A 56,630-nucleotide genomic window follows, 5' to 3' on the forward strand; every position below is an offset into this window, starting at 1 on the left:
CTTCTTCCATCACCATGCTCATCTCGGGTCACTCCTTCAAGGTTAACACCTGAGCAGGTTTTTACTGGGTCAATACATGGCTGCTAAATTTCTTCACGCTGTGTGTGGTGACGGTAGCTACCAGAAATTTATGGGGGTCAAAGGTCCGCACGGTTTTTCGAATGTTCCGGTTGCGCGGGTGGATGAGGCTGTGGCGCGTGCCTTTTCCGCAGATGCATCGGGGAAAGATGCCTACTTTGCCTGCGCCCAGTTTGCCAATGCAGACAGCCGCAAAGGTGAAAACGCAGTCGAAGCGCGTAGCTTCTGGCTCGATCTGGACTGTGGACCGGGAAAGCCTTACGCAAATCAGAAAGAGGCTGGTGCGGCGCTGACCGTGTTCTGTAAGTCTGCGGGCTTGCCTGCGCCTACACACGTTGTATCCAGTGGGGCAGGGTTGCATGTCTATTGGGCGTTGGAGGCTCCTGTGCCTGCTACTGAGTGGAAGGGCTATGCCTCCAAACTCAAGGTGCTTACGCACCATCATAAGTTGGCCGCGGATGACTCTCGCACGGATGATATTGCTAGTGTCCTGCGTGTTCCTGGTACGCGTAACTGGAAAAAGCCTGATGCCCCGAAGCCGGTTCGCTTGTTGCGTGGGGCATTTCCTATCCGTCAAAGCGATTTTTTGGGGCGGCTGGAAAATGCCTACCAGATGGCTGGCTCTCCCGCTTTGCGCTCTCATGGTCCGGTGCGCGCAGTTGAGTCCGGTGATGCTGTGCAGAGTGAGGTGGTGGCACTCTGCGAAGTAATGGCACGTAAGCACGCGGACCTTTGGGATGGCTCCTGTCTGGACGTAGCCGCCCCCGGATTGGCAGGTGATAAGCCTGCGTTTGTTGGGCAGGGTGCTGACCGCATGGAAGGTGTGCGCGCTCCGATGTATCAAGGCGACCGCACTCTGGCGGATTCCGAGTTCTGTAATCAGGCTATCTGGGAAGCTGCCCGCTTGGGCGTGCCTGAGGGACGCTTGGCCTCAACCGTTTGGGCTGCATACCAGCGTGGGGCCATGTTCCTTAATGACGATGACCAAGAGGACCGTAGCCGTAAGATTTTGCAATACGCCCTGCCTAAGCAAATGGACAAGTACCTTGCACGCAGGGGGGCGGCTGTTGCCCAGGCAGAGGCGGTGCAAGCGGATACCTGCGGGGAGTTGCTGAGCGATACAACTCCTGGTGATGTTCTGGCGGGGCGCTATTACGCGCGTGCGGCAAAGGGCAAGCTGAAATACTGCCGCCCCCGTGGGTTGTGGATGCACTTTGACGGCCTGCGCTGGGTGTTCTGTGAGGCTGGCGAAGAAATGCGTTTTGCCAAGCGCGTGGCAGATGCCATTCTGGAACGAGCGGCTAAGCTGTTTGCAGCAGATCAAGGTAAGCATGGTGCCTTGCTCTCATTCGCAAAAAAACTTCAGAACCTGCCGCGCATGTTGGCGATGGTTGAAATGGCAAAGTCAGAGGAAGGAATGACTGTTGCCACTATGTCCGCATTGGATAGTGACCCTTGGTTGCTTGGGGTGCGTAATGGGGTGGCAAACCTCAAGACGGGGGAACTGCTTCAAGCTGATCCAGCAATGCTCATCACACGGCAAGCGGCTGCCGAATACAGTGCAGATGCTGAATGCCCTGCTTGGCTGGCTTTCCTCGATCAGATTTTCAGCGGTGACGGTGAAACCGTTGCATTCCTGCAGCGCGCCTGCGGTTATTCACTCTCAGGCGTTGTAACTGAGGAAGTGCTGTTCATTTGCCACGGTTATGGGGCAAACGGTAAGTCTGTATTTGCCAATGTGCTGATGACAATCATGGCTGACTACGCACAGGCCGCCCCCTCGTCACTGCTTACGGTTCGATCAGCGAATGACACAGGCGCACGTAATGATCTGGCTCGCCTGTGCGGTGCGCGAATGCTCGGTATCAATGAAACCCAGAGCGGTGACCGCCTGGATGAGCAGATAGTGAAGCAGATCGCCGGACGTGAATTGATTTCAGCGCGTTTCCTGCATAAGGAATACTTCGACTTCTGGCCCACGGCTAAGCCTTGGTTGCGTACGAACCATAAACCGATCATCACGGGTGAGGACGATGGCATTTGGCGGCGGCTCATGCTTATCCCATTCTCCCGGAAGTTCGCTGAGCATGAGCGTGACCCCTACCTTGAGCAAAAGTTGCTTGCGGAGCGTGATGGCATTTTGGCCTGGATGGTTCGGGGTTGCCTTGATTGGCAGAAACGCGGGCTTAAGCCATCACGCACGGTGCGTGCAGATACGGCTACCTACCGTAAGGACTCGGACCTTCTCGGTGAGTTTCTAGAGGATCGCACTGCGCTGGGTAACGACGATCGGACTGAGCAATCCGCTCTGTTTGCTGCATATCGTAACTGGCATGAGGCAGGTGGCACCCGTGCGGGGTCTAAGGCGAGCCTCACACGCAAGATGAAAGAACGTGGATTTTCAGAGGCTCGGAGTAACGGTAAGCGTTACTACATGGGGCTCCATCTCGTTCCCGCTAGTGGCTAATCGCACAGGGCAGGTAGGGCAGGTTTTGAGGTGATTTGGGGTAATTCTCTATAAATCATTCTCATGGAGCGATTTAGTCAAAAAGGCAAAAAACCCGCCCTACCTGCCCTGTTTTTACGACCCACCCTCTGTGCCGGACCACATCCTTAACTTGAAAGCTGCCACCAATGGAAAAAAATAGCTTCGCTGTGCAGTACGCACAGAACTTAATGAGAGCCAAAGCCAGAGCAGACGCAGTGCAGGCGCGTACCCAAGCAGACACGGCTGCGGGGTATGTCCCCCTTGTCGATCAAATTCGCACTGTGCTGGTAACTCTGCCACCTGCTCAGGTGGAACGCTTGAGCCTTGCTGTGCTGTTGCCTCACCTGAAAGGGAAATATCGCCCGGCAGCTAACCATGTGAAGGTTGCCCAGGCATTACGCCAACTTGGCTACGAGTCCCGCCGAAGCTGGAAGCGGGCTGACCGTAACACCCGCGTCTGGATTAAATCGACCTACCCCCTGTGAGGAGCAATGCAATGAAGCACAATTTTCTGAAGTCGCTGAATCTTCCCCGCACGCAGGTGCGCTTGCTGCCAACGGTTCGCCTCGAAGAGGGATTGTGCGATTGGGAGACAGTACGCTCGAAAGAGTTAGAGCGTGTAGATTTGCCCGATTACCGTTACTACCTGCGCCAGTTGTATTCAGTGACCTCCAATCGTTGGGAGTGGCATGACCGTATGTTCGACTTAGAGCAGACACAGATTGAATCTGAAGAGGACGAGGTTTGTTATGCGCGCCTGTCTTTTGCTGCTTTGGACGAGTACCCCGCACGCATTTTGGGCAGTGTTGCTTACCAGATGGGTTATCGCCTTATCCCGTATGCGCGTAATGTAGCTAAGCGTGTAGGGGACCCGTCATTGGCTCACTACATCGAATTGCACTGCCGTCAGTGGGCAGAAGAGGCCGATGTAGTCTTCAATATTCTGGAAGGTAAAAAGCTGAACGCACGTAACGCAGCAAGTCAGATAGCCTTGATTGCTCCCGTTCGCCAGCGTGCGCACAAGTTGATTACTTTGATCGGTGATGAACTGGCCGATTACTGTATCGCATAGTAGTAGAGGCTAAGGCCGGGGGAACATCCCGGCTTTGTTCGCGCCGGACAAGTGTGTGCGAAATGCCAAGTAGAGGTTAAATGTCGGGGCGCTCAACCAATTTCCCATGGTTCAGGTTCGCGAAATCGGGTTTTGCAGACGCGACACGCATACCAATGGGCCATGTTTTCCGTGCCACAAGATGGACAGAAAATTTCATTGCGAACCCCCGTTACTGGTGGAATTTCTCTTTCAAACTCCGCGTGAAACTGCTCAACAATTTGGGCGCTCCCGGTTTCGTCTCGTATCGCACTCACTGCGGTAGAGATCGAACAACAAAACCACTCCTTATTCTCGCGATATAAGTTCAGTCTTTTATGGACGCCTTGTTCGACCTGGTAGGGGTCTATCACCAGAGCGTCGTAAGCAACTTCGTAGGGATATGGCAAAGCAGCACCATCGAACTCCCTCGCGCGCAATACGGGGTCTTTGGTAGAGAAACCAACTTTTACCAAGTTAGGCATGGCGCGGTTCGTGATCACGTAAACCCATCCCCTCACGCTCATTTAGCTCTCCATCTAGATTGTTCGTTGTGCGTTCGATTAGGCGCCATGCTGATTCTTTTTGCTTTGCTATTTCAATGCTTTTGACATGTTAAGGATAGCTGATTTTTTACCCTTGCGGTGTGAGGCATACATTAGGACCGGGTGCGGGGGTGGCCCCCCCTTGGTCCCACCGGGGGGAGGGGGCTAGCGTGCGAGCCAAACCAGCGTAGCAATCGAGACGAGAATCCCAAGGGCCATCAGGAATAAATTGAATGTCATTCTGCTGCGTGCTGTAGTTGTGCTGGGTTCGTTGACGAATTATGCGCCGAATAGTTCATTGGGATAATGCTTTGAGCAATAAAAACAAACATGCTGACATGTAAGTACATGAATTTAAACGATAAATTAATTGTTTTGAACCGTAAATTTATGTAGTCTGTTCGTCTCGATACTCAATAACGAAAGGACGAAACCATGCACCCGATCAACTTTGACCGCCCCCTTGAGGGCTTGGGCGATGTGCTGCGTAACTGCACGGAAGAGGGCTACGAACAACTAGCTGAGCGGCTTGCAAACCGACTGACACCCGTTGAAATGATCTGTGTAGGCTTTGCCCACAAGGCCCTGAGTGCTACAGAGGAAACGGCGGAGGGGGTAAGTGATGCCTGGGGGGCGGTGAGCCCTACGCTAACGGCTACAGAGCGCGAGTATGCTTTCTGGTGTTGGGCGGATGCACACGTTGAAACCGCGCTGACCTGTGGCGTGTGAATTGACGCGCTGCCTACAGTAGGCTGACAGAGGTAAGGACTGTCCTTCTCCTGTCCTTTTTTACATTGATTTTGCTAGGACAGCGCTAGATTTTGGCTACATCTGAGTGGCTGAGAAGTGCTGGAAAGCCTTGCGGCACAGAGTATTCGGTCGAACCTACCCAAACCTGTCTGACAGGTCCTGCCGGTTTTGAAGACCGGCCGTCCCACCGGGGAACGATCTCTTCCGTTTGTTCAAGACCCGAATTGCTCGGGACTGCCGCGGAGCACGTGTGTGTCGCGTACGCGGCGAGTGTACCCGATGCGGTCGAAGAATTCGAGGATGTGGATGGCGACTTTGCGGCCGCCGCCGATCTCGTCGCGCAGCGGCGCGGCGCGGGCATGGCCGTCGCGGGCGTTGAGTGTGGCGACGCGCCGTGCCAGGTCGGCCACCGCCTCGGCGGTGAAGTAGTGATCGTGGGCGACCGGATAAGCCTCGCCAAAGCGGGCCACGCGCTTGAAGAGCGCGCGCACGGTGTCTTCCGGCACGCCCGTGGCCTTGGCGATGTCGCGTACGCGCGGCGGACCATAGGGGGCGGCATCGAGCAGGGGACGCAGCGTGGCCCACAGATCGCGGTCGCCGGCGGCCAGCTGAACACGGTGTTCGGGCAGGTGCAGCCAGGCGTGGGTCTGGGCGATGCGACCGTCAGCCAGCAGCGGCCCGAGCAGGGCGTCGAAGGCAGGGCGGGCCAGCGTGGGCAGGGTCAGGCGGCGCAGGCGGTCGCGTTCGACGCCGGGCATGTCCGGGGCGCGTTCGTGTTCGGCCGCCAGCGCTGCCAGTAGCGTGTCGGTCAGGGCTTGCCAGATCGCCGGTGCAAAGGCGGTGTCGCCGACGACAATCAGATTCAGCTGGGTGCAGAGCCGTGTCAGTGCCGCGCCATCCAGATTGCGGTTGCGGGCGTAGGGCGTCAGGGCAACGCCCGCCGTCTGCTGCTCGGCAGCCAGCTGGAGGGCCGTCGCGGGGTCCGGGGCGGCCAGGGCGGCGAGCAGGGCGAGGCGTTCCGGGCTGCGTTTCTTGCGCGTTGGCGGGGCGATGTCGAGCACGGTGCCGCCGCCCAGCGTGTGGCGGGCCGAAGCGTCGCGCAGGATGAAGCGGTCACCGGCCAGGGCGCCAATCGGACGGTCGACCGTGATTTGGGCCCAGTTTTCGCCGCCGGGCGGAATCTCCTCGCCGGCCAGCAGCGCGATGCGGGCCGGGACGTCTTCGGCGCCGAGATGCAGGTGAACCTGCGTCCAGTGTTTGAGCGGCGCCTGTCCGGGCAGGACGCGCAGGCGAGCGTCGAAGCGGGTCAGCGGGGCGTGGAGGTCGGGGGCGAGCAGCCACATGCCGCGCTCGACCTCGGCCTTTTCGACGCCGGACAAGGCGAGCGCAATGCGTTCGCCAGCCTGGCCGCGTTCGGCCGGGCGATCCTGCACGCGCAGACTGCGTACGCGGACGCTGCGGTCGAGCGGGGACAGATGCAGGTTGTCACCGGCCTGAACGATGCCCGAAAAGGCGGTGCCGGTGACCACCGTGCCGGCGCCGCTGAGCGTGAAGCAACGGTCGATGGCCAGACGGAAACCGCCGCTGGCCTGGCGTTCGCCGAGTGCATCGGCGCGCTGTTCGAGATGGGCGCGCAGTGCGGCCACGCCTGTGCCTGCCGTGGCCGCCACCGGAAAAATGGGGGCCTGGGCGAGGGCGGTGCCGGCGAGCAGGTCGGCCAGCTCGGTTTTGGCCTGTTCCAGACGGTCGACCGTCACCAGGTCGCATTTTGTCAGGGCGACGGCGCCGCGCCGGATGCCGAGCAGTTCGATGATGTCGAGGTGCTCGCGCGTCTGCGGCATGGGGCCGTCATCGGCCGCCACGACGAGCAGGGCGAAATCGATGCCGGTGGCACCGGCCAGCATGTTGTGGATCAGCTTTTCATGCCCGGGCACATCGACGAAACCGAGCATCCGGCCCGAGGGCAGGGGGGTATAGGCGTAACCGAGGTCGACCGTGATGCCCCGCGCCTTCTCCTCTTTCAGACGGTCGCAATCGACGCCGGTCAGGGCTTTGACCAGCGTGGTTTTGCCATGGTCGATGTGACCGGCGGTGCCGATGATCATGCGCGTTGTCGCTCAGGCAAACAGGGTGCGTGCCGTGGCCAGCGCCTCGGCGTCATCCAGCACCGCATCTGGTGCGCCACCTTTGCCCCAGAGCGGGGGCATGGCCTGCATGCCGAGGAATTCGGCGCACAGGCGGTAGCTGTCGAACATCGGCTGGGCGCGCTCGCGGTTGCCGCTGGTAGCGATGACCCAGAGGCGCTTGCCGGCCATCTTCTCCTTGAAGTTGACGCCGGGAATGCGCAGCCAGGCGCTCCAGTGATCGAGATAGGTCTTGGCCGGTGAGGGGATGGAGAACCAGTACACCGGCGAGACGAAGACCAGGTCGGTGGCGGCCAGCGTGGCGTCGAGCAGGGCTTTCAGGTCGCCCTCGGGCATCGGGTAGCTGCCGGCGGTGTGGCGCAGATCGACGAAGGGCGGCAGGTTGCGTTCAGCCAGCTTGATCCAGGTCTGTGCGGTGTCGGCGGGCAGAGCGGCGGCGGCGTGGCGGGCCAGGGTTTCGCTGTTGCCGATGTGGCCGGGTTCGCGGGTCGAGGCGTTGAGAAAGAGAAAGCGGGACATGATGAACGACGTGAGCAGATAAAAGCGATACGGTATCAGGCTTGGGCGGGTTGCAGGGCGATGATGGCCATCCCGGTCAGGGCAAGGCCCGCCCCGGCCAGATCCCAGCGGGTGAGCGGCAGGCCGTCGACGTAATGCAGCCAGGCGAGCGCGACCGCGATGTACATGCCGCCGTACGCGGCGTAGGTCCGTCCGGCTGCTGTCGGGTGCAGGGTCAGCAGCCAGGCAAACAGCCCCAGCGAGGCGGCGGCCGGCAGCAGCAACCAGGCCGGTTTGTCCTGCTTGAGCACGAGCCAGGGCAGGTAGCAGCCGACGATTTCGGCAACGGCCGTCAAGGCAAACAGCAGGGTGTAACGCAGCAATTCCAAACCGGACTCCCATCCAAAAAAGGCGGGGCTGGGCGCCCCGCCGTGCCGTGTTTTGGCCAGCGGCAAAGCTCAGCCGAACATGTCCTCGACCATGCGGCCGTACCACTGGAAGTCTTCGGTCACCAGCTCATCTCGGCGCAGGTTGTCGTCGTCCTGATCCTGAATGATGACGCCCTTTTCATTGACCCAGTACTTGAAGCGCACGGCGACATCTTCGCGCGGCTCGGTGTTGACCATCATGAAACAGAGGTTGTCCGGCAGGTCGTACTTCGGCGTGCGGCCCTTGACGCGCTCGACGATGTATTTGGCGACGATGCGGGCGTGCGCGTTGGCGACGTGACCGGCCTTCGGATAGAAGTTGAACTGCGGCGAGACGGCACCGACGGCATCACCGATCACATACACATCCGGGTCGTTCTTCACGTTCAGGAAGAAGGGATCGACATCGGCCCAGCCGGTGTTCTTGCCCTCGGCATTCTTGCCGATGACACCGGCTTTCCAGGCCATGTCGCCGGCCTGGTGCGGGGCCATCAGGATCGAGTGGTCGAACTTGAAATCGCCGGCCGAGGTCTTGATCTGCTTGTTGAAGGGATCGACTTCCTTGATCACGGCCTTGGGCACGTAGACGATCTGGTCCTTGTAGAGATTCTCGAAGGCTTCCTGGAAGCCGCCAGTGATCGGACGCGGGCTGTCCTTCGGGTCGAGGATGATGACCTTGCCCTTGATCTTGCGCTGCTTGAACAGGCCGGCGATCAGGCAGGCGCGCTCGTACGGCGAGGGCGGGCAGCGGTGCGGCGGGGGCGGCAGGGTCATGACCAGATCGCCGCCGGTGAAGTTCTGGATGCTTTGCTTCAGGCGGAAATGCTCGGCATTCGGGATGTAGGCGGCCGGGAACATGGCCTTGGTGTAGTCGGCCGCCTTGCGGTCATTGCCGAACCAGGCCTCGTAACCATAACGGATGCCGGCGCCGATGATCAGGTAGTCGTAGTCGATCCAGCCTTGTGCGGTGATGACGCGTTTCTGATCGCGTTCGAAGGCGGTGACTTCGGTCTGGATGAAGGTGTAGCCGTATTTCTGGGCGACCGGCAGATAGCTGTGGGTCAGGAACTGGGCATCGACCACATCGACCAGCCACTTGTTGCTCATCGGGCAGGAGAAGAAAACCGGGTTGCGTTCGAGCAGCACGACATCGAGGCTCGGGTCCAGCTTGCGCAGGTATTTGGCGGCCGTGACGCCGCCCCAGCCACCGCCGCAGATGACGACGCGCTTGCCGCTTTGGGCACCGCTGGCCTTGGGCAGCAGGGGGCTGGATTGCAGGTTGATCAGGAAGGGCAGCGGGCTGGTCGGCTGGGCGAGGGCGGCAGTGGTGCCCAGCGCGGCACCCGCCGCGAGGAACTGGCGGCGATTGAGGGTCATGCAAGGTCTCCATTCAACAAAACCACCCGGACACGGAGTTGTCCGGATTTACGGGTGCCCGAAGGGGCGGGGCGAGGACGGCAGGCGGTACGCAGACCGCCGTGCGAGGCCGAACTCAGAATTTCAGGTGCGCGAGTTGTGCGACGAAGCGGGCTTCGTCCTTGTCTTCCAGACAGCGCAGGTCGAGATGATACGCATCGTCGCGGATATAGCCGATGATGCCTTGCGGCAGGGCGCGGAAGGCCTGCTCGACGGTCAACAGCGTTTTACCCGGCTTTTTCGCCGTCGGCCGGATGACCAGCGCCGCTGACGGCAGGCGCTCGACGGGCAAGGCGCCGCTGCCGATCTGGCTGCTGCAGGTTTCGATGCTGACCGTGGCGAGTGGGCCGAGCGCGGCCTGGACCGGGGCTTGCAGACGCTCACCGAGGGCCTGGATGGCAGCCACCGGGCGGGTCAGCAGGCGCAGCGTCGGCAGACGTTCGCACAGGCGGTCCGGATCGCGATACAGACGCAGCGTGGCTTCCAGCGCGGCCAGCGTGGTCTTGCCGACACGCAGGGCGCGCTTCAAGGGGTTCTTCTTGATCTTGGCGATCAGATCCTTGCGCCCGACGATCAGCCCGGCCTGCGGGCCGCCGAGCAGCTTGTCGCCGGAGAAGGTGACGATGTCCGCCCCGGCGGCCAGCGCCTGTTGCGGCGTCGGTTCTGCGGGCAGACCGAGGGCGGCGAAGTCGGTCAGCGTGCCGCTGCCCAGGTCGATCACGAACGGCAGGCCGGCAGCGTGGGCGATGTCGGCAATGGCCTTTTCGTCGACCACCTTGGTGAAACCGACGACGGCGTAGTTGCTGGTGTGCACCTTCATGAGCAGTGCGGTTTTCGGTCCGATGGCCTCGGCGTAATCCTTGTCGTGCGTGCGATTCGTGGTGCCGATCTCGACGAGTTTGACCTGGGCCCGGCGCATCACGTCCGGCACGCGGAAGGCGCCGCCGATCTCGACCAGTTCGCCGCGCGAGACGACCGCTTCCTTGCCCTGAGCCAGCGCGTTCAGCGTCAGCAGTACGGCGGCGGCATTGTTGTTGACGATGGTGGCCGCGATGTTCGGGTCGCCGCCGGCGATCAGCTCGGCGAGCAGGCCAGACACCAGGTCGTCGCGGTCGCCCCGGCCGCCGGTGGCGAGGTCGTATTCCAGCGCGCAGGGGGCGCGGGCTGCCTCGACCATGAGGTCGATGGCCTCTTCGGCGAGCAGGGCCCGGCCAAGGTTCGTATGCAGCACGGTGCCGGTCAGATTGAACACCGGGCGCAGGTTGGCGCGGCCGGCGGCGTCGGCACGGCGCCGGATGGCACTGTGCAGGGTCGTTTCATCGGGTAGCGGCAGGCCGTGCTTGAGCCCCTCGCGGGCGGCGGCCAGTTCGGCCCGGATGCAGCCGGTGACGAGCTGGCGGCCATGCCGGTCGATCAGGTCGGAAAGTTGTTGCAGGACGCGGTCGACCGCAGGAAGGCGTTGATTTTCGTTCATGGCACTCACCCGGACCGGGCAGAGAAAAAGGCGAAGCCGGGTTAGACGGCTTCGGGGGCGTGGATCAGGAAAAGATTGGGGCCGGCGCGTTCATAACCGGCTTCGTCGACCAGCAGGTCGAGGGCGAGGCTGGCCAGGTCATCGGCCACCGGATCGACGCGCGGGTCTTTCTCCTGGTAGACGATCTTGAGATAGCTCTTGCAGCTGTCGCAGGTTTCGGCCCGGGCGGCACCTTGTTTGCCGTCGATTTCCTGCTGCGCGACATCCTTGTCGGTGCCGCAGCTGGTACAGACGGCACGCGGCACGTTCCATTCGGTGTTGCAAACGCTGCAATGCAGATAGCGCAGGTTGTTGATCGCCGCGCCGAGGCGGACGACGCTGGCGACGGCGGGGCTGCCGCAGCAGGGGCAGACATTGTGCTGCTCGAATTTGACGAGCTGGCTGGCGTCGAAGCGGCTGGCCAGATCGGTGAAGACCACTTGCAGGGCGGCGGCCACAAAGGGAATGCGCAAGGCGTCACCCGGCGCGATATTGCCCTGCATCAGGGCATCGGCCAAACGGTCGAGCTCGGCATCGTCGGCCTCGATCAGGCGCTGCAGGTCGGCCTGGATGGTTTCCGGGGCGAGGGGCTGAGCGCTGCGCGCAATTTGCCGCAGGCTGTCGCGCCAGGCGGCCGGACGCTTGCCGAGATCGAGCGGCGGCATGCCATGCTGGCGCGCCTGTGCCAGCGCGGTGGCATCGGGCAGCGGCAGGGCGGGCAGGGCTTTCAGGGCATCGTGCTGGGCCCGGCTGAGGGCGCCGAGGAAATTGAGCCAGTCGGCCAGGGCGTGTCCGCTGGCCAGGCTGGCGAAGCGGTCGGCACGGTCGGCGAACAGGGTCGTCGTGACCGGCAGCAGAATCGGGGCGGCTTCTTCGGCCGGCGGATGGAAATCGATCGGTTGTGTCTGCATGGCGCTTCAAAAAAAAACGGGGGATACGACGACGGATCGTCGCAGAGCCCCCTAAACAACGCAAGGTAAAACAGAAACCGGACAGGCGGGACGCCGTGCCCGTCCGGTGGTGAGACTTACTTGCCCGTGACCTGGCGATACCAGCCACGGTGATGCTGCTTGGCCCAGGCGCGGGTGACCGTGCCGTACCACATGGCGCGGATGGTGCCCTTGACCCAGATGGCGGCATACACGTGCACCATGATCAGGGCGATCATGACGGCACCGGCGGCGGCATGAATCACGGCGCCCATGCGGACGAGCGTGATGTCGAAGCCGAACCAGGCGCGCCAGATGAGCAGGCCGGAGACCGTCATCAGCAACATGCACACGGCGAGGGCCCAGAACATGACTTTCTGGCCGCCGTTGTACTTGCCCTGTTCCGGCATGTCGTGGTCGTTGCCATCGACCATGTTCTTCGCCTTGGCCAGCCATTCCTTGTCCGCCGGGGTCATCTTGTTCAGATGCTTGAAGCGGATGTATAGCCCGAGGAAGGAGACCGCCATCAGCACCCCGAGGTAGGGGTGGATGATGCGGGCCCAGGTCGGGCCGCCGAACAGCTGGGTCAGCGGGAAGAAAGCCGGATGGAAGAAGGCCAGACCGGAGAGCGCGAGCAGAATGAAGCTGATGCCCACGACCCAGTGGTTGGCCCGTTCCTTGGGCTCGTAACGCTTGAGGTCTTTCGGATCACGGATCATTTTGCTTCCTCCTTGTCTTCCGCTTCGATCTCGTCCTCGATCTCCTTCGAGACCTCGTTCGGACCCTTGGTCACGTAGTGGAACAGGCTGCCGAGCGCGACACCGGCCAGGGCCAGGGTAGCGAGCGGCTTGGTGAAGCCCTTCCACAGCGAGACCAGCGGGCTGATCGACGGATTGGCCGGCAGGCCGGCGTACAGATTCGGCTGATCGGCATGGTGCAGCACGTACATGACGTGCGTGCCGCCGACGCCTTCCGGATCGTACAGACCCGCCTTGTCGTAGCCGCGTTCCTTCAGGTCATCGACCCGCTTGGCAGCGTAATCCTTCATGTCCTCCTTGGAACCGAACTGGATCGCACCGGTCGGGCAGGCCTTGGCGCAGGCCGGGGCCTGGTTGACCGCAACCCGGTCGGAACACAGCGTGCACTTGTAGGCCTTGCTGTCTTCCTTGGAGATGCGCGGGACGTTGAAGGGGCAGCCGGTCACGCAGTAGCCGCAGCCGATGCAGTTTTCCTGGTGGAAATCCACAATGCCGTTGCTGTACTGGATGATCGCGCCGGGCGACGGGCAGGCCTTGAGGCAGCCCGGGTCGGAACAGTGCATGCAGCCGTCCTTGCGGATCAGCCACTCGAGTTTGTTGTTCTGTTCGACCTCGGTGAAGCGCATGACCGTCCACGACTTGGCCGACAGGTCCATCGGGTTGTCATACACCCCATGGCAGTTGCCGACTTCGTCGCGGATGTCGTTCCACTCCGAACACGCCACCTGGCAGGCCTTGCAGCCGATACAGGCGGACACGTCGATGAGCTTGGCGATCTCGACCGTCTGCCGCACTTGCGTGGACGGCGTCGTGGTCGCGGAGCGCTGTTTGATGTCTAGCGATTGCAGTGCCATATCAGCGCTCCTTTATGCCTTCTCAATGTTAACGAGGAACGCCTTGTATTCCGGCGTTTGCGTATTGGCGTCACCCACGAACGGGGTCAGGGTGTTGGTGATGAAGCCCGGCTTCGTCGCCCCCTTGAAACCGTAGTGGATCGGAATGCCGATGGTGTGCACCTTCTTGCCATCCACATCCAGTGCCTTGATGCGCTTGGTCACCACCGCCACCGCCTTGATGAAGCCGCGGTTGGAGCGGATCTTGACGCGGTCGCCCACGGCAATGCCTTTCTCCTTGGCCAGTTCCTCGCCGATTTCCACGAACTGTTCCGGCTGCATGATCGCGTTGATCTTGCTCTGCTTGGTCCAGTAGTGGAAATGCTCGGTCAGACGGTAGGTCGTCGCCACGTACGGGAAGTCCTTGGCCGTGCCGAACGCCTCCATGTCGCCCTTGTACACGCGAGCGGCCGGATTCGACTTGGCCTTCGGGTTCTTCGGGTGCATCGGGTTGGTGTCGAGTGGGCTTTCGAACGGCTCGTAGTGCTCGGGGAACGGACCTTCGTTCATCAGGCCGAGGGCGAACAGACGGCCGACACCTTCACCGGTCATGATGAAGGGCATGACGTTCTGGTCAGGCGCGGCATCCGGACGCATGTCGGGCACGTCGTTGCCGCCCCACTTGTCGCCCAGCCACTTGATGACAGCCCGCTTCGGATCCCACGGCTTGCCGGAGAGATCGCAGGAAGCGCGGTTGTACAGGATGCGGCGGTTGACCGGCCAGGCGAAGCCCCAGTTCAGCGTCTGGCCGAGGCCGGACGGATCGCTGTTGTCGCGGCGCGCCGAGTTGTTGCCGGCCTGAGACCAGACCCCGCAGTAGATCCAGTTGCCGCAGGTGGTCGAACCGTCATCGCGCAGCATGGCAAAGCTCGGCAGCTGATCGCCGGCCTTGACCAGGACCTTGGTCGGGTCCTTCGGGTCGAGCACGTCGGCCAGCGCCTTGCCGTTGAACTCCATCATCAGTTCTTCCGGCGACGGCTTGTTCGGGATGCGATAGGACCAGGTCAGCTTCTGGATCGGCTCCGCGTAGGCGCCGCCGTCCTTGGCGTACATCTCCTTCAGCTTCAGGAACAGCGAGGCCATGATCTCGGTGTCGTCCTTGGCATCGCCCGGACCTTCCGCCGATTTCCAGCGCCACTGGATGACGCGGCCGGAGTTGGTGAAGCTGCCGCTGGTTTCGGCAAACAGCGTGGTCGGCAGGCGGAAGACTTCGGTCTGGATCTCGGCCGGCTTGACGTCGTTGAACTCGCCGTGCGGTTTCCAGAATTCCGAGGTGTCGGTGGCCAGCGGGTCCATCACCACCATCCACTTCAGCTTGGCCAGCGCATCGCCCACTTTTTTCTTGTTGGCGACGGAAGCCAGCGGGTTGAAGCCCTGGCAGAGGAAGCCGTTGATCTTGCCCTGATACATCTGGTCGAAGATCGACAGCACATCGGACGCCCCGGCCAGCTTCGGCATGAAGTCGTAGGCAAAGCCGTTGTCCTTGTTCGCGGCATCGCCCCACCAGGCCTTGTGCAGGCTGACATACCACTTCGAGAGATTCTGGCCGAAGTTCATCTGGCCCGGACGCAGGAGCTTCGGCGTCTTTTTCTCGAGGAAGGTTTTCAGATCCGGCTCAGCATCCGACGGCGCGGCCAGATAACCCGGCAGGTTCTGGGCGTAGAGCGCGAAATCGGTGATGCCCTGAACGTTGGCGTGACCGCGCAGCGCGTTGATGCCGCCACCCGCCATGCCCATGTTGCCGAGCAGCAGCTGGATGATCGCCATGCAGCGGATGTTCTGGGAGCCGACAGAGTGCTCGGTCCAGCCCAGCGCGTACAGGTTGGTCATCGTCTTGTTGGCGGCTGCGGTTTCTGCGATGTATTCACAGACCTTCAGGAAGGCTTCCTTCTTGGTGCCGCACACCTGCTCGACGACTTCCGGCGTGTACCGGCTGTAGTGCTTCTTCAGCAACTGGAAGGCGCAGCGCGGGTCCTGCAGGGTGTCATCGACCTTGACGAAGCCGTCGGTACCCATCTGGTAGCTCCAGGTGGATTTGTCGTAGCTGCGTTTTTCGTCGTTGTAACCCGAGAAGATGCCGTCTTCGAACGTGAAGCCGTCATTCACGAGGAAGGACGCGTTGGTATACGCCTTCACATAGTCGTGATGGATCTTGTCGTTGGACAACAGGTAATTGATGACGCCGCCCAGGAAGGCGATGTCGGAGCCCGGACGGATCGGCGCATAGAAATCGGAGACCGAGGCGGTACGGTTGAAGCGCGGGTCGACGACCACGAGCTTGGCCTTGCGGTTCTTCTTGGCTTCGATCACCCATTTGAAGCCGCACGGGTGCGCTTCGGCAGGGTTGCCGCCCATCACAAAAATCAAGTCAGCGTTCTTGATGTCCACCCAGTGGTTGGTCATCGAACCACGCCCAAAACTCGGAGCCAGACTGGCCACCGTGGGAGCGTGTCAAATGCGCGCCTGGGTATCGATCGAGGTCATGCCCAACGCGCGAATCGTCTTCACGGTCAGGTAGCCGGCCTCATTCGGTGCTGCTGAAGATGCGAGGAAAGCGGTGCTGGTCCAGCGGTTGACGGTGACGCCATCCTTGTTCTGGGCCATGAAATTGGCGTCGCGGTCAGCCTTCATGTGCTTGGCGATGCGGTCGAAGGCTTCCATCCAGGAAATCTTCTTCCATTCGCTCGAGCCCGGCTCGCGCACTTCCGGCCACTTCAGGCGATTGGCGCTTTGCACCATGTCGCGCAGGCCGGCGCCCTTCGGGCAGAGCGTGCCACGGTTCACCGGATTATCCGGATCGCCTTCGATATGAATGATTTCTCCCGGGGTGTTCTTGGACTTGTCACCGGTCGAATAGATAAGGACACCGCAGGACACCGAGCAATATGGGCAGATATTGCGTGTTTCGGTGGCGCGGGCCAGCTTGAAGGTACGTACTTCCGCAAGGGCTGCGGTGGGCGAGAAGCCCATCGCCACGATGGACGATCCCGTGAGCCCGGCGGAGCAGACCTTGAAGAACTGCCGCCTGTTCATGTTCATTGAGTTTTCCTCCTCATTGCGACCCCATGTCGCAATTGAGAAACAATGCAACTGGCGTGCCATTTGAGGCAAGTCATTGAACTAAATGAAATCGGGCTTGGGCGTGCCGCAAGCGCGGTGAGACATTTTGTCCCGATGTGGATTGGGTGGGACAAAATGTCCCGCCCGGGCCGCCTTCAGCGCTGCTCGGGAAGCGGGCGGAATGCCCTGTTTTTGCCCTGAATGCCGGCGTAGACCGCCTGAATGGCCGGAAGATCCGTGTCGATGTCGCCGGTGGGATCGAACTGCCCCTTGAAGCCGGCGGTCTTGCGGCCAAAGTCGATGAAGCCGAGTGCGATGGGCACCTCGGCGCCAACCGCGATGTGATAGAAGCCGGTTTTCCAGCGGGCGACTTGCGAGCGCGTGCCTTCCGGCGGAATGGCGATGGCCAGGCGCTCGTGCTGCTTGAAGGTCGCGATGGTGGCGGCCACCAGATTGCCGGCCCGTGCACGGTTGACCGGAATGCCGCCGAGCCAGCGCATGAAACCGCCCAGGAGGGGTGGAAACAGGGTGTGCTTGCCCATCCAGTAGGCTTCCAGACGCATCGCGAAGCAGACCAGCAGGCCGATCGGGAAATCCCAGTTGCTGGTATGTGGCGCCACGATCAGCACATAGCGTCCGCTGGCCGGCGGCGCGCCTTCCAGCTGCCAGCCCAGGCGGGGCAGCAGCCAGCGGGCAATGCGGACCATCGGTTCATTGATCCAGGGTGTGGCGAAGATGGTTTTCTGCAAGGGACGGACGGACATGGGGCGCTCAGGCGGAGGGAAGGTTTAACGGCCGCGCGGCTTGCCGGCGGGTTTTGGCCCGCGCGCGGCGGTTGACCGTGGGCCGTTGCCGCCGGGGCCGCGACGGGCCGGACGGGCATCATCAAACTCATCGACCCAGTTCGACGGCGCGCTGCGCTTGGGGGCGCCGGGTCCCGGGCGGCCTGCTGCACCTGGCCGGGGCTTGGAGGCGGACTTGGCGAGCGGCTTGGCGCTCGGGCCGCTGGTCAGCGGAACCGCGTGCTTGGGCTCGAAGCCGGGCTCCTCGTCGCGCGACAGCTTCTGCTTGATCAGGGTCTCGATGGCCGCGAGCAACGGGGCCTCGTCGGCGCAGACGAAGGAAATCGCTTCGCCGCGTGCGCCGGCCCGGCCGGTGCGGCCGATGCGGTGAATGTAGTCCTCGGCCTGCAGGGGCAGGTCGAAGTTGACCACTTGAGGCAGGGTGTCGATGTCCAGGCCGCGGGCCGCCACATCGGTGGCCACGAGTACCTCGATCTCGCCCACCTTGAAGGCATCGAGCGCCTTTTGCCGCGAGGCTTGCGGGCGGTCACCGTGGATCGCGTCGGCGGCAATCTGCTTGGCAGTCAGGCGGTCGACGAGTTCGTCGCAGCCTTTTTTCGTCTTGGCGAAGACGAGCACCTGCTGCCAGCCGCGGTCGCGGCGCATGAACAGGAAGAGATCGGTCTTGCGTTTCTTGTCCACCGGCACGACCCATTGCTTGACGCTCTTGGCCGCCGTGTTGCGCGGGGTGGCCTCGATGATCAGCGGCTGTTTCAGGCGTGCCTTGCCGAGGGCGCGGATCTCGTCCGAAAAGGTGGCCGAGAACAGCAGGGTCTGGCGCTGGCGCGGCAGCGCCTGGAAAAGAATGCCGAGATCGTCGGCAAAGCCCAGGTCGAGCATGCGGTCGGCTTCATCAAGGACGACGGCGCGCAGGGCGGGGAAGCGCACCGCGCCTTTGGTGAACAGATCGATCAGTCGCCCCGGCGTGGCGACCAGCACATCGACGCCGGCCTTCAGGCGGGTGATCTGCGGCCCGAGATTGACCCCGCCGTAAGCGGCGTAGCAGGTGAGGGCGAGGTCGGCGGCGTACTGCTGGCAGCTCTGCATGACCTGCTCGGCCAGCTCGCGCGTCGGGACCAGGATGACGGCGCGCACCATCTTTTCGCCGAGCGGCGCGGCCTCGGCATCGGCCAGCGTTTGCAGCAGCGGCAGGGCAAAGGCGGCGGTCTTGCCGGTGCCGGTTTGCGCCGCCGCCATCACATCGCGTCCGGCCAGGATGGCGGGAATGGCCTGCTGCTGCACAGCCGTCGGCGTCGTGTACGCGAGCCCGGCCAGGGTATCGGTCAGGGGCGCATGCAGGCCCAGGGCGGCAAAGGTCATGGCGGAGAATCCGGCTAAAAAAGAGGGATTTTAACCGGTCGACCGTCGGACGCTCAGAAGGTGATGACCTTGTCGGCTGCCAGCGTGCTCTCGGCCAGCTCGGCCAGGGTGCCGATCCGCACGCCCGGGATCAGCGGCAACTCTGCGAGACCGCGTGCCAGGGCGCAGGTGCGGCAGGCGCGGATGTCCACGCCATACCCGACCAGCGTCTCGACCATTCCCTGCAGGCCATTGGTGGCCCCGTCGATCTGATTGGGCAGCCCGAGCACCGTGGCATCGGACATCAGGAACACGTTGACGCTCGGCTTCGCGTCGCTCCCCGCCAGCGCCGTTGCCAGACGCAATCCGGAGAGGCAACGCTCGCTGCCATAGGGCGCGGCGTGAATGATGATCAGGATGTTTTGCATGTCTGGCACCTTGGAGGAGTGTGGGTAAGGGCTCAGGCCAGGTGCCGCCGCAACCAGGTGCTGCTCTGATCGACGGTGATCGAGAGGAGGAGCATGGCGGCGATGACGGTGGCGGCCTGGGCGTAGTGGAAGAGCGAGAGTTCGACGTAGAGCAGCTGGCCGAGCCCGCCGGCGCCGACGAAGCCGAGGATGGCGGCCATGCGGATGTTCATTTCCCAGCGGTAGAGCGTGTAGGCAACCAGCTGCGGCAGGGCGAGCGGCAGGGTGGCGTAGAGGAAGGGGAGGCCGGCCGGGGCGCCGGCCAGCCGTAGCGCCTGGGCCGGGGCGGGCGGGGTGTTGTCGAGGGCTTCGGCGTAGAGGCGGCCGAGCACGCCGCTGGTGTGCAGGGCCAGTGCGAGGGCGCCGGCAAAGGGGCCGAGACCGACGGCCAGGGCGGTGATCGTCGCCCAGACCAGTTCCGGCACCGAGCGGAGGGCATTGAGCAGGAAAGCAAAGGGCGCGTGCGGTCGGGGCAGGGCGAGGAGCAGGCCGGCGATGGCGGCGAGCAGGGTGCCGACGACCGAGATGGCGAGGGTTTCCCAGACGCCGCGGGCGACGCGGCTGAGCCAGTCCGGACTGAGATCGGGCGGGAAGAAACCGATGAAGAAGCTGCCCATGCTTTCAGCGGCCTCGACGGTCAACAGCGCGGCGAGGTCGATTTCCAGATAGCGCAGGCTGCCCAGGATGGCGAGCGGCAGGCCGAGCGCGAGCAGCAGGCTCTGCGGGCCGAAGGGCAGGGCGCGGGCCGCCGGGGGGCGCTCAAGGCCGCGCCGGAGCAGGGCGGAGAGGGCGTCGGCAGCGAGGACGAGGACCAGGAAGGCGAGCAGGATGCTGGCCGCTTCGCCGCCATTGAGCATCTTCATGGCCTGGTCCATCAGCTGGCCGAGGCCGCCGGCGCCGACGAAGCCCATCACGACCGAGGCGCGGATGGCGCATTCCCAGCGGTAAACCGTGTAAGACGCCAGTTCCTTGGCGGCCTGCGGCACCAGGCCGTAGAGCAGGGCAAACGGCCGGCTGGCGCCGCTGCGGCGCAGGGCCAGCGCCGGAGCGCGGTCGACCGATTCGAGAATCTCCGCATAGACCTTGCCGAGCATGCCGCCGTAAGTGAGGCCGAGGGCGAGGACGCCGGCCGTCGGGCCGAGGCCGAAAACGCGCACGAAGACGAGCGCCCAGACGAGTTCGGGCACGCCGCGCAGCACGGTAAGCAGGCTGCGCGTGATCGGGTTGAGCGTCGGCTGTTCGCGTCCGGCGCCGGTGGCGAGGTAGGCGAGGGGCACGGCGAGCAGACAGGCGATGGCCATGCCGGCGGTGGCGATGGCCAGGGTCTGCAGGGTGGCCGTGCCGAGCAGGCCGAGGAAATCCGCACCAGTTTCCGGCGGCAGGAAGGCCGCGAGGAAGTGCCCGATGACCTTCAGGTTGCCCGGGTCAAAGAGGGCGCCGGGGCGGACTTCAGCCGCCTGAAAAAGCGGCCAGAGGATGACGAGGACGGCCAGGCTGCCGGTCAGTCGGCCGCGTGCGGCCGGGTCCTTCAAAACGGGCATCGTGGCAGCGTACTCCGGTCAGGCGCCGCCTGAAGCGGCCATTTTTTCCAGGCCGGCGATCACGCGCAGGCTGGCGTTTTCCATGCGGGCCACCGCCTTGACGGCATTGCCGATGTCCCCGGCGGCGAGCCGGACCAGGGCCTCCTTGCCGGCGGCGTGGACTTCCTTGTGCGGCAGCTCGATCTCGCGATAGCCGGGCAACTGGCTGTACTGACGCTTGCCTTCGCCTTCGTAGTACCACTTGCCCAGACGGCAGCCGGTGTGATGGGCGAGGTCGTCGGCTCGCTTGTCGGTGAGCCCGAAAAATACCTTGTAAATCTCGAACTTGAAGATCAGGTGGTCGAGCTTGGCCAGTTCGACGAAGCTGCGCAGGGCCGAGCCGCCGATGGCGATTTCCATCTGCCGGGTCAGGTCGAGCGAGCGCCCCATGCTGTCGGCCATGGCTTGGCCCTGGCTGCTGAACGAGAGCGCTTCATCGGACAAACGGTCCATGTGCGCCTTGACCGAGCGGGTTTCCTGCTGGATGGCATTGACCAGCGGGGAGATGTCCTTGGTGGCCTTGTCCGTTTTGGCGGAGAGGCTTTGCACTTCCTTGGCAACCACGGCGAAACCGCGGCCATGTTCGCCGGCGCGGGCCGCCTCGACGGCGGCATTCATCGACAGCAGGTGGGTCTGCGCCGAAATCTGCTGGATGAGTTCGATGATCTCGGTGATCTGGCGGCTCTGCTGGTGCAGGGCATCGACTTCGGTGAGCGCGGCGGTCGATTGCTCGGAGAGATGACGCAACTTGCCGGAGATTTCCTGCACCGTGTTGCGGGCACCGGCCGACACGGTGGCCGCTTCCTTGGCGGTCTCGCTTTCGCCCTGCATGACGCTGGCCATGCCGGCCATGCTGCGCTGGGATTCAACAAATGAATCGCTGAAGCGGGCCAGGCATTGGCCCAGGGCGCGATACATGGCGATTTCTTCGTGGGCGGCGGCCAGTTCGGCCTGCAGTCGTTCAATCTCGTCCGTGTCGTGAGCAGCGTGCATCATGATCCATGAGTTGTCGTGGGCAGAAGAAACGCAGCTTCTAACAACAACAGTAGTTTGTCGAGCCTGTTGCCATGCCTTCTGCTGTGGTCCCGTCCGCCTGTGCGCCGGCGTGCATGTCTTCACCGGCATAGAGCTGCTGCAATTGCGCCGGGGTGACGGCGCTGCTCGGCAGGTCGAAGACGATGCGTCCGGCCTTCACGCCGACAATGCGGGAAAAGTGGGTCAGGGCGAGGTCGACCGCATGCAGGCTGGCGACCAGGGTGGCCTGGCGCTCGCTTGCTGCGCTGACCAACAAGCGGATGGCCGCATCGGCCAGGGTGGGATCGAGGGCCGACACCGGTTCGTCGGCGAGGATCAGGTCCGGCTGCTGGTAGAGCACGCGGGCAATGCCGACGCGCTGCAATTGGCCGCCGGAGAGCTGGTCGCAGCGGCTGAACAGTTTGTCGGCCAGATCGACGCGGGCCAGGGCCGCCTGTGCACCCGGCAGGTCGAGCGGGTAAAGCAGCGAAAGCAGGGCCTTCCAGCGCGGCCATTGACCCAGGCGACCGGCGAGGACGGCGGTCACGGCACGTTGGCGGCCGGGGATGGGGGCGGCCTGATAGACGGTGCCGATGCGGCTGCGCAGCGCACGCAGTCCGGCGGTCGACGGGCGGGCGAGGTCGTTTTCCAGCAGGCGAACATGGCCGCAGCTGGCGCGATGTGCCGTACCGAGCACGGAGAGCAGGCTGGTCTTGCCGGCACCGGAGGGGCCGATCAGGGCAATGCGTTCGCCCTGACCGGCGCTGAACGAAATGTCGCTCAGCGCCGTGAAGCCGTTGGCGTGGGTCAGCCCCACGCCGTCGAGCACAAAACTCATGCGCTTACTTCAGGAGGCCGGCGGCGTGGGCAGCCTTCTCGATGCCGTCGTAGTTCTCCTTCTTGGTCGGAATGAACTTCGAGGCGCGTTGCAGTTGCATGATTTCGGCGTGTTCCGGGTTCTTCGGATCGAGTTTCAGGAAAGCATCCGTCAGCTTTTTCACGATCACCGGATCGAGATCGCCGCGCACCGTCCAGTTGTAGTCGAAGTAGGTCGGCGTGGTGGCGAAGACGCGCACCTTGTCGGTATCGACTTTCTTTGCCTCCACCAGCTTGTCCCAGACCGAGGTGTTGAGCACGCCGGCTTCCGCCTTGCCGGCGGCAACGAAGGCCACGGTGGCGTCATGCGCACCGGAGAAGGCGACGTTCTTGAAGTCCTTTTCCGGATTGAGGCCGGCCTGCTGCAGGAAGAAGCGCGGCATCAGGCTGCCGGAGGTGGAGGACGGCGCGCCGAAGGCGAAGGTTTTGCCTTTCAGGTCGGCGAGCGACTTGATGCTCGGATCGGCGGTGATGAACTTGGAGGTGAACTTGGCGTCTTCTTCACGCTGCACGATGGGGAGGGCGGTCCCGTTGGTGCGGAGCTTGGCCTGCACGAAGGTAAAGCCGCCCAGCCAGGCCATATCGAGCTTTTTGGTGGCCAGCGATTCAACCACGGCGGCGTAGTCGGAGACCGGGGTAAAGACGACCTTCATGCCGGTCTGGGCTTCGAGGTATTTGCCGAGCGGGGCGAACTTGCGTTGCAGTTCGGTCGGGGCTTCGTCCGGGATGGCCGAGACGCGCAGGACATCGGCAGCGAAGGCGGGCAGGGCAGAGGCGACGGCGCAGGCGGCCGCGCCCTTGAGCGCCAGGCGGCGCAGGGCAGAAAAGTTCATGTTGTCTCCGTCAGTACAGCAACCGCTGCCGTGCGGACGTCACGACAGCTTAAACAGCGCCGGGGCGCCAAAGGGTAGGGCGGTACACAGACCGCGGGCGGCATTATAGCCAAAGCCTGATAAGCAAGGCCGGGGCCAGCTTGGGTAGCGGCCTTCGTGAGCGGCCGTGGCGCCTTGTGCGGCATGGGATTGCATCGATCTCGCGGGGCGCATGAACAGGGCCGCGCGCGAGGGCCCCGGTTTAGCGTGGGACAAAATGTCCCGCCGTGCGCAGGTGCCAGGGCCAAATGGACGCGTGCTAGCATCCGGCGATGGATTCAGAACTTGAAATGCTTGCCGCAGAACTGGGCGCGGCCCTGCTGGCGCGGGGGGAATCCCTGGCGACGGCGGAGTCGTGCACGGGCGGCTGGGTGGCGGAGACGGTGACGGCGATTGCCGGCAGCTCCGCCTGGTTCGACCGTGGCTTCGTGACTTATTCGAATGCCGCCAAGACCGAGATGCTGGGCGTGCCGGAAACCACGCTAGCCCGTCACGGGGCTGTCTCCGAGCCGACCGCCCGCGCCATGGCGCAAGGCGCGCTGGCGCACAGCCGGGCGCACTGGACGCTGGCGATCACGGGCATTGCCGGGCCGGGCGGCGGGACGACGGAGAAGCCGGTGGGGCTGGTCTGTTTTGGCTGGGCTTCGCGTGAGGGCGGTTGCGAGGCGCAGACGATGCACTTTGCCGGCGATCGGGCGGCGGTGCGGCGGCAGGCCGTCCGGCATGCCCTGCGCGAACTCCTGGTGCGCATCGAACTGGCGCCGATCTGCGTCTGAACACGGTGGCCTTGTCCTCGGCCGGGCGCAGGCAGCGAGGCTGAAAAAACGACTTGGGCGACGGTCGACCGTCGCCCAAGGGCCCATTTGACGGCGGCCGATGCCGCGCCGGCTTAAACCGGCAACGGCTCGAAGAGGGCGGCCAGATCGTCCGTGCCGAACTTCACATCGACGCGGTGATCCTCGGAGAGGATGCCGGCGGCGAGCTCGGCCTTGCGTTCCTGCAGGGCGAGGATCTTTTCTTCGATACTGCCGCCAACGATCAGCTTGTAGACGAACACCGGCTTGTCCTGGCCGAGGCGGTGGGCGCGGTCGGTCGCCTGATTTTCCACGGCCGGGTTCCACCACGGATCGTAGTGGATCACGGTGTCGGCCGCCGTCAGGTTCAGACCGACGCCGCCGGCCTTCAGGCTGATCAGGAAAACCGGCAGCTCGCCCTCCTGGAAGCGGCGGATCGGCGTTTCGCGGTCGGCGGTGTCGCCGGTGAGCAGGCCGTAGGGGATGCCGAGTGCTTTCAGTTCATCCTCAATCAGCGCGAGCATGCTCGTGAACTGCGAGAAGATCAGGATGCGGCGGCCTTCGTCGACCAGTTCCGGCACCATTTCCATGAGCAGGTCGAGCTTGGCGCGTTCCTGCACCTTGCGGGCCGAGAGCGCCTTGACCAGGCGCGGGTCGCAGCAGACCTGGCGCAGCTTGAGCAGCGCGTCGAGGATGACGATCTGGCTGCGCGCAAAGCCCTTCTGGGCGATCTCATCGCGCACCTTGGCATCCATCGCGGCGCGCACCGTTTCGTAGAGATCGCGCTGGCCGCCGACCAGCTCGACACTGCGCACAATGATGGTCTTGGGCGGCAGTTCGGTCGCCACGTCTTCCTTCTTGCGGCGCAGGATGAAGGGGCGAATGCGGCGGGCCAGCAGGTCGCGCCGTTCGGTGTCGCCCTGCTTCTCGATCGGCGTCCGCCAGTGACGGGTGAATTGGCGCTGGCCGCCGAGGAAACCGGGGAGCAGGAAATCGAACTGACTCCACAACTCGCCGAGGTGGTTTTCGAGCGGCGTGCCGGTCAGGCAGAGGCGGTGCCGCGCATCGATCTTGCGCACGGCTTCGGCGCTCTGGCTCTGGGCGTTCTTGACGGTCTGGGCTTCATCGAGGATGAGCAGGTGATAAGCGTGCTTCATCAGTTCGTCGGCATCGCGCCAGAGCAGCGGGTAGGTGGTGAGCACCACATCGTGCTGCCCGATCTCGGCAAAGCGGGCCTTGCGGTCCGGGCCATGCAGGGCAAGGACGCGCAGGTCCGGGGCAAAGCGGGCCGCTTCGCTCTTCCAGTTGAAGAGCAGCGAGGTCGGCAGGATGATCAGCGCAGGGCGATCCAGACGGCCGCTTTCCTTTTCCAGCAACAGGTGGGCGAGGGTCTGGGCGGTTTTGCCGAGACCCATGTCGTCGGCCAGGATGCCGGACAGATCATTGGCGCGCAGGAATTGCAGCCAGGCCAGACCTTCCTTCTGGTAACCGCGCAATTCCAGGCCGAGGCCCTGGGGCGGATCGATGTTCTGGATGCCCTGGGCGGCAATCAGCTTGTCGGCCAGCGCCATCACATCCGTCTGGCCACGGAACTGCCAGCGGCTGGTGTCGTTCAGCACGGTCAGGCGGGGCGCGTCGAAGCGCGACAGGCGCAGCGTGTTGCCGCCGGTGAACCCGTCAAACAGGTCGATCAGCGTCAGGGCCAGCGGTTTCAGGCGGGCGGCCTGAACGCGCAGGCGCTTGCCGCGCGCGGTCATCAGTTCGATCGGCTCGTCGTCCGGGATGTAGGCCAGCTCGATGCCGTCCAGCCAGCGCGCGTCGCGCTGAAAGAGGCCGGCCAGCAGCGGGGCGAGCGGCAGGCGCTCCCCTTCGACGATGATGCCCATGTCGAGGTCGAACCAGCCGTTCTCCGCTTCGACCAGATCGGCTTCCCAGCCGTCGATGTCGAGCACGTGATGGCGGAAGTCCTCCGGGAATTCGATGGTCCAGCCGGCGGCGCGCAGGTCATCCAGCCCCTGCTGCATGAAGGGCGTCCAGGCGTGCTCGCTGACCAGACCGTAAATGTCGGGCGGCGGGCTGCCAAAGGTGGACAGCGTGTGGCCGGGAATGCGTTCCAGACCCGCGTTGCCGAGCGCGCTCAGGGCGCGTTGTTCGGCCTCCGGGCGGCGTTGCAGGCGGATGGTTTCGCCGTCGGGCAGGGTCACGAATTCGTGCCGTTCGCTGGGCCGGATTTCGGCATCGGCATAGCGGAAGACGACCCGGGCCACATCGAAGGGGCCGCCATTGAAGCTCTGCGGGTAGCCGCGCCAGGCGCGGTAGCCGTGCGTGTGCAGGGTGTCCAGCTGCAGCACCGGCACCGGCGCACAATCCACCTGGCGCAGGCGGGCGCTGGCATCTTCGGCTGGCATCGGCAATTCTGGCGCCAGTTCGGACAAGGCTTCGGCCACCAGAATGGCTTCCTTGGCCGAGAGCGGCGGCAGGCTGAAGAGCTTGGCAACGACTTCCGGATTGCCGCTCACCGCGAGCGGGCCGATTTCTCCGCCGGCGAAATCGCCATACCAGGGCGGGTCGACCGGAATCACCATCTCGGCGGCCGGATCCGGCTTCAGGTAGGGGCGCTGGAAGCCCTGGGCATCGACCTGCCAGCCGATGCTGGCCGGGCGTTCGCCGCCGGTATTGAGCGGCAGCGCCAGGTCGTCCTGGCTGTACAGGCGGTGGCTGGCGGCCATGCGCTGGAGGGCTTCGGCGCCGTGTTGGGGACCGAGGGCAAAGGCGCGCAGGCCATTCTCGTGGCTGCGTTCAGCCCAGAGCAGGCGCAGGATGCCGAGGTCTTCCTCGGTGACGAACTGGGGCGGCGTGACCAGGGCGCGGTCGATCTTCCACCATTCCTCGGCGCTTTCCGGGAATTTGCCCTTGCGGATTTCCACGCCGAAATGGCGACGGTCCGGTGTCCAGCGCAGCAGGTAGAACAACTGCTGGCGGGCGGTACTCGGGCGGGCCTTTTTCTTGGCCACGGCGGCGGAGGCGCGGCGCAGGTCTTCCACCCAGGAGAGCACGCCGGTGCTGACGCGTTCGACCGGATTGCGCTCCTCGATGGCCTTGAGCAGGATGGCTGCAACGTGCTTGCAATTCACGCCGACCGGGCAGGTGCAGCCGCTGATCAGGGTGACGCTGCCATCCTTCTTTCCGATCAGGCGGGCGCTGGTCAGATACGGTTCGCGGGCCGAGCCGGGCACGGTACCGCGCACGCGTTCTTCATCCGCATCGAAATCGCGGATCAGGTCGACATAGGGTTTGCCTTTGGCAACGTCGGCATCGCCGAGCCATTCGGCAACGTCGTCTTCGGTGAAATTAGCGAGGGTAACGGCGGCCATCTTAAAAATAGCGACTGGCGACAAGGCCGGCAAGCAGGGCGGCGATCACGGCCAGCCAGCGGTTTTGCACGGTCTTGGCGGCGATCAGGCGTTCGAGTTGCGGCGCGAGATCAGCCTTGGCGGGTTGGGCCAGAACCTGATGCACGAGGCGTGGCAGTTGCGGCAGCGTGCGTGCCAGATAAGGGGCTTCCTGCTTGAAGGTCTTGACCAGACCGCGCCAGCCGACCTGCTCGCTCATCCAGCGCTCGAGGAAGGGTTTGGCGGTCTTCCAGAGGTCCAGCTCCGGATCCAGTTGGCGGCCCAGGCCTTCGATGTTGAGCAGGGTTTTCTGCAGCATCACCAGTTGCGGCTGGATTTCGACATTGAAGCGGCGCGAGGTCTGGAAGAGGCGGAGCAGGACCTTGCCGAAGGAAATATCTTTCAGGGGGCGGTCGAAGATCGGTTCGCAGACGGCGCGGATGGCTGCTTCGAATTCATCGACACGGGTGTCCTTGGGCGCCCAGCCGGATTCGATGTGCGCTTCGGCGACGCGCTTGTAGTCGCGCCGGAAGAAAGCGAGGAAATTCTGCGCGAGGTAGTTCTTGTCGGTATCGGTCAGGGTGCCGACGATGCCGAAGTCGAGGGCGATGTAGCGCCCGTCCGCGGCCACGAAAATGTTGCCCGGATGCATGTCGGCATGAAAGAAGCCGTCGCGGAAAACCTGGGTGAAGAAAATCTCGACGCCGGCGGCGGAGAGCTTCTTCATGTCGATGCCTTCGGCCACCAGACGCTCGGTCTGGGAAATCGGCACGCCTTTCATGCGCTCCATGACCATCACGGTCGAGGTGCAGAAATCCCAATGCACTTCCGGCACGATGAGCAGTTCGGAGTCCGTGAAATTGCGGCGCAGTTGCGAGGCGTTGGCGGCCTCGCGCATGAGGTCCAGTTCGTCCTTCAGGTATTTGGCGAATTCCGCCACTACCTCGCGCGGTTTCAGGCGCTTGCCGTCCGACCAGAGCCTTTCGAGCAGCATGGCCAGCGTGTCCATGAGGGCCAGATCGTGTTCGATCACGGTCAACATGTTCGGACGCAGGATTTTCACCGCGACTTCATGGCCGCCATCTTCTTCGCGCAGGCGGGCAAAGTGCACCTGTGCGATGGAGGCCGAGGCGACCGGCACCGGGTCGAATTCGGCAAAGACCTCATGGGCCGGTCGGCCGTAGGCCTTCTCGATTTCCTTCAGGGCGAGTTCGGAACCAAAGGGCGGCACGCGGTCCTGGAGCTTGGCCAGTTCGTCCGCGATGTCCGGCGGCATCAGGTCGCGCCGGGTCGAGAGGACCTGCCCGAATTTGACGAAGATCGGCCCCAGGGCTTCCAGTGCCAGGCGCAGGCGCTCGGCGCGCGGCGCGGAGAGGTCGCGCCAGAATTGAAGCGCGTTCGCAATGCGGACCAGGCGACCGCTGGGCTCGTGTTCGAGCACCAATTCGTCCAGGCCGTAACGGCTGGCGACCGAGGCGATCTTGAGCAGGCGGAATAAGCGCATGGCGGCAAGCGGGGGCGAAGTCAAACGAGCATGTTAACACGTGGTCGGTGAATGCGCCGGCCCCTTTTTGAACTGCTGCGCCCTGCCCGCGGCTGCCGGCGAGAAATCTTGCTCTGAGCATGCGCCCTTGTCGCTGTGATCCGTTAAACTCATGCATCAGTGGTTGTTTGATTCCCTTTGGGCGACAGCCCGTCAACCTTTGCCCACAGACTCGATGAGCGATCTGAAAGCCCCGTCCGAACTGGCGCGTGAAGCCCTGAAACAGCTGGCGGCGCGGCATTTGCCGCCAACGCCGGCCAATTTTCAGGCCTGCTATCACGAAATCGCCGGTTTGCCGCCCAGTGCCCCTTTTCCGGATCAGCCCCTGCGGCGCCTGGCCGGGGCGCTGGTGCCGCATGGCGATGCCCAGTTGGCGTGTGTTGCCGATCTCGATGCCGCGATCGTCCGGCGCAGCTGGCAGGGGGTTCAGGATGCCGTGCTGGCCTTTATCGATCAGCAGCGTGCGGAAAGCCCGAGTGTCTCGGGTTCCTGCAGTGAAGATGCGTTGCTGCCGGGGTTTGCGCATGCCCTGGCGCGCCTGTTTGAGCGCTTGCTGCCGGCTTTGGGGGATGACGATCATCAGGCGGTGGCCGCCGGGCAGGATCTGATTCGTGCGCTGCGTCAGGCGGCGCCGCGGATCAGTGATCTCGATGCCTTGCTGCCGGCCTTCAGCCGCCAGGTGGTGTTCGCCGCCGAAGAGCAGGTTGAAATCCGTGCGTCGCTGCTCAAGCTGCTCCATCTGATCATTCAGAACATCGGGGAACTGAGCCTCGACGACAGCTGGCTGAAAGGGCAGGTCGATGGCCTGTTGGCCACGGTGGCGCCGCCCATTACTTTGCGTCACCTGGACGAGATGGAACGCCGGTTGCGCGATGTCATGGTCAAGCAGTCGCGGGCCAAGGCGCGTTCCGTCGAGGCGCAGGAGGAAATGCGCCGCATGCTGTCCGCCTTCATCGGTCAGCTCTCGGAGATGAACGCGTCCAGCGTGAGCTTCCAGGGGGATATCGAGGAAAGCGCGCGGCGCATGGAGGCGGTGACCAGTCTGGAAGACCTCACCCCGCTGTTGCGCTCGGTGATTGATCGCACGCGCGGCATGGCCGAAGAAACGGCGCGTTCGCGCGAGCAACTGGAATCCCTGCAGGCGCGGGTCGAGGCGACCGAGGCCGAGTTGGTGCAGTTGCACCTTGAGCTCGATAGCGCCAGCGCGATGGCGCGCCACGATCCGCTCACCGATGCGCTCAACCGCAAAGGCCTGGATGAGGCGCTGGCACGCGAGATCGCCAGCATGCGCCGCAAGGATGCGCCCTTGTCGGTCAGCCTGCTCGACCTCGATAATTTCAAGGCCCTGAACGACCGCCTCGGGCACGATGCCGGCGATGTGGCCCTGGTGCATCTGGCCAATATCGCGCGGGCGTGCATGCGCCCGACGGATACCCTGGCGCGTTACGGTGGCGAGGAGTTCGTCATCCTGATGCCGGATACGACCCTGGAGCAGGGGGTCGAGATCATGACCCGCCTGCAGCGCGAGCTGACCAAGGCGATCTTCATGTCCGGCAGCGAGCGGGTCCTGATTACTTTCAGTGCGGGCGTCGCCCAGCTGGCGCAGGACGAAGACGGCAACGATGCCATCCGGCGTGCCGACCAGGCGATGTACCTGGCCAAGCGTGCCGGCAAGAACCGCGTCCTGGGGGCGTGATCGTCCGCTGACGTGCGCGTCCAGAGTTTTCCGCCGGTCATCGGGCCGGCGCCGCATACCCTGATCCTCGGTTCGATGCCCGGCGTGGCCTCGCTGGCGGCAGCCCGTTACTACGCCCATCCCCGGAACGTTTTCTGGCGCCTGATGGGCGATCTGATCGGCGCCGGGCCGGATCTGCCTTATGCACAGCGTCTGGCCAGCCTGCAGGCGCAGGGACTGGCGCTCTGGGATGTGATGGCCGGCTGCGAACGGCGTGGCAGTCTCGATGCCGATATTGTGCCGGCCTCGGTGGCGGTCAACGACTTTCCCGGCCTGTTTTCCGCCTACCCCGGCATCCGCCGTGTTTTCTTCAATGGGGCGGCGGCAGAGAAAGCCTTTCGTCAGCACGTCCTGCCCCGCTTGGGCGGCGACTTGCCCGCGCTGTCGCGCCTGCCCTCGACCAGCCCGGCCCATGCCGCGCTCGCTTATCCGGAAAAACTGGCGGCCTGGCGTGCGATCCTGGCCGAATAAAGCGGCAGGGGCAGCGTATAATCCCGCTTTTGCATTTTTTGCTGCTGATTCAATGGCCCACGACGTCAAAACCCAGCTGACCGCCCTGTTGCAACAGGCGCTGGCCAGTGTTGCCCCGACTGCAACCGATACCCCGATCCAGCTTGAGCGCCCGCGCGACCCGACGCACGGCGACTTCGCGACCAACCTCGCGATGCAACTGGCCCGTGCCCTGAAGAAAAATCCGCGCGAGATCGCCCAGCAGCTCCTCAACGAACTGCCGCCGTCCACGCTGGTGACGCACGCCGAGGTGGCGGGTGCCGGCTTCATCAACTTCAAGCTCGATGCCGGGACGAAGACGGGCGTGATCAAGAACGTCCTGGCCGAAAAGACCGATTTCGGACGGTCGACCGCCGGCGGCAAGCAAAAAGTGCAGGTGGAATTCGTTTCCGCCAACCCGACCGGCCCGCTCCACGTCGGCCACGGCCGCGGTGCGGCCTACGGGGCTTCCCTCTCCAGCCTGCTCTCGTTTGCCGGCTGGGACGTGACGCGCGAGTACTACGTCAATGACGCCGGCCGCCAGATGGACATCCTCGGTCTCTCGACCTGGCTGCGTTACCTCGATCAGCACGGCCAGACTGTGCCCTTCCCGCCGAACGCCTATCAGGGCGACTACGTGCGCGAGATGGGCAAGCAGATGAGCGTGGCCCACGGCGACAAGTTCGTGCGCGCCGCTGCCGACGTGCAGGCCGGTACGCCGGGCCTGCCGGAAGCCGGCCGTGCCGACGACGAAGCCAAGCAGCAACGCGAACTGCATCTCGATGCCCTGATCGCCCGCGCCAAGGAGCTGCTCGGCGGCGACTGGCATTACGTGCATCAGCATGCGCTCAACGAGCAGCTGGAAGACTGCCGTGACGATCTGAAGGAATTCGGCGTCGAATTCGAAGTCTGGTATTCCGAAAAGTCGCTCTACGACACCGGCCTCGTGGCCCGTTGCGTCGGCTTGCTGGAAGAAAAAGGTCACATCTACGTGCAGAACGGCGCCAAGTGGTTCAAATCCACCGCCTTCGGCGACGAGAAGGATCGCGTCGTGCAGCGCGAGAATGGTTTGTTCACCTATTTCGCCTCCGACATCGCCTACCACCTGAACAAGTTCGAGCGTGGTTTCGACAAGGTCATCAACATCTGGGGCGCCGATCACCACGGCTACATCCCGCGCGTGACCGGTGCGATCAAGGCGCTCGATCTCGACAGCGACAAGCTGCATGTCGCCCTGGTCCAGTTTGCCGTGCTCTACCGCAACGGCCAGAAGGCCTCGATGTCCACCCGCTCCGGCGAGTTCGTCACCCTGCGCGAACTGCGCAAGGAAGTCGGCAACGATGCGTGCCGTTTCTTCTACGCCCTGCGCAAGTCCGACCAGCACCTCGATTTCGACCTCGATCTGGCCAAGAGCCAGACCAACGAAAACCCGGTCTACTACATTCAGTACGCCCACGCCCGCGTCTGCTCGGTGATCCGTCAGTGGGACGGCAATCTGGACGATCTGGCCGATGCCGACTTCGCGCTGCTCAACAATGAGCGCGAACTGGCCATCGCCAATCAGCTGGCCCAGTTCCGCGAAGTGGTCGAGACCGCCGCGCGCGACCTCGCGCCGCACCAGATCGCCTTCTACCTGAAGGACCTGGCCGGCGAATTCCATGGCTGGTACAACGCCGAGCGCATGCTGGTCGACGATGCCGCGCTGTGTGCGGCCCGCGTTGCCCTGGCTGCCGCCGTGCGTCAGGTGATCCGCAACGGCCTCGCCATCCTCGGCGTGAGCTGCCCCGAATCCATGTAAGGACCTCGCATGAGTCGCGACATGAAACCCCGCAAGGCGCCGCCCAAAAAGAAATCGGGCGGCGGAACGCTGATCGGCATGTTCATCGGGCTGGTGCTCGGTGTCGGTGTCGCGGCCGGCGTCGTCTGGTACATGAACAAATCGCCCCTGCCTTTCAACAAGCAGGTGCAGGCACCGGCCAAATCCGACCCCGTCGCGGCCCAGCCGGTCGGCAACGGCAAACCGGCCGACAAGCCGGCCCAGCAGCCGATGGCCCTGCCGGGCAAGCCGGGTGATCCGGTGCCGGAAAAGCGCTTCCAGTTTTACGACATCCTGCCGGGCAAGGCCGATGCCGTGCCGGACAAGGTGGCCAAGCCGGAGCCGGCGAAGGACACCGCCAAGAAGGATGAACCGAAGAAAGACGAGCCGAAAAAGGATGAGGTGAAGAAGGACGAAGCGAAGAAGGAGGAGGTCAAGGAAAGCAAGACCCCGCTCTTCCTCCAGGCTGGTTCCTTCAGCACGGCGCAGGATGCCGACAACCAGAAGGCCAAGCTCGCCTTCATGGGCATCGAGGCCGTGGTCCAGCAGGTGATGATTCAGGATAAAACCCTCTATCGCGTGCGCGTCGGCCCCTATACGCGCATCGATGAATTGAACAAAGTCCGGGCTGACCTTGCCAAATCCGGCATTGATGCCCAGCTTGCCAAATAAGGAGTCCGCATGATGTTTGCCCGTCGCCAGTTCGTCTCTGCCATTTTTGCCCTCGGCGCCGCGTTGACCGTCGCCCTGCCGGCCCAGGCCCAGTCGGTCGGCAAGGATTACACGCCGATCAGCCCGGCTCAGCCGACCGAAACCCCGGCCAAGATCGAAGTGGTGGAATTTTTCAGCTACGGTTGCCCGCACTGCGCCGAGTTCAATCCGCTGATCAGCAGCTGGGAAGCCAAGTTGCCGGCCGATGTGGTGCTCAAGAAAGTGCCGGTTTCCTTCGGTCGTGCCGCCTGGGCCAATGCGGCCAAGCTCTACTACGCCCTCGAAGTGACGGGCGATCAGCATCGTCTGGAAGCAGACATCTTCAAGGCCATTCACGTTGAGCGCGTGAACCTGTTCGATGAGAAGAACATCCTGGAATGGGTGGCCAAGAAGGGGGTCGATAGCAAGAAGTTCGGCGAAGCCTTTGGCTCCTTTGGTGTCATGAGCAAGGTCAAGCGCGGCGATCAGATGGCGCAGGCGTACAAGATTCAGGGCGTCCCGTCGCTCGCCGTCGAAGGCAAATATCTGGTCGGCGGCCAGGGTTATGCCGAAGCGCTGAGCATCACCGACAAGCTGGTGGCCAAGACGCGTGCCGAGAAGGCCGGCAAGAAGTAAGCCGGCAGCTGTTTCTTGAGTCAGTCTGTCTTTATTACGGGCGCCTCGTCGGGGATCGGCGAGGCGCTTGCCGTTTACTACGCGGCGCAGGGTGCGCGCCTGGGCCTGGTGGGGCGGCGTGCCGATGCCCTGGCGGCCCTGAATGCCCGGCTGGGTGGCGGCCATGCCTGTTATGTGCTGGATGTCACCGATGCCGCAGCACTGGCCGAGGCGGCTGCCGATTTCATGGCGCGCTTTGGCGTGCCGGAAATCGTGGTCGCCAGTGCGGGCGTGTCGGCCGGAACGCTGACCGAGCATGCCGAAGACCTGGCGGTGATCCGTCGCGTCATGGACATCAACCTGTATGGCATGGCGGCCACCTTCGCGCCGTTCATCCCGGCGATGAAGCAGGCGGGTGGCTGGCGTCGTCTGGTCGGGATTGCCTCGGTGGCGGGCATTCGCGGCTTGCCGGGCGCGGAGGCGTATTCGGCCTCGAAAGCTGCGGCCATCGCCTACCTGGAAAGTCTGCGCCTGGAACTGCGTCCGGCCGGCATTCCGGTCGTCACCATTGCACCGGGGTACATCGAGACCCCGATGACGGCGGTCAACCCGTACACAATGCCGTTTTTGCTGCCGGCCGATCAGGCGGCACGCCGTTTTGCCGCCGCCATTGAGCGGGGCACCAGCTATACCGTGATCCCGTGGCAGATGGGGTGGGTGGCGAAGGTGCTGCGCCTGCTGCCGAACTGGCTCTACGACCGCCTGTTTGCCAGCGCCCCCCGAAAACCTCGCGGCCTGTTGAGGTAGCACGCTACGTTGCTGCGGGAGTAAAATCCGCCTATAACCAAAGGCGGAAGCGCTGTGTGTCCAAGGGGAGGCCTGGGCGCGCAGACGACTTCGGCGGAGACAAAATGAAACGCACCCACGGCACAGCCGGGATGGTCCTGCTTGAAGATTTCGAGCGCCTGGACCAGATCCTGGCGAGCACCCCTGTCCCGATTTTCGTGATCGACCTCGATCACCGCGTGACCCATTGGAACCGCGCTTGCGAGGTGGTCATGGGCTACCCGGCAGCGCAGCTGCTCGGCACCCGTGATCAATGGAAGCCCTTTTATCCGAGCGCCCGGCCGGTCATGGCCGACCTGGTGGTGTCCGGCGATCTCGAAGCCGGGATCGAAACCTACTACGCCAATAAATTTCGTCGTTCCGTGTTGCTGCCCGGTTCCTACGAGGCAGAGGATTTCTTCCCGAACATGGGGCCGCAGGGCACCTGGCTGTTCTTCACGGCAGCGCCGCTCTATAACGCGGCCGGCGAGGTCATCGGCGCCATCGAGACCTTGCAGGACGTTTCCGGGCAACGGCGTGCGGACGAGGCCCTGCGCCGCGAGCACCAGATCATGAACACCATGATCGAACACTTTCCGAGCGGCATCACGGTGATGGATGCCAATCTGGAAGTCATCAAGTACAACCGCCAGTTCAAGGCCATGCTGGGCTTTCCCGACACCTTGTTCGACCCGCCCAACTACCTAGAAAAATTCATCCGTTTCAACGCCGAGCGGGGCGAGTACGGTTCGGTCGATGTTGAAAATACGGTGCGAGACAGCCTCGAAAAGGCCCGCCAGCAGCAGGCCCATTGTTTCGAACGCACGCGCCCGGATGGCAGCGTGCTGGAAGTGAAAGGCTCGCCCTTGCCGGATGGCGGGTTCGTCACCTCATATACCGACATCACCGAACGCAAGCGGGCCGAAGCGGAAATTCTCCGCCTGCTCGCCGAGCAGCAGCTCATTTTTGATAACGCCCACGTCGGCATCGTCTGGATCAAGCAGCGAAAGATCGTGCGCTGCAATCAGCGTCTGGTCGAAATGTTCCAGTTCAGTGATCCGGACAGCCTGATCGGCCAATCTACGCGCATCCTCTACCAGTCCGATGCGCAATGGGATGCTGTGGGCAGCGGCATGTATCTGGACCTCGAGCACTTGGGCTCGTCGCAGGCGGAGTACAGCATGCAGCGGGCCGATGGCTCGTCGATCCGGGTCATGCTGACCGGCCGTCCGATCGACCAGGGCAAGGTGCATGAAGGCTCGATCTGGGTCTATACCGATGTGACCATGCGCTATCGTCAGGAGGCTGAACTGCGCCTGGCCGAGAAAGTGTTTGCGCATACCTCGGAAGCCTTGCTGGTGACCGATTCGGCGGGCGTGATCGTCAATGTGAACCAGGCCTTCTCCGACATCACCGGCTATAGCCGCGACGAGGTGGTGGGGCAGACCCCGCGTCTCCTGAAGTCCGGCCGGCACGATGATGCCTTTTACGCCGAAATGTGGCGCACCGTGATTGAGCAGGGGCGCTGGGAAGGCGAAGTCTGGGATCAGCGCAAGGATGGTTCGATCTACCCGAAGTGGCTGTCGATCACGACGGTGCGTGACGCCGATGGCGGCATCGTCAATTACATCGGCTCCTTCTCCGACATCACCGAGCGCAAGGCCGCCCAGGAAAAGATTCAGTATCTGGCCCACCATGATCCGCTGACCAGTCTGCCCAATCGCCTGCTGCTGCGTGACCGCTTCAGTCATGTCATGGACCAGATGCGGCGCAGCGGCCGCAGCGCTGCCCTGATGTTCCTCGACCTCGATCATTTCAAGCGGATCAACGATTCGCTCGGGCATCGTGTCGGCGATCAGCTGCTCATCGCCGTGGTGCGCCGCCTGCGTGCCTGCCTGCGTGAAGCCGATACGCTGAGCCGGCAGGGCGGGGATGAATTCATCCTGCTGCTGGGCGATATCGGCGGGCGGGAAGTCGCCGCGCGCATTGCCGACAAAATCATTGCGGCGCTGGTCGAACCTTTCCATATCGGCGAGCATCACCTGAGCACCTCGGTCTCGATCGGGATTGTCGTCGCGCCGGAGGATGGCAGCGACTTCGATGTCCTGATGCAGAAGGCCGATACCGCGATGTACGCCTCGAAGGAGCGTGCGCGCGGGACATGGTGTTTCTTCCATCCGAGCATGGACGAGCAGGCGCGGCGCCGGCTGGACCTCGCCAACAGCCTGCGCACGGCGCTGCAGCGTGACGAATTTCATCTCGTCTATCAGCCGCAGGTCTATGCCGACAGCGGCCGCGTATTCGGCGCCGAGGCCCTCCTGCGCTGGCAGCCGACGGGCGAAGGCCTGGTGTCGCCGGCCGAGTTCATCCCGGTGGCCGAGGAAATCGGCCTCATTCTCCCGCTCGGCGAATGGGTCATCCAGCAGGCCTGCGATCAGGCCCGCCGCTGGCAGGATGCCGGCCTCAACTGCCGGGTGGCGGTCAACGTCTCCGGGGTGCAGATTTACCGCTCGGATGTGGTTGCCGCCCTGCAGCGGGCGGCCCAGCATGCCGGGATCTCGCCCGCCCTGATCCAACTGGAGCTCACCGAGTCGACGCTGATCGACGACAGCATCCTGATTCAGGACGTGATCGGCGGCCTGAAGGCCATCGGCGCCAGCGTGGCGATCGACGATTTCGGGACGGGCTATTCCAGCCTGGCCTATCTGAAGCGCTTCAAGGTCGACAAACTGAAGATCGACCGCAGCTTTATTGCCGATGCCGCCACCAACGAAGAAGGCGCGGCGATGTCGCGCGCCGTGATCAGCATTGCCCGTTCGCTCAACATGCGGGCCATTGCCGAAGGCGTCGAGACAGCCGATCAGCTGGCTTTCCTGCTCGGGGCGGGGTGTAACGAGATTCAGGGCTACTACTTCAGCAAGCCGCTGTTGCCGGACGCCTTTGCCGACTTCGCACAGCGTCATCGATGAGGGGCGGGGGGCGTCGGCTTCGGCTAAAATAGCGCGATGCTTACCCTCAAGATCAATGGCGAAGATCGCCAGTTCCCTGACGCGTTGACCGTCGCCGGCCTGATTGATCAGCTCGGCTATACGGGCAAGCGCATTGCCGTTGAGAAGAACGGCGAGATCGTCCCGAAAAGCTTGCATGCCAGCACGCCGCTCGTTTCGGGTGACCAGCTTGAAATCGTCGTCGCCGTCGGCGGCGGCTAAGGAGTTCCCATGCATCAACTGACCATCGCCGGCAAGGCGTATCGTTCCCGTTTGCTGGTCGGCACCGGCAAGTACAAGGATTTTGCCGAAACCCGCGCCGCCATCGACGCCTCCGGTGCCGAAATCGTCACCGTCGCCGTGCGCCGCGTGAATATCGGCCAGGACGCCAGCCAGCCGAGCCTGCTCGACGCCGTGCCGCCCTCGCAATTCACCATCCTGCCCAATACCGCCGGCTGCTACACCGCCGACGACGCCGTGCGCACCCTGCGCCTGGCGCGCGAACTGCTCGACGGCCATCCGCTGTGCAAGCTCGAAGTCCTGGGTGACCCGACCAATCTCTTCCCGAACATGCCGGAAACCCTGAAGGCCGCTGAAACGCTGGTCAAGGAAGGCTTCGAGGTCATGGTCTACTGCGCCGACGATCCCATCCAGTGCAAGATGCTCGAAGAGATCGGCTGCGTCGCGGTGATGCCGCTCGCTTCCCTGATCGGTTCCGGCATGGGTATCGTCAATCCGTGGAACCTGCGCCTGATCATCGACAACGCCAAGGTGCCGATCATCGTCGATGCCGGTGTCGGCACGGCCTCCGATGCCACCATCGCGATGGAACTGGGCTGCGACGGCGTGCTGATGAACACCGCCATCGCCCACGCCAAGAACCCGGTGCTGATGGCCTCGGCCATGAAGAAGGGCATCGAAGCCGGGCGTGAAGCCTTCCTCGCCGGCCGCATGGCCCGCAAATACTATTCGGCCGACCCTTCGTCGCCGACCACCGGACTGATCGGCTCATGAGCAAAGACCTGTTGATTGAATCCGGCGCCGCCCACGACGACGGCGTCTATACCGAAGGCCGCGAGGCTCATGACGGCCACGGCCACATCAAGAGCTTCGTGCGCCGCGCCGGCCGCATGTCGGAAGCGCAGCACCGCTACTTCGACGAGATGATGCCGAAGATCGGGATCCCCTATCAGCCGTCACCGGTCGATCTGGCTGCGGTCTACGGCCGTGCGGCCCCGAAAATCCTGGAAATCGGCTGCGGCATGGGCGAAACCACGGCGCGCATCGCCGAAGCCCATCCGGAAAACGATTACTTCGGTCTCGAAGTGCACGTGCCGGGCGTCGGTGCCCTGTGCAAGCTGATCGCCGAGAAAAACCTGAGCAACCTGCGCATCGGCAACCACGATGCCGTGGAAGTGGTGCGCGACATGCTGCCGGAAGGCTCGCTCGACGGCATCCACATCTTTTTCCCGGATCCGTGGCACAAGACGCGTCACAAGAAGCGCCGCCTGATCCAGCAGCCCTTCGTGGCCTTGCTCGCCTCGCGCCTGAAACCGGGTGGCTACATCCACTGCGCGACCGACTGGGAAAACTACGCGCTGCAGATGCTCGATGTGCTCGGCCGTGAGCCCAGCCTGGAAAACAGCGTCGCCAACCCGTCGACCGCCGCGCTTGCTGCTGCGCTCGAAGCGGACAGCGCTGAAGGCCTGGTCGGCTTTGCCCCGCGCCCCGCGTATCGCCCGCTGACCAAATTCGAGAACCGTGGCCTGCGTCTGGGTCATGGCGTCTGGGATCTGGTCTTCAAAAAGCGTTGACCGTCGTCGACGCGCCATAACAACAAGGATTTTCCCCGCACCATGTGGTTCAAGAACCTGCAACTGTATCGCCTGCCCACGCCGTGGACCATTGACCTCGCCAAGCTGGACGAGCAACTCACCCGCGGCGGTTTTGCCCGCTGCGCCAGCCATGAGCCGATGTCCCGTGGCTGGGTGCCGCCCCGCAAGGACAGCGGCCTGATTTATTCGAACAACCGCCAGTGGCTGCTCTCCCTGGCCGTCGAGCAGCGCATCCTGCCCGCCTCCGTGATCAACGACGAGGTCAAGGAGCGCGCCGAGGCCCTCACCGAAAGCCAGGGCTATGCCCCGGGCCGCAAGCAGCTCAAGGACCTCAAGGAACGCGTCACCGAAGAACTGATGCCGCGCGCCTTCACCAAGCGCCGCAGCAGTTTCGTCTGGGTCGATCCGCAGAGCGGCTGGTTCGTGGTCGATGCCGGCAGCCCGGCCAAGGCCGAGGAAGTCATCGAGCACCTGCGTTTCTGTCTCGACGACTTTCCGCTCAAGCCGCTGCACACCCAGCTTTCCCCGACCTCGGCGATGGCCGACTGGCTGGCGGGCGGCGATGCGCCGGCCGGGTTCACCATCGACCGCGATTGCGAACTGAAGGCCATGGGCGAAGAAAAATCCGCCGTGCGCTACGTCCGCCATCCGCTCAATGACGAAGTGCACGCCGAAATCAAGGCCCACCTTGCCGCCGGCAAGCTGCCGACCAAGCTGGCCCTGACCTGGGACGAGCGCATTGCCTTCGTGCTCACCGAAAAGCTGGAAGTGAAGCGCCTCGCCTTCCTCGACATCCTCAAGGAAGATGCCGAAAAGGCCGCCGAGAACGCGGACGAGCAGTTCGATGCCGACTTCGCGCTGATGACCGGCGAACTGACCCGTTTCCTGCCCGCGCTGATCGCGGCGCTGGGGGGGGAGGTGGCCGAGGCGGCGGACGGCGCGAGCGCCCCGGCGCCCATGCAACGGGTCAGCCCGGCTCCGGCGGCCGCATCCAGCGCCCCTGCCAACCTGACCCCGCCCTGGGAGGCATGAAGCCCGCCGTGCTGCCCGAGGTCTGCCCCTGCGGCAGCGGCCTGCGCTATGCCATCTGCTGCGGTCGACGGCATGGCGGGGCCGAATTTGCGCCGACCGCCGAGGCGCTGATGCGCTCGCGCTACAGCGCCTACGTGCTGAAGCTCGACGAATACCTGCTCGCTACCTGGCATGCCTCGACCCGTCCGGCCGAACTCAATCTGGCCGACGATCCGACCAAATGGCTCGGCCTTGAGGTGCGGCAGCACCGCAGCACCGGCCCGGATCAGGCCGAGGTCGAGTTCGTGGCGCGTTACCGGGTCGATGGCCGCGGCCATCGACTGCACGAGTTAAGCCGCTTCGTCCGCGAGGACGGGCGCTGGTACTACGTCGACGGCGATTATTGAGCGTCCAGCCCGAGGCGTCGCGCCAGGGCCAGCCGGTGTGCGGCCAGACGGCAGCGCAAACGGCTCACTTCGGCATCCACGCTGTCGGCGCGACGCTGCTGCAGGACCGCTTGTGGCGGACGCACAGGGGGCAGGCAGGGGGAAAAACGGCCGCTCGCTTCGCGGCTCAGTTCAAGGCTGTCGAGATCGGTGATCAACATGTCAGGCTCCTTCCCCCGGTTGTCCTCGGCGATCGCGATGCCGTGGGGGAGGGCCATGCGACGCTTTAGCAGAATTTGTCTGTCGCCCCGCAAGTAGTCATAAATCGGCGACGGTGTGGCCAGCACCCGGTTGCAGCCAAGTCCTTAATTTAACGGATGATCGCGTGTGCTGGCAAGTTGCGATCGCGCTGTCGCTTGCGCCAAGGTTGCCAGCGCCCGGACATCTTGCGATCATCGCCCGCTGACCTTTTACGCGCATTGCCATGGACCACGCCACTTCGCAGGACCCGCTCTGGAAACCCTATTCCGTGCTCGTCGTCGACGACGAGCCGGGCATGGTCAGCTTTCTCCAGCGGGCCCTCGCCAGCCGCTGCGGCACGGTGGATTGCGCGGGCAGCGTCGAGGCGGCAGAGCCCTTGCTGCGCCGCCATCTCTATGACCTGATCGTGCTCGACATCGCCCTGCCGGGCCGTTCCGGCATCGACTGGCTGCTCCAGTTGCGTGAAGAAGGCTTTGCCGGGGATGTGGTCCTGATGACGGCCTATGCCGATCTCGATACAGCCATCGAAGCCTTGCGCGCCGGGGCGGCCGATTTCCTGCTCAAGCCGTTTTCCCTGGCCCAGGTGCTGAATGCCCTGCAGCGCTGTTTCGAACGCTCCCGTTTGCTGCGCGAGAACTTTGTCCTGCGTCGCGAAGTGAGCGAGCGCACCTTCGATGTCGAAGGCGTGGTCGGCCAATCGGAGGCCATGCTGGCGGCCTGCGAGCGTCTGAAACGCATTGCACCGACGCCCGCCACCGTGCTGCTCACTGGCGAATCCGGGACGGGCAAGGAAGTGGCGGCGCGCGCCCTGCATCGCATGAGCGCGCGGGCGAGCGGTCCCTTCGTGCCGATCAACTGCGCGGCCATCGCCTCGGAACTGATCGAGTCGGAATTGTTCGGCCACGTCAAAGGCGCCTTCACCGGCGCCAAGCAGAACCGCGAAGGCCTGTTCTACTACGCGCGCGGCGGCACGCTCTTCCTCGATGAAATCGGCGAATTGCCCCCGGCCGCGCAGGCCAAGCTCCTGCGTGTGCTGGAGGAACGTCGCGTGCGCCCGGTCGGCTCCGAGCAGGAAATTCCGATCGACGTGCGCGTCATTGCCGCGACCAACCGTGACCTGAAAACCGAGGTGACGGCCCAGCGTTTTCGTCAGGATCTCTACTACCGTCTGCAGGTCGTCGAGGTGACGCTGCCGCCTTTGCGCGAACGGCCGGAAGACCTGCCGCTGCTGGTCGAACATTTCATGGCACAGCTGGTGCCGGCGCTGGGCGTGCCGCGTCTGGCGCTCGACGCGCGGACTCAGGCGCGCATGGCGGCCTACGACTGGCCGGGCAATGTGCGCGAGTTGCGCAACTTCGTCGAGCGCTCGCTCATCCTGGGCTGGTTCGACCTTGGGCCCGAGCCGGAAGTGGCCGCCGAGAGCACGGGCAGTGCCTTGGAGTCGCTGGAAGCGGTGGAAAAACGGCACATTCTGGCCGTGCTGGCGGCCTGCGATGGCAACAAGTCGGAAGCAGCCCGCCGCCTCGGCATCTCGCGCAAAACCATGGACCGCAAGTGCCAGGCCTGGGGCGTGGGCGATGCGCCCTGATGCAACATGAGGGCGCATGATGCCTGATTCCCCGCCGGCTCCGATCACGCCGCCCAGCCGGACTTCGATCCGCATTCGCCTGCTGCTGCTGGCCTTGTTGCCGCTGGGCATTGCCTTGCCGGCCATGGTGGCCGTGCTGGCCAATTGGGGCGGGCAGTATTTCGACAGCCTGCTGGTCACCAAGGTGCGGGCCGATCTGGCGGTGGCGCACGGTTATTACGAGCGGGTGCGCGATGGCGTTGGACGCTCGGTCGAGGCCCTGGCCGGATCGAGCCGTCTGCAGCAGGCGCTGGCCGGGCGCGGCCAGGTCGGGCTCATGCTGCAGGAAGCCCGGCAGGCGCAGAAGCTCGATTTTCTGGAGTTCTGGAGCGTTGACCGTAGCCGTCGCCTGGCCGGCGAGTGGCCGGTGCTTGCCTCCGCCCTGGCCGGTTCGGTGCGCACGGAAACCGAGATTTTTTCGCCGGACAGTCTGCGCCAGCTCGATCCCATGTTGGCCGAACAGGCCGTCACGCCCATTCTGCCCACCCCCGGCGCCTGGCCGGATGAACGGACCGAGGAACGGCGCGGCCTGCTCATTCATGCCGCCGCGCCGGTGCGCGATACGGCCGGGCATATCACCGGCATCCTGACCGGCGGGGTGCTGCTCAACAAGAACCTGGGCTTCATCGATCGCCTGAATGAAATCGTCTATCCGCCGGGCGCCTTGCCCCTGGGCAGCGCGGGCACGGCGACCTTGTTCCTGGGCGATGTGCGGGTGGCCACCAATGTCCGCCTGTTTGCCGGTGAACGGGCCATCGGCACGCGGGTGTCCACGGCGGTGCACAGTGCCGTGCTCGAGCAGGGGCGCACCTGGCTGGACCGCGCCTTTGTCGTGAACGACTGGTATGTCTCGGCCTATGCGCCTTTGCATGACAGCGCGGGGGCGCGTATCGGCATGCTTTATGTGGGCTTTCTCGAAGGCCCCTTTGAAGAGGCCAAGCGCAGTGCGCTCGGGGTGGTGGTGGCCCTCTTCGGGCTGGTCATGCTGGTCGCCGGCGTCTTTGCCGTGCTCTGGGCGCGCCGTGTGTTCAAGCCCATCGAGCGCATGCACGCGACCATGCACGCGATCGAGCGGGGCGAGACTGAGGCGCGGGTCGGGCCGGTCGATAGCCAGGATGAACTGGCGGTGGTGGCCGCGCATTTCGATCAGTTGCTTGACCGCCTGCAAGCCCAGGCCGACTCCCTGAAACGCTGGGGCGAGTCGCTCGATGGCGAGGTGGCCAAGCGCACGGCGGAGCTGGAGCGGGCAGTGGCCGAGTTGAAAGCAGCGCAGTCGCAACTGGTCATGAACGAGAAATTGGCCGCCATCGGGCAGTTGACCGCCGGGGTCGCGCATGAGGTGAATAATCCGGTGGCGGTCATCCAGGGCAACCTCGATGTCCTGCGCGACATCCTCGGGCCAGCCGCCGAGCCGGTGGCGCCGGAGATCAAATTGATCCACGAGCAGGTGCATCGCATCCGCCTGATCGTCGCCAAGCTCCTGCAGTTTGCCCGGCCGCAGGACTATGTCGGCTATCTGGAGCCGGTGACCCCGGCGCAACTCATCCAGGACAGCCTGTTGCTGGTCGGGCATCTGCTCAAGAAGGGCAATGTGGCGATCGAGCAGCACCTCGATTCGGCGCGCCAGATCTTGTGCAACCGCAATGAATTGCAACAGGTCCTGATCAACCTGATGGTCAATGCCATTCAGGCCATGCCGGAAGGCGGGGTGCTGACGCTGGCCGTCGAGGATTGGGACGAGGCGGACATGCCGCTCGGCCTCCGCATCATCGTTGGCGATACCGGTCCGGGTTTGAGCGCGCAGGAGCAAGCCAGCCTGTTCAAGCCTTTCTACACGGCGAAGAAGCCGGGGGGGACGGGGCTTGGGTTGTGGGTCAGTCTCTCGCTGGTTGAGCGCTATGGGGGGCGGATCAGCGTAGAGAGTGTCCCGGGCTGCGGTTCGCGCTTTACGGTCTGGCTGCGGGCCGAACCCCTGGCGCCGGAACTCTCGGCGGGCTGATCGGCACGCGTTCAGCCCCCGGTGATGCAGCGGCGACGGGCCGCTTCCTTGCGTACGTCAGAGAAAACGTTCCAGCAGCACGTTCAGGAAACGCCGCCCCTTTTCCGTCGGAGCAATGCGCTCCGGCGACAGGCTGAGCAGGTCGTCGTCGGCGGCGGCGCGCAGTTGCGGCAGGATGCGGGCCAGCGGCAGCGAGGTCCGGGATTCGAAGGTGCTCGGCGTGAAGCCCTCGGCCAGGCGCAGCGCATTCATCATGAATTCGAAGGGCAGGGCATCGGCGCCGACTTCCTGATGCTCCTGCACTGGTGACCCTGACTGTACTTGCTTCAGATAGGCCGTCGGATGCTTCCAGCGCATCTGGCGCAGCACGCGGTCGTGCAGGGTCAGCTTGCTGTGCGCGCCGGCCCCGATGCCGAGATAGTCGCCAAAGTGCCAGTAATTCAGGTTGTGCAGACACTGGCGGCCTGGCTGGGCGAAGGCGGAGGTTTCGTAGTTGGCGTAACCGGCCTCGGCCAGGCGGGTTTCGATGGCTTCCTGCATGTCGGCGCAGAGGTCACCTTCCGGCAGGTCCGGCGGAAAGGCGGCAAAGCGCGTGTTGGGTTCCAGCGTCAGCTGATAGCAGGAGAGATGCGGCGGGGTGAAGCTGAGCGCGGTCTCGATGTCGTTCAGCGCCTCGGCCAGGGTCTGGTTGGGCAGGCCGTACATCAGGTCGAGGTTGAAGCGTTCGAAGTGCTCGCCAGCGAGCTGGGCGGCGCGGCGTGCTTCGGCGCTGCCGTGAATGCGTCCGAGGGCTTGCAGGTGCGCGTCGTTGAAACTCTGGATGCCGAGCGACAGGCGGTTGATCCCGGCGGCGCGGAAGCCGGCGAATTTGTCCGCTTCGACCGTGCCCGGATTGGCCTCGAGCGTGATTTCCGCTTCCGGCGAGAGCATGGCCAGCGCGCGGAAGGCAGCAATCAGTTCGTCGAGCGCGGCCGGTGAGAGCAGGCTGGGCGTGCCGCCACCGAAAAAGACGCTGACCACCGGGCGGCCCCAGATCAGGGGCAGGGCGGATTGCAGGTCGGCGATCAGCGCATCGACGTACTGTCGTTCGGGAATCTGGCCGTCTGCCTCGTGCGAGTTGAAATCGCAATACGGACATTTCTGCACGCACCACGGCACATGCACATAGAGCGAGAGCGGCGGCGACTTGCGGAATTCAAGCACGGTCGGGCCGTCGGCGACGGTCGACGCGGCGGGGGCGGCAAAAATGGGGATGGTCTTCTGCATGGCCGGATCGGCTTAGAGCATCGGCAGGCGGGCGATCAGCTGCTGCATGGCCTGGCCGCGATGGGACAGACGGTTCTTGGTCTCGGGGTCGAGTTCGGCTGCGGTCAGGCCGGTGCTCGGGACGAAGAACAGTGGATCGTAGCCAAAGCCTTCGGCGCCGCGCGGGGTGCTCAGGATTTCGCCGTGCCATTCGCCTTCGGCAATGATCGGCTGCGGATCGTCGGCGCTGCGGCACAGCACGAGCAGGCTGACGAAGTGGGCGCGGCGGTCGGTCTGGCCGGTCAGGTCGGCGAGCAGCTTTTCGTTGTTGCGGGCATCCGATTTCGGCTCGCCGGCATAGCGCGCGGAGAGTACGCCGGGGGCGCCGCCCAGGGCGCGCACGCAGAGGCCTGAGTCATCGGCCAGCGCCGGCAGGCCGCTGTGCGCGGCGGCATGGCGGGCCTTGGTCAGGGCGTTTTCGATGAAGGTGCCGTAGGGTTCCTCGGCTTCCGGAATGCCGAGCTGGCCTTGCGGGATGACCTCGAAGCCAAGCGGGGCGAGCAGGGCGTTGAGTTCCTTGATCTTCTTGGCGTTGTTGGAGGCGAGGACGAGTTTTTGCATGGCACGGACCTTCTGAAAAAACAGGCCTGCCGACGGTCGACCGTCGGCAGGCGGGTAAAACGATCAGACAGCAATCGGGTGGGCCGTGTTCCAGTGCGGCCCGATGGGTCGCCGGGGTTCAGTCGGCGAGGGCGCGGGTCTGGGCGGCGACCAGGTTGCGGATGCCGGCCTGGGCCAGATCGACCAGCACATTCATCTGTTCGCGGGTGAAGGGCTCGCCTTCGGCCGTCCCCTGGATTTCGACGATGCCGCCCTGGCCGGTCATGACGACATTCATGTCGGTATCGCAGCCGGAGTCTTCCGGGTAGTCGAGGTCGAGCACCGGCGTGCCGCCGACGATGCCGACGGAAACGGCGGCCACATGGTCGCGGATCGGGTTGGCGGGCAGCTTGCCGGCCTGGACGAGCTTCTCGCAGGCGTCATGGAGGGCAATCCAGGCGCCGGTGATGGCGGCGCAACGGGTGCCGCCATCGGCTTGCAGGACATCGCAGTCGAGGGTGATCTGGCGTTCGCCCAGGGCTTTCAGGTCGACCACGGCGCGCAGGGCGCGGCCGATCAGACGCTGGATTTCCTGGGTGCGGCCCGTCTGCTTGCCCTTGGCCGCTTCACGCGCCGAGCGGGTGTGCGTGGCGCGTGGCAGCATGCCGTACTCGGCGGTGACCCAGCCCTGGCCCTTGCCGCGCAGGAAGGGCGGCACGTTTTCTTCGACGGAGGCCGTGCACAGCACGCGGGTGTCGCCCATCTCGATGAGCACGGCGCCTTCGGCATGGCGGGTGAAGTTGCGGGTGATACGGACAGCACGCAGCTGGTCCGCCTGGCGTTGGCTCGGGCGCATGGGATTCCTTTAGGTATTCGGCGTGTATTTGTCGATGGCGGCGCGGATTTCCTCGATCGCACGTTCGATCTCGTCATCCGACAGGTCGCTCTTGTAGTCCGGGTTACGGCCGAACTCGTCGAGCCGGGTCGTGACGTCTTCCTGGCTCATGGTGTGGGTGGAGATGCTGCTGCCTTCGTCGACATAGCTCTGTTCCCAGCGCACCGTGACGACGGAGAGGTTGTCGCCGCGCGGTCCGGCAAAGCGCTCGGCCCGGTTCATCAGGGCGGGCGCTGCCTGCATCAGATTGGTGCTGGTCAGCGTGGCAACCAGAATGTCGGGTGGAAGGACGCCCCAGATGCCATCGGTGCACAAAAGCAGGATGTCCCCGTCGAGCAACGGCGTCTTGCGGGAAAATTCGATTTCCGGCGAGCGCGGGCTACCCAGGCAGTTGTAAATCAGGTTACGTTCCGGGTGGGTTTTCGCCTGATCTTCGGTGATCAGGCCTTCATCCACCAACTGGCGAATGCGTGAATGGTCGCGCGTCTGGGCGATGATGCGCTCATCCCGGATCAAGTACAGGCGGGAGTCGCCGGTATGGGCCCAGTAAGCGATGTCGTCCTGGATGACGCAGGCGACGCAGGTGGTGCGCGGGACATCGTTGAGTCGATGCTGGCTGGCATAGTCGAGGATTGCGCAGTGCGCATTCATGATCCCCTTCTGCAAAAACAGGAAGGGATCAGTCAGCCGGGGGCGGGCATCGCGCTGGAAAGCGTCGGACAAGGTCTGAACGGCGATCTGGGCCGCCACTTCACCATAGTGATGGCCGCCCATGCCGTCGGCAATCACCATCAGCAGCGCATCGCGCGAATAACTGTAGGCAATGCGGTCTTCGTTGTTGGCGCGGCCGCCGCGGCGGCTCTCCTGATAAATCGTGAATCTCATAGGATGGGCTTCCAGAGCTTGTCGACGACGCGGTTGACCCAGCCCTTCTGGGGCGGCGCACTGGGCGGCTCGGCGGTTTCAACGAGCGCCTTTTGCAGGGCGAAGACGCTCTGGGGGCGATACAGATGGTTCAGGTTCAGGCACCAGTCGATGATCTCAAGCAGGCGGTCGGAGTACTGACCTTCCCAGCGCATCATGGCCGGTTGCAGGGTATCCCGCTTCATCCGTTCGTCGGCAGCGGGGGGGGCGCCCCCCGCCAGACAGGCGTACATCGAGGCACCGATGCTGTACACGTCGCTCCAGGGGCCGAGATCCTTGCGCGAGCCATAATGCTCGGGCGAGGCATAGCCCGGCGTATACATCGGCTTCAGGATGGGCTGCTCGCTGGCCAGGGTCTGGCGAGCGGCGCCGAAGTCGATGAGCACGGGGGTGTTGTCGCTACGCAGATAGATGTTGGCCGGTTTCAGATCAAGGTGCAGCAACTTGTGCGCATGCACTTCGCGCAAGCCGTTCAGCAGGCGGGTGAACACACCGCGGATGAAGCGCTCGCTGATGTTGCCCCGATGTTTGTGAATGAATTCCTGCAGCGTGCGGCCATGTTCGTACTCCATGACCATATACACGGTTTCATTGGCGCGAAAGAAATTCAACACGCGGATTACGTTCGGGTGCGACAGGCGGGCCAGCGAGCGGCCTTCCTCGAAAAAACACTTCATGCCGTAACGGAAGGCGGCCTGGTTTTCCGGCGCCACCTGCGGCATGACCGTGCCGTCACTGCGCAGGGCCAGGCTGTTGGGCAGGTATTCCTTGATCGCGACTTGCTTGCCGTCCGGCCCCGTCGCCAGATAGACGATCGAAAACCCGCCGAGCGAGAGCTGGCGTTCGATGACGTATTCTTCGAGCGGATGGCCGTCTGGGAGCGGCTGATTGGCTTGTTGCGCCATCTATCTCGCGGGTATGATCGGAATTCAGGCATTTTCGGGCGTGTTGTCCGGCCTGTAAAGCTGGAGAATTTTCCCGATGATTTGCAGTATGACCGGTTATGCAGTCAAAACGCGCGATTTGTCGCGCGGGACGCTGCAACTTGAGCTTAAAAGCGTTAATTCACGCTATCTCGATTTTCATTTCCGCATCGCCGAAGACCTGCGCGCGCTGGAAATGCCCCTGCGCGAATTGCTCGCCAGTCGTCTGACGCGCGGCAAGGTCGAATGCCGTTTGTCCTTCAATGCCACCGCCTTGCGCGGCGAGCAGCTGGAACTCAACGACGTTCTGTTCGGCAGCCTGAAGGCGCTCGATGCCCGCGTTCGTGCCGAGTTGCCCGATGCCTCGCCGCTGTCGGTCGGCGAAGTCCTGCGTTGGCCCGGCATGTTTGGCGACCAGAGCATCGACTACGCCGCCCTGAATCCGGAAGTCCTCGCCCTGGCGCGTGAAGCGCTGGATGACTTCACCGCGACGCGGGGCCGTGAAGGTGAAAAACTGGCCGCCATGATCGTCGACCGCGTGAATGCCATGCGCGACATCGTGCGCCGCGTTGCGCCGCGCATTCCCGAAGCGCAGGCCCTGTTTACCGACAAGCTGCGCCAGCGTCTGACCGAGGCCCTGGGCAATGCCAACGACGACCGCATCCTGCAGGAAGTGGCGGTTTTCGCAACGCGGATCGACGTGGCGGAAGAGCTGTCCCGGCTGACCACCCACCTCGACGAAGTCGAGCGCATCCTGAAACAGGGCGGCGCCTGCGGTAAGCGTCTCGATTTCCTGATGCAGGAACTCAATCGCGAGGCCAATACCCTCGGCTCCAAGTCGGCGGTGACGGAAGTGTCGCAAGCCTCGATGGATCTCAAACTGCTCATCGAACAGATGCGCGAGCAGATTCAGAATCTGGAATAAGGTCAGGAAGACGCATCAATATGTCCGGTCATCTTTACGTCGTGGCAGCCCCTTCGGGTGCCGGTAAAACCACGCTGGTTCGCCTGTTGCTGGAGCGTCAGGCCGATATCCAGCTTTCCATTTCCAATACCACCCGCAGCCCACGTCCGGGCGAGCAGAACGGGCGGGAATACCATTTCACGACGGTCGACGATTTTCGCGGCATGATTTCCCGCGGCGAGTTCCTGGAATGGGCCGAAGTGCATGGCAATTTCTACGGCACGTCGAAAAAGTGGATTGCCGATCGTCTTGCCGAAGGGCGCGATGTGCTGCTCGAAATCGACTGGCAGGGTGCGCAGCAGGTCCGTAAATTGTTCCCGGAGGCCATCGGCATCTTCATTCTGCCGCCCTCGATGGCAGAGCTGGAGCGCCGTCTGACCGGGCGCGGCACCGATGCCGCCGAGGTCATCGCGCGGCGTCTTGCCGCAGCGCAGGCCGAGATGCGCCATGTCGGGGAATTCGACTATGTTATTATTAACAACCAGTTGGAAGAGGCGCTGGCCGATCTGCTCGCCGTTGTGCGTGCATCCCGTCTCCGCCAGGCCGCGCAAGCGGCGCGGCATGCCGAACTCTTCACCCGTTTGATCTGAATTTTCCGAGGTTTTACCCATGGCCCGCGTTACCATCGACGATTGTCTGAAACGAATTCCGAACCGCTTCCAGGCGACCCTGGCTGCTGCCCACCGCGCTCGCCAGATCGCTAACGGCGCCACCCCGCTGGTTGAATGCGGCAAGGACAAGCCGACTGTCGTCGCCCTGCGCGAAATGGCTGCCGGCAAAGTCGGTCTGGAAGTGCTGAATCGCGGCCAGGCCTGATTCTTCGGGCGGTGAATGCAGATGACCCCTGGCTCGTCTCCTTTCCCGCCCCCTCAGGAGGACCCGGCCTACCGGGTCTTTCTTGATAGCCTCGATTACCTGACGCCCGAGCAGGTTGCGCTGATCGAGGAAGCCTACGCCTTTGCGGCGCAGGCGCATGCGCACCAAAAGCGCATGTCGGGCGAACCCTACATTACCCACCCGCTGGCCGTGGCTGGTGCCGTCGTCGAATGGCGCATGGATGCCGATGCCGTGATGGCGGCGCTGCTGCATGACGTGCTGGAAGACACCGGGACGAGCAAGCAGGAGCTCGCCGAGCGCTTCGGCAAGGGCGTTGCGGAGCTGGTGGATGGCTTGTCCAAGCTGGACAAGATGGAATTTGCCTCCTATCAGGAGGCGCAGGCGGAAAATTTCCGCAAGATGCTGATGGCCATGGCACGCGACCTGCGCGTGGTGCTCATCAAGCTGGCCGACCGTCAGCACAATCTCCAGACCATGTCCGCCATGCGCTTGGACAAGCGGCGGCGCATTGCCAACGAAACACTGGAAATCTACGCCCCGATCGCCCTGCGCCTTGGGCTGAACAAGCTGTACCGCGAGATGCAGGATCTCTGCTTCCGCCTGATTCACCCGCATCGCGCCGAAGTGCTGGCGCGCGCCATGCGGGCGGCGCGCGGCAACCGCAAGGAACTGCTGACCCGGATTCTCGACGCCATTCGTGGCAAGCTGGCCCAGGCCGGCCTGCGAGCCGATGTCTTCGGGCGCGAGAAGAGCCTCTATTCGATCTTCTGCAAGATGAAGGACAAGCAGCTCTCCTTCTCACAGGTGCTCGATATCTACGGCTTCCGCGTCGTCGTCGACAATGTGCCGACCTGCTATCTGGCGCTGGGGGCCTTGCACAGCCTGTTCAAGCCGGTGCCGGGCAAGTTCAAGGACTACATCGCGATTCCCAAGGCGAATGGCTACCAGTCCTTGCATACCACGCTGATCGGCCCGTATGGCACGCCGGTTGAAGTGCAGATCCGCACCCAGGAAATGCACCATGTGGCCCAGGAAGGCGTGGCTGCGCACTGGCTGTACAAGGAGGCCGAGGAGTCCGGGGCCGACCTGCAGATCAAGACCCACAAATGGCTGCAGTCGCTGCTCGAAATGCAGAGCGGCGACTCCGCCGAGTTCTTCGAGAACGTCAAGATCGACCTCTTCCCCGACGAGGTCTATGTCTTCACGCCGAAGGGCAAGATCATGGCGCTGCCGCAAGGGGCGACCGTGGTCGACTTTGCCTATGCGGTGCATACCGATGTCGGTCATCACTGTTCGGCGGCCCGTATCAACCACGACCTTGCACCCTTGCGTACCGAACTGCGCAATGGCGACATGATCGAGATCATCACTTCGGGCAAGGCTACACCCAACCCGGTCTGGCTGACCTATGTGAAGACCGGGCGGGCGCGCAGCAAGATTCGTCATTTCCTGCGGACAATGCAGAATGAAGAATCGGCGCGTCTAGGTGAGCGCTTACTACGCCAGGAGCTCTTGTCCCTTGGCGTAGTGCCGATTTCGATCCCGGGCGAAGCCTGGGATTCCCTGGTCAAGTCGGGGGGGCAGAAGTCGATGGAAGATGTCTATACCGACATCGGCCTCGGCAAGCGTCTGCCGTCCGTCGTGGCGCGTCGCCTGCTGGCGCGGGAAGACATGGCGGGTGACAAGCCGGGCAACATGACCCTGGCGATTCACGGCACCGAAGGCATGGCCATCCAGTTGGCCCCGTGTTGCCAGCCGATTCCGGGCGATCCGATCATCGGTTCGATCCGCAAGGGCAGTGGGCTGGTCATCCACACCCACGATTGTCCGACCATCCGCAAGTCGCGTTCGACCGAACCGCAAAAATGGATCGATGTCGAATGGGAGCCGGAAGAAGGCAAGCTTTTCGATATCCGCATCCGGGTCGAGGTCAAGAACACGCGTGGCGTGCTTGCCCAGGTGGCGGCGGCGATTGCCGAGGCCGGCTCGAACATCGAGCATGTGGCCATGGATTCCGACCCTGAACGCCTGTTTACCATCCTCCACTTCACCATCCAGGTGGCGCACCGGACGCATCTGGCTGCGGTCATGCGCGGCATGCGTCATATCCCGGAAGTCGCCCGGATTGTCCGCGAAAGGGGAGGCGAGGCTTGAATATCCTCGTCCTGGGGGCCGGCGTCGTCGGCACCACGACCGCATGGTATTTGAAGCAAGCCGGTCATACGGTCACGGTCATCGATCGTCAGCCGATTGCCGGCAATGAAACCAGTTTCGCCAATGGCGGCCAGATTTCCGTCTCGCATGCCGAGCCCTGGGCCAATCCGCATGTTTTTGCCCACCTGATGCGTTGGCTGGGGCGCGAGGATGCGCCGCTGCTCTGGCGCTGGCGGGCCGATCTGGCGCAGTGGCTGTGGGGGCTGCGTTTCCTGCCGGAGTGCTTGCCCGGGCGGACGCGGCGCAATGTCGAAGCCATCGTCAATCTGGCGCTCTACAGCCGGGGCTGCCTGCAAGCCCTGCGGGCCGAGACGGGGCTGCACTACGATCACCTCGAACGCGGCATCCTGCATCTGTACACCGATCCGGCCGAATACGCTCAGGCGGCAGCGGCTGCCAGCCTGATGCGCAGCTTCGGGCTGGATCGGGAGCCGGTCGACGTCGATCGCTGCCTGGAAATCGAGCCGACCTTGCGGGATGCCCGTGCTTATCTGGTGGGCGGCGATTACACCCCGTCGGACGAATCCGGCGATGCGCATCGCTTCACCCGCGCCCTGGCCGAGCGGGCGCAGGCGGCGGGCGTCGATTTTCGCTTCGGTTTGACGGTTGACCGTATCGCCCCGGCCGGGCGGCGCATTGCCGGTGTGGTCGTGCGGGGCGCTGAGAGTGAGGAACTGCTCACCGCCGATGCCTACGTGGTCGCGCTGGGCGCCTATTCGCCCGTGCTCCTGAACCCGCTGGGGGTGCGCGTGCCGGTTTATCCTGCGAAGGGCTATTCGGCCACGCTGACCCTGGCCGAGGGCACGCTGGCCCCCCAGGTCAGTCTCACCGATGACGGTCGCAAGATTGTCTTTTCCCGTCTGGGGAACCGCTTGCGGGTGGCGGGAACGGCTGAGTTCAACGGGTACAACCTCGAACTCAATCCGGTGCGCTGCGAGGCCCTGATGGCGCGCACGCGCGAACTCTTTCCGCATCTTGAGTACGTTGGCGAGCCGGCCTTCTGGTGCGGCTTGCGTCCGGCCACGCCCTCCAATGTGCCGTGCATCGGCGCCAGTCGTTACGACAACCTGTGGCTCAACACGGGCCATGGCACCCTGGGCTGGACGATGGCCTGTGGTTCCGGTGCGGCCCTGGCCGATCTGATCAGCGGGCGTCGCCCGGCGCCGACTTTCCCCTTCATGGCATGTTGATCGACACGCATTGCCACCTCGACGCGGCCGAATTCGATGGCGACCGCGACGCGGTGCAAGCGGCAGCGTGGGCAGCTGGCGTACGGCAGATCATCATCCCGGCGGTGACGGTCAACGGCTTTTCAAAGACCAAAATGGTGGCGGCGCGCTATCCCGGCTGTGTGGCCGCCTACGGCATTCATCCGCTCTACGTCATGCAGGCCGGCGAGGATGACATGGCAATCCTGGCGCATTGGCTTGAGCAGGCGCGCCCCATCGCCGTGGGCGAAATCGGCTTGGACTACTTTGTCCCCGGACTGGATCCGGTGCGCCAGCAAGCCTGTTTCGAGGCCCAATTGACCCTGGCCCGTGGCGCGGACCTGCCGGTCTTGCTGCATGTGCGGCGGGCGGTGGATGCCGTGCTCGCGGGCGTGCGCCGCCATCGTGTTCGCGGCGGCATTGCCCACGCTTTCAACGGCAGTGCGCAGCAGGCCGAGGCGTTCATCAAGCTGGGCTTCAAATTGGGCTTTGGCGGCGCCATGACCTTTAGCGGCTCGACCCGGATTCGCCGTCTGGCCGCCGAACTGCCGCTGGAGAGCATCGTCCTGGAAACCGATGCCCCGGATATTCCGCCGGCCTGGCTGCATGGCGGGCGGAATACGCCGGACCAACTGCCGGCGATGGCGCGTGTGCTGGCCGAATTGCGCGGGATCAGCGTCGAGCAGGTGATGGCGCAGACCACGGCGAATGCCCGTGCGGTGCTGCCCGGGCTGGCGCAGGACGGGCTGCAGGATTAGCGTTTGATCTGGCTTAAGTATTCGAAAAGTCTGATGGACTACACTGCAGACTTGACGGATTTGAAGTCAGCCGGAACATGAAAACGACGAATAGCCCTCCTGCCGCGAGTGGCGCTGCCCGTCGGCAGTTTTTCCTCGATGTGGCCAAAATGGCCTGCGGGGTCGGTATGCTGGGCCTCGGGCTCGGCCTCTATGCCAAGCAATCCAAAGCCCTGCCCGCCCTGGCGCTGAGACCGCCCGGCGCACTCCCGGAAAACGATTTTCTCGGGGCCTGCATCCGCTGCGGCCTGTGTGTACGCGATTGTCCCTACAACACCCTGGTGCTCGCCAAGCCGGAAGACCCGGTGGCCACCGGCACACCGTTCTTCACGGCACGCAACATCCCCTGCGAGATGTGCGAGGACATTCCGTGCATCAAGGCCTGCCCGACCACGGCGCTCGATCATGCGCTGACCGACATCAACAAGGCGAAGATGGGTGTGGCAGTGCTGATCGACCACGAAACCTGCCTGAATTT

At 63.8% G+C, this 56,630-nt stretch carries 50 protein-coding genes and 1 tRNA gene (1 of these 51 running past the window's edge); 25 read left to right on the plus strand and 26 right to left on the minus strand.

Annotated elements, in window-relative coordinates:
• Positions 1-76: 76 nt before the first annotated feature.
• Both AACO21_RS12455 and AACO21_RS12460 read left to right on the plus strand, forming a co-directional pair.
• Positions 77-2,545: a phage/plasmid primase, P4 family gene (locus tag AACO21_RS12455; RefSeq protein WP_346192848.1), complete on the plus strand. Its 2,469-nt coding sequence runs from the start codon at positions 77-79 to the stop codon at positions 2,543-2,545.
• Positions 2,546-3,062: 517 nt separating this feature from the next.
• Positions 3,063-3,638: a hypothetical protein gene (locus AACO21_RS12460; protein WP_346192849.1), complete on the plus strand. Its 576-nt coding sequence runs from the start codon at positions 3,063-3,065 to the stop codon at positions 3,636-3,638.
• A 92-nt stretch (positions 3,639-3,730) separates the two neighbouring features.
• Here the strand turns inward: AACO21_RS12460 and AACO21_RS12465 are convergent, their stop codons facing one another.
• Positions 3,731-4,183, minus strand: a complete 453-nt coding sequence (locus AACO21_RS12465; protein ID WP_346192850.1) for a GIY-YIG nuclease family protein — start codon at positions 4,181-4,183, stop codon at positions 3,731-3,733.
• A gap of 453 nt (positions 4,184-4,636) precedes the next feature.
• On the opposite strand from AACO21_RS12465, the gene AACO21_RS12470 reads away from it, so the two are divergent.
• Positions 4,637-4,930 (plus strand): hypothetical protein, encoded by a 294-nt coding sequence (locus AACO21_RS12470; protein ID WP_346192851.1) that lies wholly within the window; start codon positions 4,637-4,639, stop codon positions 4,928-4,930.
• A 133-nt stretch (positions 4,931-5,063) separates the two neighbouring features.
• Here the strand turns inward: AACO21_RS12470 and AACO21_RS12475 are convergent.
• From AACO21_RS12475 to AACO21_RS12555, 17 genes are all read right to left on the minus strand, one after another.
• Positions 5,064-5,157 (minus strand) — tRNA-Sec (locus AACO21_RS12475).
• A gap of 6 nt (positions 5,158-5,163) precedes the next feature.
• On the minus strand, positions 5,164-7,056 hold the full coding sequence (selB, locus tag AACO21_RS12480) for a selenocysteine-specific translation elongation factor (protein ID WP_346192852.1): 1,893 nt from the start codon (positions 7,054-7,056) through the stop codon (positions 5,164-5,166).
• Between the two features lie 12 nt (positions 7,057-7,068).
• Positions 7,069-7,614 carry an NAD(P)H-dependent oxidoreductase gene (locus tag AACO21_RS12485; protein ID WP_346192853.1) on the minus strand — a complete coding sequence of 182 codons (546 nt, stop codon included), beginning with the start codon at positions 7,612-7,614 and terminating at the stop codon, positions 7,069-7,071.
• Between the two features lie 35 nt (positions 7,615-7,649).
• The gene (locus AACO21_RS12490) at positions 7,650-7,982 is read right to left on the minus strand and encodes a YnfA family protein (protein WP_346192854.1); all 333 of its coding nucleotides are present in this window, start codon (positions 7,980-7,982) and stop codon (positions 7,650-7,652) included.
• 69 nt (positions 7,983-8,051) lie between these two features.
• Positions 8,052-9,398 carry an FAD-dependent oxidoreductase gene (locus AACO21_RS12495; protein WP_346192855.1) on the minus strand — a complete coding sequence of 449 codons (1,347 nt, stop codon included), beginning with the start codon at positions 9,396-9,398 and terminating at the stop codon, positions 8,052-8,054.
• Positions 9,399-9,513: 115 nt separating this feature from the next.
• A complete protein-coding gene (gene selA / locus AACO21_RS12500; protein ID WP_346192856.1) occupies positions 9,514-10,911 on the minus strand; it encodes an L-seryl-tRNA(Sec) selenium transferase in 1,398 nt (465 codons plus the stop codon).
• A 41-nt stretch (positions 10,912-10,952) separates the two neighbouring features.
• Positions 10,953-11,861, minus strand: coding sequence for a formate dehydrogenase accessory protein FdhE (gene fdhE / locus AACO21_RS12505; protein WP_346192857.1), 909 nt, complete (start codon positions 11,859-11,861; stop codon positions 10,953-10,955).
• 116 nt (positions 11,862-11,977) lie between these two features.
• Entirely contained in the window at positions 11,978-12,598 is a 621-nt protein-coding gene (locus AACO21_RS12510) for a formate dehydrogenase subunit gamma (protein ID WP_346192858.1), read from the minus strand.
• Positions 12,595-13,491, minus strand: a complete 897-nt coding sequence (gene fdxH / locus AACO21_RS12515) for a formate dehydrogenase subunit beta (RefSeq protein WP_346192859.1) — start codon at positions 13,489-13,491, stop codon at positions 12,595-12,597. The genes AACO21_RS12510 and fdxH overlap by 4 nt, the downstream gene beginning before the upstream one ends.
• A 12-nt stretch (positions 13,492-13,503) precedes the next feature.
• Positions 13,504-16,569, minus strand: coding sequence for a formate dehydrogenase-N subunit alpha (fdnG, locus tag AACO21_RS12520; protein WP_346192860.1), 3,066 nt, complete (start codon positions 16,567-16,569; stop codon positions 13,504-13,506).
• A gap of 176 nt (positions 16,570-16,745) precedes the next feature.
• Positions 16,746-17,354: a lysophospholipid acyltransferase family protein gene (locus AACO21_RS12525; RefSeq protein WP_346192861.1), complete on the minus strand. Its 609-nt coding sequence runs from the start codon at positions 17,352-17,354 to the stop codon at positions 16,746-16,748.
• A gap of 24 nt (positions 17,355-17,378) precedes the next feature.
• Entirely contained in the window at positions 17,379-18,752 is a 1,374-nt protein-coding gene (locus AACO21_RS12530) for a DEAD/DEAH box helicase (protein ID WP_346192862.1), read from the minus strand.
• A 53-nt stretch (positions 18,753-18,805) separates the two neighbouring features.
• Positions 18,806-19,159 (minus strand): DsrE family protein, encoded by a 354-nt coding sequence (locus AACO21_RS12535; protein WP_346192863.1) that lies wholly within the window; start codon positions 19,157-19,159, stop codon positions 18,806-18,808.
• A 32-nt stretch (positions 19,160-19,191) separates the two neighbouring features.
• A complete protein-coding gene (locus AACO21_RS12540; RefSeq protein WP_346192864.1) occupies positions 19,192-20,739 on the minus strand; it encodes an ABC transporter permease subunit in 1,548 nt (515 codons plus the stop codon).
• An 18-nt stretch (positions 20,740-20,757) separates the two neighbouring features.
• Positions 20,758-21,774: a methyl-accepting chemotaxis protein gene (locus AACO21_RS12545; RefSeq protein WP_346192865.1), complete on the minus strand. Its 1,017-nt coding sequence runs from the start codon at positions 21,772-21,774 to the stop codon at positions 20,758-20,760.
• Positions 21,775-21,811: 37 nt separating this feature from the next.
• Positions 21,812-22,630 carry an ATP-binding cassette domain-containing protein gene (locus AACO21_RS12550; protein ID WP_346192866.1) on the minus strand — a complete coding sequence of 273 codons (819 nt, stop codon included), beginning with the start codon at positions 22,628-22,630 and terminating at the stop codon, positions 21,812-21,814.
• Between the two features lie 4 nt (positions 22,631-22,634).
• A complete protein-coding gene (locus AACO21_RS12555) occupies positions 22,635-23,501 on the minus strand; it encodes a putative selenate ABC transporter substrate-binding protein (RefSeq protein ID WP_346192867.1) in 867 nt (288 codons plus the stop codon).
• Positions 23,502-23,812: 311 nt separating this feature from the next.
• On the opposite strand from AACO21_RS12555, the gene pncC reads away from it, so the two are divergent.
• Entirely contained in the window at positions 23,813-24,316 is a 504-nt protein-coding gene (pncC, locus tag AACO21_RS12560) for a nicotinamide-nucleotide amidase (RefSeq protein ID WP_346192868.1), read from the plus strand.
• 113 nt (positions 24,317-24,429) lie between these two features.
• Here pncC and AACO21_RS12565 read toward each other — a convergent pair whose 3' ends face one another.
• Together AACO21_RS12565 and ubiB are read right to left on the minus strand one after the other, a co-directional pair.
• Positions 24,430-27,708 (minus strand): DEAD/DEAH box helicase, encoded by a 3,279-nt coding sequence (locus AACO21_RS12565; protein ID WP_346192869.1) that lies wholly within the window; start codon positions 27,706-27,708, stop codon positions 24,430-24,432.
• Between the two features lies 1 nt (position 27,709).
• Positions 27,710-29,230, minus strand: a complete 1,521-nt coding sequence (ubiB, locus tag AACO21_RS12570) for a ubiquinone biosynthesis regulatory protein kinase UbiB (protein ID WP_346192870.1) — start codon at positions 29,228-29,230, stop codon at positions 27,710-27,712.
• Positions 29,231-29,444: 214 nt separating this feature from the next.
• Here ubiB and AACO21_RS12575 point away from each other — a divergent pair, with 214 nt between their 5' ends.
• From AACO21_RS12575 to AACO21_RS12630, 12 genes are all read left to right on the plus strand, one after another.
• Positions 29,445-30,965, plus strand: coding sequence for a diguanylate cyclase (locus tag AACO21_RS12575; protein ID WP_346192871.1), 1,521 nt, complete (start codon positions 29,445-29,447; stop codon positions 30,963-30,965).
• Between the two features lie 12 nt (positions 30,966-30,977).
• Positions 30,978-31,475: a DNA-deoxyinosine glycosylase gene (locus AACO21_RS12580; RefSeq protein WP_346192872.1), complete on the plus strand. Its 498-nt coding sequence runs from the start codon at positions 30,978-30,980 to the stop codon at positions 31,473-31,475.
• Between the two features lie 52 nt (positions 31,476-31,527).
• The gene (gene argS / locus AACO21_RS12585) at positions 31,528-33,291 is read left to right on the plus strand and encodes an arginine--tRNA ligase (protein WP_346192873.1); all 1,764 of its coding nucleotides are present in this window, start codon (positions 31,528-31,530) and stop codon (positions 33,289-33,291) included.
• A gap of 21 nt (positions 33,292-33,312) precedes the next feature.
• The gene (locus AACO21_RS12590) at positions 33,313-33,981 is read left to right on the plus strand and encodes an SPOR domain-containing protein (protein ID WP_346192874.1); all 669 of its coding nucleotides are present in this window, start codon (positions 33,313-33,315) and stop codon (positions 33,979-33,981) included.
• Positions 33,982-33,990: 9 nt separating this feature from the next.
• Complete coding sequence (locus AACO21_RS12595; protein WP_346192875.1) at positions 33,991-34,635, plus strand: thiol:disulfide interchange protein DsbA/DsbL; 645 nt, start codon at positions 33,991-33,993, stop codon at positions 34,633-34,635.
• Positions 34,636-34,650: 15 nt separating this feature from the next.
• Positions 34,651-35,421: an SDR family oxidoreductase gene (locus AACO21_RS12600; protein WP_346192876.1), complete on the plus strand. Its 771-nt coding sequence runs from the start codon at positions 34,651-34,653 to the stop codon at positions 35,419-35,421.
• 104 nt (positions 35,422-35,525) lie between these two features.
• Positions 35,526-38,408, plus strand: a complete 2,883-nt coding sequence (locus AACO21_RS12605; RefSeq protein WP_346192877.1) for an EAL domain-containing protein — start codon at positions 35,526-35,528, stop codon at positions 38,406-38,408.
• A 36-nt stretch (positions 38,409-38,444) separates the two neighbouring features.
• Positions 38,445-38,648 carry a sulfur carrier protein ThiS gene (gene thiS, locus AACO21_RS12610; RefSeq protein WP_346192878.1) on the plus strand — a complete coding sequence of 68 codons (204 nt, stop codon included), beginning with the start codon at positions 38,445-38,447 and terminating at the stop codon, positions 38,646-38,648.
• 9 nt (positions 38,649-38,657) lie between these two features.
• Complete coding sequence (locus AACO21_RS12615; protein ID WP_028993605.1) at positions 38,658-39,440, plus strand: thiazole synthase; 783 nt, start codon at positions 38,658-38,660, stop codon at positions 39,438-39,440.
• Entirely contained in the window at positions 39,437-40,240 is an 804-nt protein-coding gene (gene trmB, locus AACO21_RS12620; RefSeq protein WP_346192879.1) for a tRNA (guanosine(46)-N7)-methyltransferase TrmB, read from the plus strand. The genes AACO21_RS12615 and trmB overlap by 4 nt, the downstream gene beginning before the upstream one ends.
• A gap of 42 nt (positions 40,241-40,282) precedes the next feature.
• Positions 40,283-41,293, plus strand: a complete 1,011-nt coding sequence (locus AACO21_RS12625; RefSeq protein ID WP_346192880.1) for a recombination-associated protein RdgC — start codon at positions 40,283-40,285, stop codon at positions 41,291-41,293.
• Positions 41,290-41,679 (plus strand): YchJ family metal-binding protein, encoded by a 390-nt coding sequence (locus tag AACO21_RS12630; RefSeq protein ID WP_346192881.1) that lies wholly within the window; start codon positions 41,290-41,292, stop codon positions 41,677-41,679. Before AACO21_RS12625 ends, AACO21_RS12630 begins: the two co-directional genes overlap by 4 nt.
• Here the strand turns inward: AACO21_RS12630 and AACO21_RS12635 are convergent.
• Positions 41,673-41,879, minus strand: a complete 207-nt coding sequence (locus AACO21_RS12635; protein ID WP_346192882.1) for a hypothetical protein — start codon at positions 41,877-41,879, stop codon at positions 41,673-41,675. The genes AACO21_RS12630 and AACO21_RS12635 overlap by 7 nt on opposite strands.
• A 263-nt stretch (positions 41,880-42,142) precedes the next feature.
• Here AACO21_RS12635 and AACO21_RS12640 point away from each other — a divergent pair, with 263 nt between their 5' ends.
• Positions 42,143-43,507, plus strand: coding sequence for a sigma-54 dependent transcriptional regulator (locus AACO21_RS12640; RefSeq protein ID WP_346192883.1), 1,365 nt, complete (start codon positions 42,143-42,145; stop codon positions 43,505-43,507).
• A 16-nt stretch (positions 43,508-43,523) separates the two neighbouring features.
• On the plus strand, positions 43,524-45,545 hold the full coding sequence (locus tag AACO21_RS12645) for a cache domain-containing protein (RefSeq protein ID WP_346192884.1): 2,022 nt from the start codon (positions 43,524-43,526) through the stop codon (positions 45,543-45,545).
• Between the two features lie 57 nt (positions 45,546-45,602).
• Here AACO21_RS12645 and hemW read toward each other — a convergent pair whose 3' ends face one another.
• From hemW to AACO21_RS12670, 5 genes are all read right to left on the minus strand, one after another.
• Positions 45,603-46,811 (minus strand): radical SAM family heme chaperone HemW, encoded by a 1,209-nt coding sequence (gene hemW / locus AACO21_RS12650; RefSeq protein WP_346192885.1) that lies wholly within the window; start codon positions 46,809-46,811, stop codon positions 45,603-45,605.
• 12 nt (positions 46,812-46,823) lie between these two features.
• On the minus strand, positions 46,824-47,411 hold the full coding sequence (rdgB, locus tag AACO21_RS12655) for an RdgB/HAM1 family non-canonical purine NTP pyrophosphatase (RefSeq protein WP_346192886.1): 588 nt from the start codon (positions 47,409-47,411) through the stop codon (positions 46,824-46,826).
• Between the two features lie 118 nt (positions 47,412-47,529).
• The gene (rph, locus tag AACO21_RS12660; RefSeq protein ID WP_346192887.1) at positions 47,530-48,246 is read right to left on the minus strand and encodes a ribonuclease PH; all 717 of its coding nucleotides are present in this window, start codon (positions 48,244-48,246) and stop codon (positions 47,530-47,532) included.
• A 9-nt stretch (positions 48,247-48,255) separates the two neighbouring features.
• Positions 48,256-49,170: a protein phosphatase 2C domain-containing protein gene (locus AACO21_RS12665; protein WP_346192888.1), complete on the minus strand. Its 915-nt coding sequence runs from the start codon at positions 49,168-49,170 to the stop codon at positions 48,256-48,258.
• On the minus strand, positions 49,167-50,114 hold the full coding sequence (locus AACO21_RS12670) for a serine/threonine-protein kinase (RefSeq protein WP_346192889.1): 948 nt from the start codon (positions 50,112-50,114) through the stop codon (positions 49,167-49,169). Before AACO21_RS12670 ends, AACO21_RS12665 begins: the two co-directional genes overlap by 4 nt.
• A 76-nt stretch (positions 50,115-50,190) precedes the next feature.
• Between AACO21_RS12670 and AACO21_RS12675 the strand changes: the two genes are divergently transcribed.
• The 7 genes from AACO21_RS12675 to napG form a co-directional block, all read left to right on the plus strand.
• Positions 50,191-51,057, plus strand: a complete 867-nt coding sequence (locus tag AACO21_RS12675) for a YicC/YloC family endoribonuclease (protein ID WP_346192890.1) — start codon at positions 50,191-50,193, stop codon at positions 51,055-51,057.
• Positions 51,058-51,077: 20 nt separating this feature from the next.
• Entirely contained in the window at positions 51,078-51,686 is a 609-nt protein-coding gene (gmk, locus tag AACO21_RS12680; RefSeq protein ID WP_346192891.1) for a guanylate kinase, read from the plus strand.
• A 19-nt stretch (positions 51,687-51,705) separates the two neighbouring features.
• Positions 51,706-51,912 (plus strand): DNA-directed RNA polymerase subunit omega, encoded by a 207-nt coding sequence (rpoZ, locus tag AACO21_RS12685; RefSeq protein ID WP_346192892.1) that lies wholly within the window; start codon positions 51,706-51,708, stop codon positions 51,910-51,912.
• A gap of 15 nt (positions 51,913-51,927) precedes the next feature.
• Positions 51,928-54,087 (plus strand): bifunctional (p)ppGpp synthetase/guanosine-3',5'-bis(diphosphate) 3'-pyrophosphohydrolase, encoded by a 2,160-nt coding sequence (locus tag AACO21_RS12690; protein WP_346192893.1) that lies wholly within the window; start codon positions 51,928-51,930, stop codon positions 54,085-54,087.
• Entirely contained in the window at positions 54,084-55,337 is a 1,254-nt protein-coding gene (locus tag AACO21_RS12695) for a D-amino acid dehydrogenase (protein ID WP_346192894.1), read from the plus strand. The genes AACO21_RS12690 and AACO21_RS12695 overlap by 4 nt, the downstream gene beginning before the upstream one ends.
• Complete coding sequence (locus AACO21_RS12700) at positions 55,331-56,113, plus strand: TatD family hydrolase (RefSeq protein ID WP_346192895.1); 783 nt, start codon at positions 55,331-55,333, stop codon at positions 56,111-56,113. Before AACO21_RS12695 ends, AACO21_RS12700 begins: the two co-directional genes overlap by 7 nt.
• 77 nt (positions 56,114-56,190) lie before the next feature.
• A protein-coding gene (napG, locus tag AACO21_RS12705; protein WP_346192896.1) for a ferredoxin-type protein NapG crosses the window boundary here: on the plus strand, positions 56,191-56,630 show its beginning. Its footprint extends 442 nt past the window's final position; the window shows 440 of its 882 coding nt (coding positions 1-440); the start codon lies at positions 56,191-56,193; its stop codon lies off the right edge, out of view.

The organism is Dechloromonas sp. ZS-1 (genome assembly GCF_039649255.1).
Lineage (GTDB): Bacteria > Pseudomonadota > Gammaproteobacteria > Burkholderiales > Rhodocyclaceae > Azonexus.

Coding starts and splice junctions, on each gene's coding strand:
- AACO21_RS12455 (WP_346192848.1), top strand. CDS start 77: ATGGCTGCTAAATTTCTTCACGCTGTGTGTGGTGACGGTAGCTACCAG.
- AACO21_RS12460 (WP_346192849.1), top strand. CDS start 3,063: ATGAAGCACAATTTTCTGAAGTCGCTGAATCTTCCCCGCACGCAGGTG.
- AACO21_RS12465 (WP_346192850.1), bottom strand. CDS start 4,183: ATGAGCGTGAGGGGATGGGTTTACGTGATCACGAACCGCGCCATGCCT.
- AACO21_RS12470 (WP_346192851.1), top strand. CDS start 4,637: ATGCACCCGATCAACTTTGACCGCCCCCTTGAGGGCTTGGGCGATGTG.
- selB (WP_346192852.1), bottom strand. CDS start 7,056: ATGATCATCGGCACCGCCGGTCACATCGACCATGGCAAAACCACGCTG.
- AACO21_RS12485 (WP_346192853.1), bottom strand. CDS start 7,614: ATGTCCCGCTTTCTCTTTCTCAACGCCTCGACCCGCGAACCCGGCCAC.
- AACO21_RS12495 (WP_346192855.1), bottom strand. CDS start 9,398: ATGACCCTCAATCGCCGCCAGTTCCTCGCGGCGGGTGCCGCGCTGGGC.
- selA (WP_346192856.1), bottom strand. CDS start 10,911: ATGAACGAAAATCAACGCCTTCCTGCGGTCGACCGCGTCCTGCAACAA.
- fdhE (WP_346192857.1), bottom strand. CDS start 11,861: ATGCAGACACAACCGATCGATTTCCATCCGCCGGCCGAAGAAGCCGCC.
- AACO21_RS12510 (WP_346192858.1), bottom strand. CDS start 12,598: ATGATCCGTGATCCGAAAGACCTCAAGCGTTACGAGCCCAAGGAACGG.
- fdxH (WP_346192859.1), bottom strand. CDS start 13,491: ATGGCACTGCAATCGCTAGACATCAAACAGCGCTCCGCGACCACGACG.
- AACO21_RS12525 (WP_346192861.1), bottom strand. CDS start 17,354: ATGTCCGTCCGTCCCTTGCAGAAAACCATCTTCGCCACACCCTGGATC.
- AACO21_RS12530 (WP_346192862.1), bottom strand. CDS start 18,752: ATGACCTTTGCCGCCCTGGGCCTGCATGCGCCCCTGACCGATACCCTG.
- AACO21_RS12535 (WP_346192863.1), bottom strand. CDS start 19,159: ATGCAAAACATCCTGATCATCATTCACGCCGCGCCCTATGGCAGCGAG.
- AACO21_RS12540 (WP_346192864.1), bottom strand. CDS start 20,739: ATGCCCGTTTTGAAGGACCCGGCCGCACGCGGCCGACTGACCGGCAGC.
- AACO21_RS12545 (WP_346192865.1), bottom strand. CDS start 21,774: ATGATGCACGCTGCTCACGACACGGACGAGATTGAACGACTGCAGGCC.
- AACO21_RS12550 (WP_346192866.1), bottom strand. CDS start 22,630: ATGAGTTTTGTGCTCGACGGCGTGGGGCTGACCCACGCCAACGGCTTC.
- AACO21_RS12555 (WP_346192867.1), bottom strand. CDS start 23,501: ATGAACTTTTCTGCCCTGCGCCGCCTGGCGCTCAAGGGCGCGGCCGCC.
- pncC (WP_346192868.1), top strand. CDS start 23,813: ATGGATTCAGAACTTGAAATGCTTGCCGCAGAACTGGGCGCGGCCCTG.
- AACO21_RS12565 (WP_346192869.1), bottom strand. CDS start 27,708: ATGGCCGCCGTTACCCTCGCTAATTTCACCGAAGACGACGTTGCCGAA.
- ubiB (WP_346192870.1), bottom strand. CDS start 29,230: ATGCGCTTATTCCGCCTGCTCAAGATCGCCTCGGTCGCCAGCCGTTAC.
- AACO21_RS12575 (WP_346192871.1), top strand. CDS start 29,445: ATGAGCGATCTGAAAGCCCCGTCCGAACTGGCGCGTGAAGCCCTGAAA.
- argS (WP_346192873.1), top strand. CDS start 31,528: ATGGCCCACGACGTCAAAACCCAGCTGACCGCCCTGTTGCAACAGGCG.
- AACO21_RS12590 (WP_346192874.1), top strand. CDS start 33,313: ATGAAACCCCGCAAGGCGCCGCCCAAAAAGAAATCGGGCGGCGGAACG.
- AACO21_RS12595 (WP_346192875.1), top strand. CDS start 33,991: ATGATGTTTGCCCGTCGCCAGTTCGTCTCTGCCATTTTTGCCCTCGGC.
- AACO21_RS12605 (WP_346192877.1), top strand. CDS start 35,526: ATGAAACGCACCCACGGCACAGCCGGGATGGTCCTGCTTGAAGATTTC.
- thiS (WP_346192878.1), top strand. CDS start 38,445: ATGCTTACCCTCAAGATCAATGGCGAAGATCGCCAGTTCCCTGACGCG.
- AACO21_RS12615 (WP_028993605.1), top strand. CDS start 38,658: ATGCATCAACTGACCATCGCCGGCAAGGCGTATCGTTCCCGTTTGCTG.
- trmB (WP_346192879.1), top strand. CDS start 39,437: ATGAGCAAAGACCTGTTGATTGAATCCGGCGCCGCCCACGACGACGGC.
- AACO21_RS12625 (WP_346192880.1), top strand. CDS start 40,283: ATGTGGTTCAAGAACCTGCAACTGTATCGCCTGCCCACGCCGTGGACC.
- AACO21_RS12630 (WP_346192881.1), top strand. CDS start 41,290: ATGAAGCCCGCCGTGCTGCCCGAGGTCTGCCCCTGCGGCAGCGGCCTG.
- AACO21_RS12635 (WP_346192882.1), bottom strand. CDS start 41,879: ATGTTGATCACCGATCTCGACAGCCTTGAACTGAGCCGCGAAGCGAGC.
- AACO21_RS12640 (WP_346192883.1), top strand. CDS start 42,143: ATGGACCACGCCACTTCGCAGGACCCGCTCTGGAAACCCTATTCCGTG.
- AACO21_RS12645 (WP_346192884.1), top strand. CDS start 43,524: ATGATGCCTGATTCCCCGCCGGCTCCGATCACGCCGCCCAGCCGGACT.
- hemW (WP_346192885.1), bottom strand. CDS start 46,811: ATGCAGAAGACCATCCCCATTTTTGCCGCCCCCGCCGCGTCGACCGTC.
- rdgB (WP_346192886.1), bottom strand. CDS start 47,411: ATGCAAAAACTCGTCCTCGCCTCCAACAACGCCAAGAAGATCAAGGAA.
- rph (WP_346192887.1), bottom strand. CDS start 48,246: ATGCGCCCGAGCCAACGCCAGGCGGACCAGCTGCGTGCTGTCCGTATC.
- AACO21_RS12665 (WP_346192888.1), bottom strand. CDS start 49,170: ATGAGATTCACGATTTATCAGGAGAGCCGCCGCGGCGGCCGCGCCAAC.
- AACO21_RS12670 (WP_346192889.1), bottom strand. CDS start 50,114: ATGGCGCAACAAGCCAATCAGCCGCTCCCAGACGGCCATCCGCTCGAA.
- AACO21_RS12675 (WP_346192890.1), top strand. CDS start 50,191: ATGATTTGCAGTATGACCGGTTATGCAGTCAAAACGCGCGATTTGTCG.
- gmk (WP_346192891.1), top strand. CDS start 51,078: ATGTCCGGTCATCTTTACGTCGTGGCAGCCCCTTCGGGTGCCGGTAAA.
- rpoZ (WP_346192892.1), top strand. CDS start 51,706: ATGGCCCGCGTTACCATCGACGATTGTCTGAAACGAATTCCGAACCGC.
- AACO21_RS12690 (WP_346192893.1), top strand. CDS start 51,928: ATGCAGATGACCCCTGGCTCGTCTCCTTTCCCGCCCCCTCAGGAGGAC.
- AACO21_RS12700 (WP_346192895.1), top strand. CDS start 55,331: ATGTTGATCGACACGCATTGCCACCTCGACGCGGCCGAATTCGATGGC.